We start from the raw sequence: 51902 nt of genomic DNA on the forward strand, positions 1-51902 counted from the left end.
CAACTAAATTCAGATGGAGTTAAAACTCCACCTGAATAAGTTATCATTTTATTGCCGGTTCTTTGGGCATAAAGCCTGTTTTGGGGGAATTTTATTATGTATTTTGTAAAGGCTAAGGGTATATACCAGCCATTGGCAGGTGTAGTGCTGCTTTTGGCTAGCTTTCTTATGTTTTGGTCCATGTCAGAGGCTCAGGCGGCTTCCTTTGCCCAGCGGATTGCTGATTTGGCGGAAATTCAGGCTATAAGAGTCAGCTCTGATGCGGATAAATCCCGGATAGTATTGGATACCACCAAGGAGGTTACCTTTAAGACCAGTGTGCTCAGTAATCCTGAGCGGGTGGTGGTGGATATCCAGGGGGCTTGGATCAGCTCCGACATGAATAAGACCATCAATATGGGCAGTCCCTTTGTTAAAACGGTTCGGATGGCCCAGTACGACCCCAATACGGTGCGGGTGGTTATTGAAAGCAGCATGAATGAATATAACCGCAGCTTCTTTACCCTGGATGGTGGTGCAACAGGCCATCGTCTGGTACTGGATTTTGGCAATGTGGGAGGGAGCTCCGCCGGAGCCGCCATTGATTTTGGGCGCAGTGACTCCACCCCTGAGGAGGAGCCTGACTCCAGTTCTGAGGAGGAGCCTAACTCCAGCCCTGAGGAGGAGCCGTTACCCCAGTCTGGCAGCGATAAACAGACTGGTCCCAAAATTATCTACCCGGATAGTGACAAAAGTAATACCGGCAGTGATAAGGAAAAGGTGGCCAGTCCGGTGACCGAGCCGGTATTTACCACCGGTATTGCCAATAAAAAAATTGCCATTGATGCCGGTCATGGCGGTTGCGACACTGGGGCTATTGGTCCCACCGGCGTTACCGAAAAAAGTATAACCCTGCGTATAGCCCAGGAGCTGCAGCGTCGGCTGGTGGCTGAGGGGGCCGAGGTTATTATGACCCGTACCAGGGATACTGAGGTATCAAAAAAGAAGGCTAATGCAACGGATATTGAGGAGCTTCAGGCCCGTTGTGATGTGGCCAACAATAGTGGGGCAGACATATTTATTTCCATACACATGGACTCCTTTACCAGCAGCAGTCCAAGTGGCACTACCGGTTACTATTATGGGGGCGGCAGCAAGACCTCCATTCGCCTGGCCAAGTGCGTGTCGGATGCTGTGGTATCCTCCCTGTCAACGGGACATCGAGGGGTGAAGAGCTGTAATTTCTACGTGGTAAAGCATACTTCTATGCCGGCAATTCTCCTGGAGACAGCGTTTATTTCCAATGAGCGGGAGGAGCGGCTGTTAAATTCTGAAGCGGGCATCAAGAAAGCAGCTGCGGGTATTTTAAATGGATTAAAAAATTTCTTTGAATAAATAGGGAATGTTTAATGTAGCAATTGTGAGGTTGAGTAATTTTGGCTGAAAAAGAATTAAATGTGGAAGCAGATGAACAGGAATTTATTTTTTCTGATGAGCAGTTCAATCAGGTAATAGCAGAGCAAAAGGCCGAACGGATGAAGAGCCTGCGCCGTCATAAGCTTCCGGCAAGGCTTACCCTGGAGGAGGCCCTTACGGCCCTGACCAAGACGGAGCTGGAGGATATCCAATATAATCTAAATCTTCCGGTGGCAAACAATATTAATCGGGTGAAAAAGGCGGAGATGGTTGAGGCAATATTGCCTGAGGTAGTTAAATTTGCCCAACGGTGGTTTGTCAGTGCCTTTGAGGATCAGAAGGATATATTTGATTATGTATGCCAGCATGAGGGACAGGTCAGGGACCTGCAGCTGGAGGATGGACGCCTGGATTATCTCCGGGGGATAGGCATTATGTATTGTGGCCTGTCTGATGGCCAGTTGGTTTGGTATATGCCCAAGGAAATTCAGGAGGAGTACGGCAAGATTAACAATGGAGCCTTTCAGCAGGCCACCGCCCTGAATACGGAGGTCATTCGTCTGGCTTCCGGCCTGGTGTTCTATTATGGCGTCATGGATTATGATCAGCTATATGCCAAGGTGTGCGACTATATTGATGATGATTTGGAATTTGCCGATTTTATCGGCATAATTCTCAATGGCGGCTGCTGGTATGATAATATTCAGGCCGGCAAGCATGACCTGATGTACGCTGAACTGATAAATGTGGAGGCCCTTCAGGGGGAGCAGCTGAGGAATACCTCTGTTGATTACGCCGATTTGCCCTATAATAAGGTATGGGATGCCGGTCAGGAGGCCTATATTGAGTCTACCGATGAATACCGGGCCCTGGCCCAGTTCTTGATGAACAAGTGTAAGCTGGATGTGCTCCAGGCGGCGGAGGCCGTTCGCTCCATTAATATCATTATTCAGAATGGATATGGTATGAAGGAGATAGTCGGCTTTTTGAAGGAGCAGAAGCTGGTCCTGCCCAAGGAGGAAGAGACCCAGGAGCTTTATGAGCTAATCGGCCGTTATGACAGTACACTGCCTAAGTGGGTCTTAAAGGGTCATACCCAGGTGGAGCTGGCCAATATGCCTCATGGCTCCGTGGTTCGGGTGGGAAAAAAGATTGGCCGCAATGATCCATGTCCTTGTGGCAGTGGCAAAAAGTATAAAAATTGCTGTATCGATAAGAATTACTAAAAAAATTCAAAAAAAGCTTGCTTTTTTATCTTATATGCAGTATTATATCTCTTGTCGACGTCACCGACACAAATTCCTCGATAGTTCAGTCGGTAGAACGACGGACTGTTAATCCGTATGTCGCAGGTTCGAGTCCTGCTCGAGGAGCCATGGCGCGTTGGTCAAGTGGTTAAGACACCGCCCTTTCACGGCGGCTTCACGGGTTCGAATCCCGTACGCGTCACCACTAAAAAAACAGAGGGGATTTTTTGGTCCCCTTTTATATGGGCGCTTAGCTCAGCTGGGAGAGCGTCTGCCTTACAAGCAGAATGTCAGCGGTTCGATCCCGTTAGCGCCCACCATTGATTATCAGAGACTGTCTTAGGACAGTCTTTTTGTATTATGCAGGTTCTTGCATTTTTTCTATACCTTTACTAAAATTAAGTCAGGAGGGGTAAGGATGGATACGCAGGAAAGACGGGAATTGCTGCTGCATACCTTAAAGCAGGCCCAGGGCCCTCTTACAGGAGGCTTTTTATCAGGAAAATTTAATGTCAGCCGTCAGATCATCGTGGGGGATATCAGCGTCCTTCGGGCTGGCGGGGCAATAATATACGCTACGCCCCGGGGCTATGTTATGCCGGAAAATGGGGAGGTTCATGGTATAGTGGGGATTATTGCCTGTAAGCATGGCCCTGAGCAAATGCGCCGTGAGCTGGAAATAATCGTTGATAATGGCGGATATGTGCGGGATGTGATTGTGGAGCATCCTCTTTATGGTGAAATACGGGCTGATTTGATGCTTAGAAACCGGCATGATGTGGAGGTTTTTGATAATCGCATGAAGGAATGTGCGGGGATGCCCTTGTCCATAGTGACCCAGGGGGTGCATCTCCATACTATCGAGGCACCGGATCAGGAAACCCTGGAGCGGATAAAAAGGCAGCTGCGTCAGGAAAATATCTGTGCCAACAAGGCATGAGAAGTTGGCTTGGGGCGGCCTTTCAGCTAATAATCAGATGGAAATACTACAATTAAGGTATTGCTTTAGGTGACAAAGTATAACGGGCAGGTGTTGATCCCATAGGGGATGCGGGGAAAGGGTATTCATTTTATGGCTGTAACCGTGGCGAAAGCCAATTTCCAATGGCTTCAATGCTTGTCCCGTATATTTTAATTGGACCAGGTAGGGGGGAGTACAATGTCCTTCTTCAGTGATTTATGGCACAGCTTTGTGCTGAAGGATCAGACCACAACCGAAAAGGGCTATGTCAGTGCCGTTGAACAGCCGGAGCTGGTGGGCTGCACAGGCATTGTATCCCGGGAGCTTAGACCGGCCGGTACGGTTATTATTAACGGTGAACCGGTGGATGTGGTTTCTGAGGGGGATTATATCCCCAAGGGCCGGGAGGTCAGGGTTATTTCGGTTAATGGCAACCGTGTGGTTGTAAGATAAGCTATTTTGAAAGGGTGTATGTTATGGACGAATTGTTGGATTTGTTGCTGGATTTTAGTGGTTTGTGGGTTTTCCTGGCCGTTATTTTCCTCTTTGTGTTTTTGCATTTTGTTCCTTTGCGGCTGTGGATTGCCGCCAAGGCCGCCAATGTATCGGTGGGCATTTTTACCCTGGTGGGTATGCGCCTGCGTCAGGTTATTCCCTCCCGTATCGTATATCCCCTGATAAAAGCCAATAAGGCTGGCCTCAGTGTGGAGGTTAACCAGCTTGAGGCTCATTTTCTGGCAGGCGGTAACGTGGATAAGGTGGTAGATGCCCTTATTGCCGCCCACAGAGCCCAGATACCACTTCCCTTTGAGCGGTCTGCCGCCATTGATTTGGCCGGTCGTGACGTACTGGAAGCGGTACAGATGAGCGTAAATCCAAAGGTTATCGAGACCCCTGTGGTTTCTGCTGTGGCAAAAAATGGTATCGAGCTGCGGATTAAGGCCAGAGTTACGGTGCGGGCCAATATTGACCGCTTGGTGGGTGGTGCCGGTGAGCCTACCATCATTGCCCGGGTAGGTGAAGGTATCGTCACCACCGTAGGCTCCTCGGTGAGCCATACCGATGTGCTGGCCAACCCGGATGATATTTCCAAGACAGTGTTGGGTAAGGGACTGGATGCCGGTACTGCCTTTGAAATTCTCTCCATTGATATTGCTGATGTGGATGTGGGCAGAAATATTGGTGCCGAGCTCCTGACTGATCAGGCAGAGGCTGATAAGCGGATTGCCCAGGCCAAGGCCGAGGAGCGCCGGGCCATGGCCGTAGCCAAGGAGCAGGAAATGAAGGCCTATACCCAGGAAATGGAGGCCAAGGTGGTGGAAGCCCAGGCTGAGGTGCCTCATGCTATGGCTGAAGCCTTGAAAAACGGTAATTTAGGCGTAATGGATTATTATAACCTGAATAATGTAAAGGCCGATACGGATATGCGGGACAGCATCAGCCGCAGTGCCGATGGCAGTCCCCTGACTCCACCGCCTATCAAGTAAAGCAGGTGAACAGCTATGGATTATGTTATTCCAGTAGTGGTATTTGCCCTGATGGTTATATTTGGCAATGTGCTGGATAAGAAGAAGCCGCCGGCCCAGCCTATTCCCAAGGACTGGATACCACCGGATATAGGACGTGGTCCGGAGCCGCCACCACCCCAGCACAGACCCCATCATCCCAGTGAGTATGATCAGGTTCACAATCCCTATCAGGAGTACCTGCTGCGTCACACGGATGATTATGAGGAAAAGCATGAGGAGCCGCCCCAGGATCCCTCCTATTCCACGGAGCGAATAAAAAAGCCTATGAGCGGACTGGCTCAGGCAGTTATCTGGTCGGAGATACTGGGTAAGCCCAAGGCCAGACGCAACAGACTGAGGTAAATAATGGTAAAATAAAAGCGGGACTGCAAATGCAGTCCCGTATTTTGGCCCGTTTTTATTTTTTGCCAAAGGCGAATATCTTTACCAAAAGAAAAGTTACCGGAATACCTAAAATTGCTGCAATCAGGTAGCTTACTATTGGCGGATACCCCAGCCAGTTGTAGAATATAATAACAATAATATTTTGAATGATATAGTTTGGAATATATGATACAAAGAATTTTATGAAGCGGCTCACAGATAATGTGTCGTGGAATACAAAGCGGCTGTTCATCCAGCAGGCACAGAGATTGGCCAGAATGTAGCCTATGTTGAAGGTGAGATTGGCGTCTGCTATGAAAAAGGAGCAGAGCCAGGCCATAAAGGTACAGTTAAAGGTGTTGATACAGCCAATAACCAAAAACAGGAAGAATTCCCTGGTAAGAAAGTGGTGCTTTGTTTTTTCAATTAAATTCATTAATAGACCCCTTTGGTTTTTAATATTGATAAGCTTCTGCTCAGTGAATTCAGCTGGGTGAAGCCTGTTACATCGCGCTGCGGCGGAATACCGGTCCTTTGGGTAAAGGGCTGGCCGGAGGATTTTGCCTGTGGCAAAAATTGAATAATGGCGTTATAATATTAAGGTATTTTCGAGCAGTTTAATAAAAGAAGAAAAGAGATAACCATGAAGATTATATCAGTTGTTGTACCGGTATACAATGAAGAAGATAATATCGAGCATTTTTACAGGTCCATTGCTGAGGTGTTTGACAAGCTGGACTACGATTTTGAGCTAAATTTTGTGGATGACGGCTCCAAGGACCATAGCCGGGAAATTCTCCGGGAGCTGGAAAAAAAGGATCAGAGGGTTCAGTCGATTTTTTTGGCAAAAAATTCCGGCCATCAGCTGGCATTGACCTGTGGGCTGGACCATGCCGACGGAGATGCGGTTATCATGATGGATGGCGATATGCAGCATCCGCCGGAGCTTATTCCCACCCTTATTGCCAAGTGGGAGGAAGGCTATGATGTGGTTCATACCATCCGCAAGAGCACGGAAGGCGTTTCGGTCTTAAAAAAGCTTACCTCTGCATATTATTATAAGGTCTTAAATACCATTTCCACCGTTCATATTCAGGAGGGAGGGGCTGATTTCCGCCTGATGGATCAGAAGGTGGTCAAGGCCTTTCGGCGGTATCGGGAGCATGCCCGGTTTATTCGGGGCATGATAGGCTCCATGGGCTTTAAGCAGACCTACATAGAATTTGTGGCTCCCAAGCGGTTTGCCGGCGTTTCCAAGTTCTCTCCCCGGAAGATGCTTCACCTGGCTGTGGATGGGGTTATGGCCTTTTCCAGCCTGCCCCTTAGAATGGGCTTGTATATAGGCTTTGGCTGTGGCTTTCTCAGTATTATACTGTTTTTGCATGTATTGGTATCAAAATTTGTGTTCAATGATGCAGTGGCCGGCTGGGCCACCATTACGGCCTGCATACTGTTCTTCGGCGGCGTGCAGCTCACCGTACTGGGCATTATGGGAGAATATATATCCCGTATTTACGAGGAAGTAAAAAACAGACCCCTGTACCTCATTGGCCGTGACCGACCTAAGGATGAGCCGGAAACCAATTAAATATTATTATGCTATGATGTGGGGGAGTCCCCTGTAGCACGTCACACGTCGCTAAAGTTTTTCTTGTCTTTAACAATAGCGAAAAAAAATCATAACTCGCTGCTAATTACAGATCAAAAAATTGTTTTAGCACCGGAACCGAGCGAAAGACAACAGTTTCTGCCAAGTTTTTGCTTTAGTATTGTTATTATGCACTAGAAAAGGGATTACCCATCCACGGGTAATCCCTTTCCTAGTGTGTGTGTATTATATTTAGGAGAGTTACGCTTTTTTCAAAGCTTGAATATAATATAACATAATTGAAAATGATTTTCAATACCTAAATGAGAAAAATTTTCATTTTTTTATAGAAATAAAAAAACAGGCTGGCACAAAGGGTAAATCCCTTGGTGTCAGCCTTTATTTTTTCCCGATGTTAACGGGTGAAATGGGACAATCATCAGGTGGAGCTTAAAGCTTCACCTGATGAAGCCTCCACCTTATCAGATATCCGAATTTTGTACGGAATCAAACATCTCCGTAATTTCCTTCTCCGGCTCCTTGTCCAACAGGCTCACGACGTAAATGGCCAGCAGGGAGAACAGAAATCCCGGAATAATCTCATAAAGACCAAGGAAGGCAAACTGCTTCCAAATCAGCACGGTGAGGCCTCCCGTCACAATACCGGCCAGGACACCGTTTCTGGTGGCCCGTCGCCAGAACAGGGACATAATCAGAGCCGGGCCAAAGGCGGCACCGAAGCCGGCCCAGGCATAGGATACCATGTCCAAAATAAAGCTATTCGGATTCATGGCCAAGGTAATAGCCATGGCGGATATCACCAGTACGGCGGCACGGCTTACCCATATAAGCTCATTTTGGCCTGCTTCCTTCCGTATAACCGAACGGTAAAAATCCTGGGAAAAGGCGGAGGCTGCCACTAAAAGCTGGGCGGAGGCGGTACTCATTATGGCTGCCAATACAGCGGACAGGATGAGTCCGCCTGCAAATGGAGTAAACAGCTCGCCGGTCATTACCAGAAATACGGTTTCCACCCTTGGACCGGTAAGGGCTTCAGTCAGGTACACGCTGCCCACAATACCTACGGCCACAGCAGCAGCCAGGGAAATGGCCACCCACACCATGGCAATATGCATGGCATGATTAAGCTCTCTGGAGGATTTGATGGCCATAAACCGGATTAGAATATGGGGCTGACCAAAATAGCCAAGCCCCCAGCCCATAAGGGAAATGAATTCAATAGCTGATATGGTGGAGCCATCCGGACCCATAAATGGGTTGAAGAAGGTCGGATTTAAAATCTCAACTGCCTTGGCAGTGTTGACAGGTCCCCCAAGGGCGAACATGGCCACTGAGGGCACCATGATGATGGCAAAGAACATCATGACTCCCTGAATGAAATCAGTCCAGCATACGGCCATAAAGCCACCGGTCAGGGTGTAGAACACCACTACGAAGGCCCCCAGCAGGACGGCAGTGGTATAGTCCATACCAAAAAGGGTGCTGAACAGCTTGCCGCCGCTGACAAAGCCGGAGCTGGTGTAAATTACGAAAAATATAATGATGAAAATAGCCGGAGCCACCCGCAGGACGTTGCTGCGGTCATTGTACCGGTTTTGGAAGAAATCCGGCAGGGTCAGGGAATTATTGGCAATTTCCGTAAATTTGCGCAGCCTGGCGGCTATAAAACGCCAGTTGGCATAGGTACCCAGGGCCAGCCCCACAGCAATCCAGCCGGCATTAAGGCCGGCAAGATAGGCGGCTCCCGGCAGTCCCATCAGCATCCAACCGCTCATATCAGAGGCTTCGGCGCTAAGGGAGGTTACCCAGGCCCCCAGCTTCCTGTTGCCAATGATATAATCATCCATGTTATTTGTCTTCTTATAATAGCAGAGTCCAATAAACATCATCAGGCCCAAATATAATACAAAGGCCGTAATAATTAAAATATTATCCAAACGTTATACCTCCTATAATACAGATAGTAAATATTATACTCCAGTTGCTAAAAATTATCTATTGATATGTAAAAATATACAGGCCCATAGGCAAAGCCTACTGTTGAGCAGTAATATTTTATCCTACGTTAACGGGTAATAAACGGCTGAATTCAATGAGGTTAAACAAAAAAGCTTGAATAAGTCTTTATTTTATTTCCGGAAAATGAAGGAATTATCCACTTTATGTAGAACTATCTAATTAGGTTTCATATGATTGATGGATATTGTTTTCAAAAAATCAGGAAATAATATGGTTTACGTGTCAAAAAGTACAGGAAATTTTTCCTAAAATAGAAGGATTTTCGTTTTTTTGGCGAATATTTACAGAGAAGGATAAAATACAGGAAAAGCGCAGGTGATTGTTTGTGGAAAAAGTCAAGGTTATGGTAGTTGATGATTCGAGGATTAGTCGTATGATGGTGAGCTCTATGCTGGCCAAGACTAATTTTGAAGTTTGCGCAATGGCTGAGAATTCTGCAGAGGCAGTGGCTCTTTATGCTAAGACAAAACCGGATGTAGTAACCATGGACATGAATTTACCGGATGCCGATGGTATTGAATGCACCCGTCGTATTCATGCAATAGATCCAAAGGCTAAAATCGTTATGATAAGTGCTATGAAGGATGCCAAGCTGATTATGCAGGGCCGTATGGCCGGTATTGGCTCATTTCTTCAAAAGCCGGTCAGCACCAATGAACTCATAGATACCCTTATGATTATGTGCAATGAGAATGTTGGGGCAGTGGCTGTTTATAGGGAGTCCTATGTAACTACCTTTGCCAAGGTACTTCAGCAGAGCTTGTTGTCAATATTTGGTATCAAGAGCGAGATTGAGATTTCTCAAAATGAGGACTCCGTTGTCCGGGTTAACGGTGTTGCTGCAGTGATTGGTATAGTTGGTGAACCTAAGGGCAGAGTTGCTTTATATATGGATTCGGATACGATGTACAGCCTTAGCAAGGCTATGCTGGGGCTGGATCCTCAGGATGATTTGTCGGCTGATGAAGCAGAGGCGGCCATCGAGGAGGCTGGCAATATAATTGCCGGTCGTGCTGTTTCCCGGGTTAATGACGTATTTAAGGACAAGGAAATGCGTATTACGCCCCCGGGGACAGTTATTGGTACAGATATAATTCTGTCCAATCCTGAGCTGATTTCCTTTAATGTAATAGCTAAGACGTCTTATGGTGATGTTCATATGAGTGTGGGTTTTGCGAGGGGAGTATAACTTATGGATGTAAAGTTGGTTAATCCTTTTATAGATGCATTTACGACTGTACTTCCTCAAATGGGCTTTCCAACACCACAGCGTACAGGTATGACAGTCAATCAGCAGAATGCTGTCAGTCAGGGCGTAGCTGTTATCGTTGGCTTTACCAAGGAGATAAGGGGAAACGTCGTTTATAATATGAGTGAGGAGACTGCTAAATTTATTGCTTCCACCATGATGATGGGAATGCCGGTAGAGAGCTTTGATGAGATGGCTCAGAGTGCCATTTCCGAGATGTCCAATATGTTGACGGCAAATGCCGCTACTAATTTGACTGCTCTGGGACTTGAGGTGGATATATCCACGCCATCCCTGACAGTGGGCTCCGATTTCCAGATTAAGATAAGCAATGAGCAGTACCTGTGTGTCATTATGGATGTCAGTGGCCATCAGGTGGAGATTGATATTGCTGTTAAGCAATGAGTAATTTTGAAGGTAATATTAGGGATTGCTTCGGCAGTCCCTTTTCTATTTTGGCTTGTGAAATACACAATTATCTGGTGGTGACATCGCATAAAAATATATATAACGAGCTTTAAGATGTCCCCCACCTCTTTAGGTGGGGGAAAACAAACTACAACAGCTGGCGAGCATATCTCCCAGCTCGTTGAAACGCTAATTGGAAGATTTTTCTTCTAAAGAAGAAAAATTTGAACAATGGCGTTATAAATTTCTTGGCAAGGATAGGGCTTTTTAGTATAATAAATACAGTTTTGTATAAATGCAGAAGCAAATAAATGTTCTGCTTAAAAAGGGCGAAAGGAACCATTATGAACAAGGTTACAGTGGTTACCTCCGGCTTTCAAAAAGACCTTAATGGTAAACAGGAAAGGGTTGCCCATTTAGTCGAAGGGCAGTATTATTTCCGCAATAAAAAGCATTATATCAAATATGATGACAGCAGTATGGACCAGGAAAATGTGATTGCTACCACTATTAAAACCGATGGCGGCAGTTTGGCCATTTTCCGTCGCGGTGCCGTTGATACGGAAATGACTTTTTCCAAGGGAGAAAGGTCCCGTTCCATGTATCATACCCCCTACGGTCCCATGGAGCTGGAAATAAATACAAGGAAGCTGGAAATATGCATGGATGAAGTGGAGGCCTGCGGTGAGATTGACCTGTGCTATGATTTGCAGGTTAATGGGATGCCGGTTGGTGACTATGAGCTTCACATAAAAATCAGTAATGCTGATAATTGATTATAGGTTTGGGAGGCCATTAATTTGGATATTAAGGAAACACTATTAGCCGCTATTGAACATGCTGCCAAAGGAGCTATCGCCGATGGAGTTTTTCCTGAGGCACAGCTGCCTAACATTATTCTCGAGGTTCCCCCAAAAAAGGAAATGGGCGACTTTGCCACGAACTTTGCAATGCAGTCCGCTAAGGCGTTTCACATGAACCCTCGGAAGATAGCCCAGGAGGTTACCGGCCGTATTGCAGGTGAATGGCTGGAACGGGTTGAAATAGCCGGTCCGGGCTTTATAAATTTCTTTTTGAAGGCCAATGTTCTTTATGATGGCCTCAAGGCAATTATGGACCGGGGTGACAGCTTTGGCCAGCTGCCCAGGAAGGACATGAAGCCTGTTCAGGTGGAATACGTAAGTGCCAATCCAACGGGACCCTTGCATGTTGGCCATGGGCGCGGTGCTGCTGCCGGCAGTGCCCTGGTAAATGTGATGCGGGCCGCCGGATATCCGGTATCCAGCGAATATTATATCAATGATGCCGGCAACCAGATTAATAACCTGGCCCTGTCCGTTGACCATCGTTATTTGGAGCTTCTGGGCAAGGCGACGGAGGATACCTTCCCGGAAAATGGCTATCATGGAGCCGATATTATCGATACGGCTCAGCGGATTATTAAAAAGGATGGGGACAAGTACCTGAATATGTCCGAGGAGGAGCGCTTGGATATTTTCAAGGAGCTGGCCCTGAAGGAAAAGCTGGCAGCCCTGAAGGAGGATTTGGCGGCCTTTAACTGCGAATTTGATGTATGGTACAGTGAACGTACCCTGCATCCTGATAAGGTGAAGGCGGCCGTTGAGGTACTTCAGAAAAATGGTAAAATATTCGAGGAGGGCGGGGCTCTCTGGCTCAAATCCACTGATTATGGTGATGATAAGGACCGGGTAGTAATCCGCGATAACGGCGTTCCTACCTATTTGGCTGCTGATATTGCCTATCACAAGGATAAGTTTGAGCGGGGCTTTGGCAAGCTGATTAACATTTGGGGAGCCGACCACCATGGTTATATTTGCCGGGTAAAGGCCGCCATGAGTGCCCTGGGCTTCAATGCGGACAATCTGGATGTGCTGCTGCTCCAGATGGTTCGCCTCCTGCGGGGCGGCGAGCTGGTAAAGCTGAGCAAGCGTACCGGACAGACCGTCACCCTGGCTGAGCTGATTGAGGAGGTTGGCACCGATGCGGCCCGCTATTTCTTTATTATGCGGTCCATGGACAGCCAGCTGGATTTTGATTTGGATTTGGCCAAGTCCAAGAGCAACGAGAACCCGGTTTATTACATTCAATATGCCCATGCCCGTATTTGCAGTATCTTCCGTCAGGCGGAGGAAACAGGGCTGAAGGTTACCGATGGGGTGGATTTGTCCCTCCTTACTGATGAGACTGAAATTGATATAATCAATAAGCTTCAGGAATATGAGGAGGAGATTGAACGGGCAGCGGCGGAATATGCACCACAGCGTATTGCCCGCTATGCCTATGAGCTGGCCGGAAAATTCCACAGCTTCTACAATCAGTGCCGTATATTGGGCGTTGACAACAAGCTGGCGGAGGCCCGTCTGGCCCTGGTTACGGTTACGGCCCACACCATCCGGCATTCCCTGGGCATTTTGGGAGTTTCTGCCCCGGAAAAAATGTAATGATTTGAGACTTTATATAATGGATTAAGGAGACTTTGACGTGGATTATTTGAAGAGTACTGATGTAGAAGTAGCCGCTTATATTTTGGCAGAGCATAATGCTGATCTCGGTAATGTGGTGGATTCCTCCGCCTATGAGCCAATGTATTTTAAGGATCTTATCCTTGAAGTAATCAAGAGAAAGAATAAGCCTGTCCAGTCCCTGCCTGAGGCTATTTCCGAGATTTACACCCAGATCAACATGGACAGCCGCTTCACCTACAGAAACGATGGCATGTGGGGGCTTACGGAGTGGTATCCGGTGGATAAGAAGAAGTCTGCCCGCAGTGTCCGCACAATTTCCCATGAGGCGGCTGCTTCGGAAAAGAAGAAGGCCAATGATACCCACAAGTTCGAGAGTATTCAGGAAAATATGTAAAATTTTGCGTATAGGAGGATTAGGATATGGCAAAGTACATTTTTGTCACCGGAGGCGTTGTTTCTTCCCTTGGTAAAGGCATTACCGCCGCTTCCCTGGGGCGTTTGCTGAAAAATCGCGGTTACAGCATTACTATCCAGAAGTTTGATCCATATATCAACATTGACCCTGGTACCATGAGCCCTTATCAGCATGGAGAGGTATTTGTAACCGATGATGGGGCCGAGACTGATTTGGATTTGGGCCATTATGAGCGCTTTATTGACATAAATCTGACCAAGGGCTCCAATATTACTGCCGGTAAGGTTTATTGGAACGTCTTGAACAAGGAACGCCGCGGAGATTATCTGGGCAAGACTGTACAGGTTATTCCCCATATTACCAACGAAATCAAGCAGCGGGTATATGATGTGGCTGCTGAGAGCAATGCTGATGTTGTTATCACCGAAATTGGCGGTACCGTTGGCGATATTGAGTCCCTGCCATTCATGGAGGCCATCCGCCAGGTGAAGAAGGAAGTGGGCAAAAATGATGTACTCTATATCCATGTGACCCTGGTTCCCTACATTTCTGCTGCCGGTGAGCTTAAGACCAAGCCGACCCAGCACAGTGTTAAAGAACTGAGAAGCATCGGTATCCAGCCGGATATTTTGGTATGCCGGACGGAAAAGCCTTTGACCAATGACATGAAGGCCAAGCTGGCCATGTTCTGCGACGTGGATAAGGAAGCAGTTATCGAAAACAGAACTGCCTCCACCATTTATGAGGTTCCACTGATGATGCAGTCTGAGGGTTTGGACCGGATTGCCATGGAAAAGCTGAAAATGGATTACGTACCGGTAAATATGGACAGCTGGGAGCAGATGGTTCATCGGATTAAAAATCCGAAGAAGCGGGTTAAGATTGCTGTTGTCGGTAAGTATGTGGAGTTGCCTGATGCCTATATTTCCGTTACTGAGGCCCTCCACCACGCCGGTATTTACAATGATGCCGATGTTAAAATTAATTGGGTAAATGCTGAGGAGCTGGAAAATACCAAGGATCCGGATTTGGATGAGGTATTTGCCGGCTGCAAGGGTATTTTGGTGCCTGGTGGCTTTGGTGACCGGGGAGTAGAGGGCAAGATTATGTCCATCCAGTACGCCCGTGAGCATAAGCTGCCCTTCCTTGGACTGTGCCTTGGTATGCAGTGTGCTGTTATTGAATTTGCCCGCCATGTATGTGGCATGAATGATGCCCATAGCTCCGAATTCTGTCAGGAAACCACCCATCCAGTAATCGACCTTATGGAATCCCAGGTGGATGTGGAGGATAAGGGCGGTACCATGCGCCTTGGTGCATATCCATGTAAAATTCAGCCTGGCACCAGAACGGAGGCTGCTTACGGAAAGCTGGAAATCAGTGAGCGTCATCGTCATCGCTACGAGTTTAATAATAAATACCGCAAGGAATTGGCTGACGCCGGACTGGTTATCGCCGGTACATTGCCGGATGACAGTCTGGTGGAAATCGTCGAGGTAAAGGATCATCCTTGGTTTGTAGCCTCCCAGTTCCATCCTGAGCTTAAGTCCAGACCAAATAATCCTCATCCATTGTTCAGAGATTTTGTAACCGCTGCTTTGGAAATAAAATAAGGAAATTTCGCAGTGCAACGCGGAATTTAGAAAGCATAATGCTAACCTTGCCTCCCCTTGGGGGAGCACCCCAAGGGTACTAGGTGCAAAGCACCGTCGGTGTCAGCCTTTAGGCTGACGGAGGGGGTAGCATCGGATAAAAGCAAAAAGACAAGGAGCCTTGACAGACCTTTAAAAGGTTTTATCAAGACTCCTTTTTTGATTGGTTGGGTTACTCCTCTGTATTGGCAGGCTCCACATTGATACCCAGCTTCTCAAAGAGCTCGTTAAAGCGCTTGGTGATTTCATCATGGGTATCCTGGGTAATTTGTGGCATATCATCCTGTCCGATGACTTCCTTCCAGGTTATTCCAGCCTGACGGAATCCTTCTTCCACAGCCTCCTGCATCATCTTTAATTTTTCCGGGTTTTCACCGGCAATGGAGGATACCATATCCATGATACGGGTTGCAACCGCATCAACGGAATATTCGCCACCCTCGGCCACAGCTTCGGCTGCTTCCTCAGGGGTGGTTGCCACTTCCGGCAATACAAATTTGTCCAGACCGACTTCTACACCGTCAAAGTCAAATTTGAAGAGCCCCTGGTCAAGGTAACCCTGCAACGTGGCATTTTGCTCGGTCAGGGTCTGAATCATCAGCATATAGCTTCTGTCAATCCCCTCCTGTAAGGCATCAACCTGTTCAGGTGTGAGCTTGCCCAGTGCAGTGGAGGCTTTTTTCACTTCCGTGGAAATATCCAAAGAAAAAGCCTCAGTGGTGGTGGTTTCCTGTGTCGCCTCATTGGTGGTAGTAGTTTTTGTCATACTCGCCTTCACCGTTGCAGTTTGTTGCGACAAGGAAGAAAGCATCTTAACATCCATGTTCATCTTCCTCCTTTATCCTTAAAAGAAAAACTAAATACAAAGACAGAACACCTAATCCTATCTAACCGTATATCGTAAAAGCAGCCGGTAAAAATTAAGCAGGAAAAAATGTATACAGTATATTTTTCCTGGGCAAAAGTTGCATAGCTTTGGGGGAAATGCTACACTATGCTATATGAAATCAAGGGGTGGAGACAATGGAGGATCATGGAAAGAAAATTTTTCTTATTTCAATAGGATTGGTTGTAGCTGTGATATTGGCCCTTTTCGGCTATCAGGGCTACAAGGCTAAAATGGAAGAAAAGCGTCATGCTGAGATTCATCAATCCGGCCACAGTACTGCTGTGGCGTATCTTGAGGCTGGAGAATGGGGAAATGCCATGGATACCTTAAGTGGGTTGAGTGATTATCGTTGTGATGACTGTGATACATTGCTGACTTATTCTTATGCAATGCTGAAATACAAAGATGGTAAAGCCAGTGATGGCGGTATTACCACTGCCCATGACAGCTTTGAAGAGATCGGTGAAGATTATTTTGGGGATTTGGCGGATAATGTCCGTCGTGACCGCGAACGGGTCAATGCCGATTATGAAAAAATGAAGGCCCGCCAGGCTGAGGCAAAACGCCAGGAGGAGGCTGCCAAGGCTGCCAGAAAAGCGGCAGAGGATGCAGAACGGGCCAATAATGTATATATAGGCGACCCTGAGGAAAAGGTACGGAGACTTTTCGGTACCCCTGACCATGTAGGCCGCGCCGTGATGGGAGACACTGAAACAAAGCAGTTTGTATACTACGCCCCAGGCCGTAATATCATCATTTACCTCCAAAACGGCAAAGTGGCTGGATTTATGGACTAAATGGTGAATGCTTACAGTTGAATAAAAAAGGAAACTTTCCACATAATTGAAACAGGCGGAGGCTTCCGTTCCCTCCGCTGTTAGTAATTTCAGGTTTGTTTTCTTTTTGCTCCTTTAGCGATGCTGCGGAAATTCCCATTGATGGTGGTTTGGATGATTTTTCCAATCCCCAAGCACCGAAGGTTATCCAATCCAATACCATCATCGAATTCTCTCTGCAATTCAAGGAAGATATGGATATCGACAGGGCAGGAACAGCAACGAGTTTTCCGGCTGGCGAGTATATTCTCAAAGTTGAACGCAGGGACGATAAGGCTCGATTCCATCTTATTTATGATAGCCAGGATACATCTAAGCCGTTGATATTTAAGCAGGACTTGCCTGTTGAGGCATTGGATGAACTACAGGCAATCATAAAAAAGAAAAATCTCGCCGCCATCAACGGCAGCAGTCTGCGAAATAGTGCGTTGGGAACATTGCTTATTTTCCATGTTCATTACGATAGTGGTGAACGCCTATCCGTTTATGCTGAGGGTGGAGCGGCTACTCTGCCGGATGGCTGGTGTGGTACGGAGGTATTTCTGGAATTCTTCATGGAGAAGCTGCAGGCAGAAAAAATTCTGCTATGCAAATAGGGCAGATAGTTTTTCTGCTGTCAGATCAGGCAAAAATCTATCCCCTTGCCCAATGCAGGAAAGTACCGATAGCCCGGTCAGCTGTTCACACATAAGCCGGTTATCTTCTTCCATAAGATTGCCTTTGTGGAAGTTATTGAATAGAATGCCCTTTAGGGGCATTTTTTTTTGTTTCATATATTCGTAAGTGAGTACTACGCCGTTGATGGTGCCTAATCCGGCATCTGCCACCAAAATACTGGGCAGGTTAAACTGATGTACAATATCTTCTAACTGGATATGTTCTTCATCGACGCTTAACGGGCAGGTTATGCCGCCACTGCCTTCAATAACAATGTAATCATGTTCCCGGCAAACCGAATGAAAACTTTGTTTGATTACGTCCATGCGTACAGGGGTGCCTTCTATGCGGGAGGCCAGATGCGGGGATACGGCATGCTCGTAAACATAAGGGCACATGCTTTCCAGGCTTTGGGAAATGCCGGAAATTTCCCGGACAAAGAGAGCATCACCGGGAATCAGGGTGCCATCTGCACGCCGTGTATTGCCGCTCATAGCGGCTTTGTAATACGCAACGTCCAGACCTGCTTCATACAGTGTTTTTACGATAAGGCCGGCGACATACGTTTTGCCCACCTCTGTATTGGTTCCTGTGACAAACAGATTCTTACTCATGCACATACCTCCTTTTGCACAGCAGCGTGTTTTTCCTCTACCCAGACACCGATTTTGTAACAACGCATGCCAATAGCTGCAGCGGCCAGACAAAGAAGAAAGTCTGGGATTATCTGCAAAACACCGCAGTAGAAGATGGCTGTCCAAAGTGGAATCGGTGCGGCAATCACATAATTGGAAATCAGATAGAACCAGCTGATGCCAATCACATAAACAAGCACCATGCCCAAAAGGTTAGCCGCCAGCATCTGGCCATACGAAACAGCTGCGCTGCGGCGGACATAATAGCCGCAGAACCAGGCTTGCAGGATAAAGGCCAAAAGATAGCCAAACGTGGGCTGCAACAGATAAGCCGGGCCGCCGCCGGAGGCAAACACCGGCACGCCCAATAACCCCAGTAGTACATAAGTCCCTACTGCAATGGCCCCCAGACGGGCACCGAGAACCAGACCGGCCAGCAGGGTGAACAGGAATTGCAGGGTATATACGTCCGTACCCACCGGTATGCGGATAAAGGTTCCTGCGGTAATCAGGGCGATGAACAAGCCGCAGAGAACGAGCTCGCGTGTATTAAGATGTTTCATAATTTCCTCCGTAATTTGCTACAAAAATTATTGCTGACGAAAATATTCTTTCATAACGGCAATGATATGAACCAATTCATCATCATTGAGTATGTAAGGCGGCATGGCGTATAGATAGGTCAGGAACGGTCTGACAAAGACGCCGCGTTCATAGGCAAATTGTTGATAGCCTGCCAGTGTCTTCGCCTCAGCGACTTCGATGCAGGCACAACCACCCATTATGCGAATCTCACGAATACGCGGGTCGGTAAAGCCGTTTAATTCTCTTTTGGCGATTTCTTCCATATGTCTGGCTCTGGCGGTTACATCCAACTGGTCGTACAGTTCAATAGAGGCACTCGCTGCTGCACATGCCAGTGCGTTACCCATAAAAGTGGGCCCATGCATCAAGGCTTTTTCCGGTGCATCATCATAAAAAGCAGTAAAGACTTTTTTATTGGCTACGGTAACGGCATGACCAATATGCCCGCCGGTCAGCCCTTTGCCCAATACCAAAATATCCGGCAATACCACATCGGCGACAAAGCGATGACCGGTCCGTCCAAAACCTGTAGCGACCTCATCAAAGATGAGCAGAACGTCATATTGATGACAAAGTTCTCTGGCCCGCTGTAGGAAAGCAATGTCATACATACGCATGCCGCCTGCTCCCTGGAGCAAGGGTTCGACAATAAAGGCATTCAGCTCACTGCCATAACGGGCAAAGGCATCTTCCAAAGCGGAAATCGTTGTGGGAATATGCACGACATAGGGATTTTTTCCGTATACCTGCAAGATGAAATGGTAATCTTCATCATCGCCTACCGACATGGTTTTGAAGGTATCGCCATGATAGGCGTGGTCAAGTGCCAGTACCGTACGGCGGTTGTTTTCACCGGCGTTTACATAATATTGCAGGGCCATTTTCAAAGCGACTTCCACGGCGACACTGCCGGAGTCGGAGAAAAAGCAATAATCCAGGTCGCCGGGCAGCCAGTCCGCAAGTTTTTCCGCCAGTTTCTCGGCAGGCTTGTGGGTAAGGCCACCGAGCATGATGTGCGAAAACTTTGCCGCCTGCCGGCAGATGGCATCGGTGATTTGCGGCTGATGATAACCATAGATAACGCTCCACCAGGAAGATATGGAATCCAGTAGTTTTGCGTCTTTGGTGTACAGATATGGCCCCTCAGCCTTTACGATTTCATAAGGGGCTTTCATCGTTTTCATTTGTTGGTAGGGATACCATATCATTTTACGATACCCTCCCCTGAGATGATATTTTTCTGCATATACATCGCTTCCTTTTGAAAAAGTCTACATTAAGAAGATACTCCCAATTCGTTTTATGTCAACCTATGAAAATGATATGGTTTACTAAAAACTGTTTTGTATATTCCCTTAACACTTAAAGCTGGTATTGATTTTGAACCGGTATGTAAATTGGATGAAATAATCTTATAAAAAGGATATAATAGTAGACATGAAGAAATTCGTTCGCAAAAAATGAAACATTGTGGAGGAAAATCTTAAAATCTAACGTAGAACAGGAGCGAATTTATGAATCAGGATAAGGACAGATTAAAATTTTGATCAAATAAAGTCTAGGTGCCCTGATATATAGGCTATCAGGGCATTATTTATGTTCCAGAAATATAACGAGTTTTACTTTATAAACCGCCTAAGTTTGATCGGCTAGGGCGGTTTATTTTTTTGTTTCCACTGTTGGTGACATTGTATATATTAAGTACCCTAACCCACTGTTTTGTGATATGATATAGGCGGTGTTTTACAATAGTTGAATTTTATATACCAATAGAAAAAGTAGGGTGAAGCAATGCAGAATTTGTTATCTGTCATGTTAAAGGACAGTTCAATAGAGCAAATGAACACCTGCTATAACAGAGAAAAGGGGCAGGCCTTTGTGTACGGTTTATCCGGTACCCAAAAGCATGCCTCCTTTTCTGCTTGTTATGCAGACCATCCAAGAACGAGTATCATTATAACCTACAATCAGGAGGAGCTGGCGGCCTGGCGGGAAAATCTTGCCACCCTGCTTCCCGATACGGAGGTGGCAGAGCTGCCGGTTTTGGACATGGTAGATTTTAATGTGGCGGCCAAGGGGATTGCCAGAAATTCCCGGCGTATGGAGATACTGGGCAGCCTTCTTAAAGGGGACACCAGAATTGTTCTGACCACAGCCCAGGCCGCCGCCCAGAAGGGAATCTCACCAAAGCAGTTCAAGGCCCTGAGCCTGAAGCTGAAGGTAGGTACTGTCATTGATCGGGAGGATTTGCTGGATCAGCTGGTAAAGATGGGCTATGAACGGGTTGATCAGGTGGATATGCAGGGGGAATTCTGCATCCGGGGCGGCATCGTGGATGTATTTCCCGTCAACAGTCATGCCCCCTATCGTATTGAATTCTTCGATGATGAGGTGGATTCCCTACGATTTTTTGATGTGGAAAACCAGATATCCATATCCAAGACCGACAAGGCGGAAATTCTCCCATTTGATGTTTTTGACGACAAGCATCGCAAGGCTATGTTCACGGAATTTCTCTCCTCCGGCTCTGCAATTATTGTTGATGATCCCCTGAAGGTTCGGGAGGAAATCATCAAGCTGACCAGGGAAAATCCAGATATTAAGGGACGTCTCTTTTCCTGGGATGATTTTCTGGAGAAAATAAATCCATATAATGTAATTTATGTGGCTATGATACTTCATAGCCTGCACAGCATAAAGCTGGACCATCTTATAGGGGTGTCTGTTCAGGGGATGGCCTCCTATCAGCGGCAATTTGACATGTTTACCAATGATATGGAAGGCTGGCTCCAGACTCAAAATCAGGTAATTGTAACCCTGGGGGATGTGGCCAAGGTGTCCTCCGTGCGGGAAATTCTGGGACGAAATCGTCTGGCCTCAGTGGAGGGGAATGGCGATACTGCCCTGCGTTATGGTGTGGCCACTGTGGTTAAGGGAAGTCTGCTGAACGGCTTCGAGCTGCCCGGGGCCAAGCTGGTGGTGGTGTCGGAAAAGGATATCTTCGGCCACCAGAAAAAACGGCTTTCCCGGGCCAGCAAGGAAGACCGCATACATCATTTCCGTGAAATCAACCTGGGGGATTATGTGGTTCATTCCCAATATGGAATCGGTAAATATTGTGGCGTAAAAACCAAAGAAATTAATGGGATTAAGCGGGATTATCTCTATATCCAATACGGTGGGGAGGACCGGCTGTTTGTGCCTACGGACCAGGTCAGCCTTTTGCAGAAGTACATCGGCAAGGAGGGCGAGGTGCCCCGGCTGCATAAGATTGGTAGCTCCAGCTGGGTCAAGACCAAGAACAAGGTCCGTTCCTCTGTTAGGGACATTGCCAAGGAGCTCATCAACCTGTATGCCAAACGAAAGGGGGATGAGGGCTACGCCTTTTCCCCGGATACTGTATGGCAGCGGGAATTTGAGGATGCCTTTCCCTATGAGGAAACCCATGACCAGCTGACTGCCATAGCGGAAATCAAGGCGGATATGGAGCGGCAGCAGCCTATGGATCGCCTCCTGTGCGGGGAGGTGGGCTTCGGTAAGACCGAGGTGGCCATCCGGGCCGCCTTCAAGGCCGTAATGGACGGCAAGCAGGTAGCCGTGCTGGTACCTACCACCGTATTGGCCCAGCAGCACTATCAGACCTTTGTGGAACGGTTCCACAATTTTGGCCCCACGGTGGAGGTTATCAACCGGTTCAGAAGCCAAAAGGAGCAAAAGGCGGTGGTGAACCGGGTAGAAAATGGTCAGGTGGATATTCTCATTGGCACCCACGCCATTTTAAATACCAAAAGGGTGAAATTCAAGGACCTAGGGCTTCTCATAGTAGATGAGGAACAGCGTTTTGGGGTGTCCCAAAAGGAAAAGATAAAGCAGATGGCCGTAGGCATTGATGTGCTTACCCTAAGTGCTACCCCTATACCAAGAACTCTCCACATGTCCCTGGCCGGCGCCCGGGATATGAGTGTTATTGAAACGCCGCCCCAGGAGCGGTTTCCGGTTCAGACCTATGTGGCGGAGGAAAATGACAATATTATCCGCAACGCCATCAACAGGGAGCTGAAGCGGGGCGGACAGATTTATTTCGTCTATAACCGGGTGGATAGTATTTACTCCATGCTGGACCGTCTGGAAAAGCTGGTGCCGGAAGCCAATATACGGGTGGGCCATGGTCAGATGCCGGAGGCCCGGCTGGAGCGGGTTATGGTGGAATTTTATGAGGGACAGTTTGATATACTGCTGTCCACCTCCATAATCGAAAGTGGGCTGGATGTGGCCAATGCCAATACCATTATTGTGTACGATGCGGATAAATTCGGTCTGGCCCAGCTGTATCAGATGCGGGGCCGGGTGGGACGCTCCCGGAATATTGCCTACGCCTATCTGTTGTACAAGCAGGATAAGGTTTTGTCCGAGGTGGCAGAAAAGCGGCTCCAGGCCATTAAGGAATTTGCGGAGCTGGGAGCCGGCTTTAAAATAGCCATGCGGGATTTGGAAATCCGCGGGGCCGGCAATCTTCTCGGAGCCCAGCAGCACGGCCATATTGCCAGCGTAGGCTTTGAAATGTACTGCCGCATGCTGGATGATGCGGTGCAGGAGTTGAAGACAGGCAAGCCGGTGGAGCGGGAAAGTGATCCACTGGTGGAAATCAAGGTTCAGGCCTATATTGATAACGAATACGTGGGCAATGCCATGCATAAAATCGAGATTTATCAGCGTATGGCGGCTGTGGGCAGCAATGAGGCCTTGGACAGGCTGCTGGATGAATTGGTGGACCGCTTCGGTGACCCGCCCCAGGCTGTGCTCAATCTATTTACCGTGGCCCGTATCAGAATAGAAGCCCGCCAGGCGGGGATACAGCGTATCAGCGAGGGCAGCCAATATTTGGAAATGTATTTTGCCGGGGCACCAAAGTGTCCTGTGGAAAATCTGCTGGAGATATCGGGCATGTACGGCAATCATGTGAAGTTTGACAATGAGGCCAGGGCTATGCTGATTGATTTGACAATAGTGCCTGGAGCTGCCGTTCACGAGTTTGTGCTGGAGATTATGAAAATATTAAACGGCAAGGCTGTGGCCGGGGCCGTTTCACACTGATGGGGAGGAAAATATAAATGGGCAGCATTACTGTTATTGGCCTTGGGCCAGGGGATTTTGGCCTTATTACCATGGATAGCTGGGAGCGGCTCCAGGGGGCGGAGCACCTTTATTTTCGCACGGAAAAGCATCCCACGGTGCTGATGATTAAACAGCGGGGGGTCAGCTTTACCTCCTATGACAGCTTTTATGAGGGGGCAGAGAGCTTTGGGGAGCTTTATGAGGCCATTGCCCGGGATCTGGTACAAAGGGCTGCTTCAGAGGATTTGGTGTATGCCGTGCCGGGAAGTCCTATGGTGGCGGAAAAAACCGTGGTTCTGCTGCGTCAATACTGTGTGGAGTCCGGTGTTAGGCTGGATATTCTGCCGGGCATGAGCTTTGTGGAGGTGTTGTACAGCAAGCTGGGCATTGACCCCATTGATGGCATGACCATAATTGATGCCGAGGACCTTGACCGGCTGCCGGTGGATATGCCCACCGGGCTGGTAATCACCCAGGTGTACAATCCCCATATTGCGTCATATACCAAGCTGAGCCTTATGGAGGTGTTTCCTGACGAATATCCTATCACCTATATTCATAAGCTGGGAATGCCCGATGAAAGCATTCGCTCCATCCCGCTCTTTGAATTGGACCGCCAGCCGGATATTGATTATCTCACCAGCCTGTACGTGCCACCTCATAACCATCAGCCGGAGTTTGATATGACTCCCTTAAAGGATATTGTGCACACCCTGCGCTCCCCGGGGGGCTGTCCCTGGGATATTGCCCAGACCCATGAGAGCATCCGCACCAACCTTATAGAGGAAACCTATGAGGTGCTGGAGGCCATTGAGCTTCAGGATCCGCAGCTTTTGTGTGAGGAGCTGGGGGATTTGCTTTTGCAGGTGGTATTCCATGCCCGTATGGCCGAGGAAACAGGGGCCTTTTCCCTGCAGGAGGTTATTGATGAAGCCACGGAGAAGCTGGTGCGCCGTCATCCCCATATTTTTGGTGATGTGCAGGCGGCTGATGCCGGTGCCGCCGTGTTGGCCTGGGAGTCCATCAAGAAACAGGAAAAGAAGGACAGGGACTCCGTTTTGGATGGGGTGCCTATGGGACTGCCGGCCCTGATGAGTGCCCAAAAGCTCCAGCATAAGGCGGCAAAGGTGGGCTTTGACTGGGAGGAAATCAACCCTGTATGGGACAAGATAAGGGAAGAGGTTGATGAGCTGAAGGAGGCCCAGGGGGAGGGGGATCCAAAGCACATTGAGGAGGAGCTGGGGGACGTCCTCTTTACGGTGGTTAATCTGGCCCGTTTCCTGAAGGTAGACCCGGAGCTGGCCCTGATGAATACCAATCGTAAATTCATTAAGCGGTTTCATGTGGTGGAAAGCAAGGTAAAGGAATCCTGTCGTAAGTGGTCGGATTTTACCCTGGAGGAGCTGGATGAGCTGTGGAACGCCGCCAAAAAGTGCCAAAATTCATAAAATTTCAATAATTTTCTATACTTTCATTGCAGAAACCTAGTGTTTATGGTATATTGTAGATAATACAGGGGCGAAAACCCAGTGATTGCGCGGGTTTCCCGACATACCTAAATAAGAGGAGGATGTATATGAACAAGTCTCAGTTGGTTGCAAAGGTTGCAGAAAAGGCTGGTCTTACCAAGAAGGATGCCGAGAAAGCAGTAAATGGTTTGTTTGCAAGTATCCAGGAGGCTCTGGTAGCTGGCGATAAGGTTCAGATGATTGGCTTTGGTACCTTTGAGGTGAAGGCTCGTGCTGCCCGTACTGGCCGTAACCCTCAGACTGGTGATGAGATTAAGATTGCTGCTTCCAAGAATCCTGCGTTCAAAGCCGGCAAGGCTTTGAAGGAAGCAGTCAACACCAAGAAGGATAAAAAGGCTAAGAAGACCAAGAAAAAATAATTTTTTTAACAAGCTGGCTGCCGCTGATATGGGGGCAGCCTTTTTATTTGGCACTTGACAGAAGGATATATTACGAGGACAGCTTGCTTATGGAAGAAAAAACGGTGATGATTACGGGAGGCACCTCAGGAATCGGCCTGGCAGCAGCCATGAGATTTGTGGCTAAGGGGCACAGGGTGGCTTTATTGGGACGGGATGCCCATCGGGGAACAGACGCCCTGAAGATTATAATGGAAAAAAATAATGGGGCAAATTGCAGCTTTTTCCCCTGTGATGTGCGTAAAACGGAGGACTGCCGGGCTGCTGTACAACAGACGGTGACCCTTTATGGGACTGTTGATGTACTTGTAAATTCGGCAGGGGTGTATTTTGAGCGGGCTCTTGAGGACATGACGGAGGCGGATTTCGATTATATTATGGACACGAACCTGAAGGGTACCTATTTCATGACCCAGCAGGCAGCGGCAGAAATGAAAAAGCAGGGGGCGGGAGCCATAGTTAATGTGTCCTCTGACGCGGGGCTTCATGGTAATATGCTGTGCAGTGCCTATTGTGCCTCCAAGGGAGCAGTAAATCTGTTTACCCGGGCTATGGCCCTGGAGCTGGCCCCCTGGAATATCCGGGTGAACAGCGTGTGCCCCGGGGATGTGCTGACCCCGCTGACGGAACAGCAGCTGGCCCAATATCCGGATCGGGAGGCAGCTTTACGGGAAATGAGCTCCATTTATCCTATGGGACGGATTGCCACACCGGAGGAGGTAGCCGGAGTCATTGAATTTTTGTGTTCAGGGGAGGCGGCCTTTGTCAATGGTGCAATATGGAGTGTGGATGGGGGAATTACAGCATAGTGTTGATACTTTGACGGTAGTGTGATACAATGAGCCTTGTTAAGCGGGAGTGGCTACTCCCGCTTAATTTAGTCAAGCTATACCAAGAGCGTAAGCAAAGGGTGGACTTGTACAGCACCCGTTTTTACGTATACTAATTTTAGGAGGAGTGGACCTATGAAGTCATCGGCCAAGTCCTTTCTTATCGTTACGGCTTCGGTTGGCTCCGGCCATGAAAAGGCTGCTGCCGCAGTGGCTGAAAGCATTCAAAAACAGCATCCTGATGCCGTCATAAATATTATCGACTTCATGTCCATGCAGACCTCCTGGATAAATGCCCTTATGAAGAAGTGCTACCTTAACATGCTGTATTTTGTGCCTAATCTCTATGAGTTTATGTACCAGTTTACCGCCGGCAAAAAGAAGGGCGGCTTTGTGAAATGGGCCATGAGCTCGGTGATTGTGTATTCCATGAAGGAGCTTATAAAGCGGTACCGGCCGGATACGATTATTTGTACCCATCCATTTCCTGCTGATGCCGTATCTCACCTGCTGCAGCATCGTCGGGTTTCCTTTGATTCCTGTGCTATTATTACCGATTATTCCGTACATCAGATGTGGGTTTGCCCCAAGCTGAACCATTATTTTGTGGCCATAGACTCCATGCGGGATCAGCTGGTGGAGTTCGGCATCAGCCGGGATATTATTCATGTCAGCGGTATACCGGTGTCGGAGCCCTTCTGCCGGGACTATGATAAGGGCCAGTGCCGCAGGGAATTGGGCCTGACCATGGATAAGCCCCTGGTGATGATGATGGGGGGCGGCCTGGGGCTGGGGGGTATGGACGGAGCCCTGGATCAATTGGAAAAAATCAGGGAACAGCTGCAGCTTATGGTAATAGCCGGGCGCAACGACGAGCTTAAGAGAAAGGTGGAGGCCTTTGCCAAGACCTCTCATCACGAGGTGCTGACCTGGGGCTATACGGATAAGGTGGCTGTGATGATGGCTGCGGCGGATATTCTGATTACGAAGCCGGGGGCACTGACTCTGACGGAGGCTATGTCCTTGGGCCTTCCCATGGTGCTTCATGAACCGATACCAGGTCCGGAAACGGATAACGCCCGTTTTATGTCAGAGGGGGGCATGGCCATCTGGCTTCATTCCGGGGACAGTCTGGCCAAAATTATTGGTAATTTGCTGAAGCATCCGGAAAAGCTCTCCCTAATGCGGCAAAATTCCCTTAAATTCCGGCGCATAGATGCGGCCTGGCAGATAGCCCGGGCTATGAGTTAAATTCCCAAGATTTTTTTATTTTTACAAGGAAAATATTGGGCAATTAGAGTATAATATTGTTGAGACTTTTTCCCCTGTGGGGGAGGAATAGTGTTTTTCTATTCATACTAATATGCTGCAGAAAGCTTGTGGTGGTTAATGTGTCAGTTACCGCATTGGAAAGTGGAAAAGATGGTGCTCTTGTATGTCCTAAGTGTAAGAGACCGTTAGTTTATAAAGATGGTGGTCAGGTCCGCGTGGTGGATGGCAAGGTGGATTATGAAAATATCAAGCCGCGCCATGTGTGCTTTTATTGCCGGAGGTTTTATCGGGAAATGCTTCATTCCGGGTATTATGATGTTTTTGATTTGGATGATGAGCTAAAGGAAGAAGCCGACAAGCTCCTTAAGAATACGCCAAAGTCCCCTGAAGTCTCTCCGACCGATGCAAAGAAAAAGGTGGATACGGTAGTCCGTCTTGAAAAGGGCCAGGGTGGCAGCTATAAGTGCCCCCGTTGCAGCAATCCACTGCGTTGCTCCGAGGGAAGTGCCATTCGCGTTGTGGGCGGCAGGGTGGATTATGAACGCATCAAACCCCGGTTCATCTGTGACGAGTGTAAGGTATTTTATCGGGAATTGCTGACCTCCGGGCTTTATGATACCTTCGAGCTGCCTGCTGAGGACAAGCCGACGTCCTCAGCTTCAGCTGCGAAAACCTCAGATGTAAGTCCGGTGGTGGCCCTGTCCAAAAATGGTTCAGGTCATTATCTGTGCCCGGTATGCAATCAGGAGCTGGAATTTTCTGGTGGCGGCCAGGTTCGGGTCGTAAATGGCAAGGTGGATTATGAAAATGTTAAGCCACGGTATATCTGCCGACGCTGTGAAACCTTTTACAGGGAATTGCTGAGCTCCGGCCTTTATGAGGTATTTAATCTGGAGGAGCTTACCCTGTCACCAGAAAGACAGCGGATTATTGGTACAGGCGACCTGGAGCCAATGCAGCTGAAAAAGGATGCAAATGGCAATTGCGCCTGTCCGCGGTGTGGATCCAATATGAAGTATTTGGAGCCGGAGGCAGTAAAAATTATTAATGGCCGTGCCGATATGCGGGATACGGTGGCCCGTTTTGCCTGCGATAAATGCAATTCCTTATATCGCCGTATTGCCGCAACTGATTATTATCAGTGGAGTGAAAACTGATAGCTGTCAACAAACCGGAAAGGAGGACGTGGATGAGCAGGACAAAAATGAATAATACAAATACAAGACCTCAAAAGCGTCAGATTAACTGGTTTGTGATTGCAATGGTGATTATGTTTTTGCTGGCGGCAGTTAAATTGGGGGAACAGGCCCTGACCTATCATGATCTTAATCAGGATAAGGTACAGGCCGAGGCAAGGCTGAAGGCTGCCCAGAAGGAAAACGAGCAATTAAACCAGGAAAAGGAACAATTGATGGACCCGGCCTACGTTGAAAAGCTGGCCAGGGAGGATCTGGGGATGACCAAGGCTGGTGAGATACCATATATTTATCAAAAAAAGTAGGTGTCCCCAAAACTAGATTGACACTGTAAGAAATGGGATAGTATAATACTTGTATTAGTGTTATATTATCTAAGGAGGAAGTATTTTGTCCATTGAAGTAGGTAGTATTGTTGAGGGCGTTGTCTCCGGCATTACTAATTTTGGAGCTTTCGTTAACCTGCCTGAGGGTAAGGTGGGCCTCGTGCATATTTCCGAGGTCGCAGATGTTTATGTAAATGATGTTAATGAATTCCTGAAGGAGCAGGATAACGTAAAGGTCAAAGTACTTTCCGTTGATGATAAAGGAAAGATTGCTCTTTCCATTAAACGCGCCCAGGAGAAGAAGCTGGAGGAGCAGTCAGGCTCTGAGAAGAAAAGCTTTGATAAGAAGCAGTTTGATGCCAGACCGAATATGGCCAGCAAGGCTGTAGGCGGATTTGGCAGAAATGCCGGCGGCAGCCGGTTTAACAACGCCACAGCTTCCTTTGAGGACAAGCTGTCACGTTTTTTGAAGGACAGCGACGAACGCCTGACGGATCTCAGCCGCAAGACGGATTCAAAGCGTGGTGGCCGGGGCGGCGGACGCAGAAGATAATCAGCTGCCAGTATTGGCTGAACAACCGTTATTGTCGGTAAGCATACCAGAAGCACCTTGTTATAAGGTGCTTTTTTGCATTTGCCCATTTGCTGTTTTGGGGAGGGTATTATGAGAATTGAAGGGGCCTTAATTGAATATTGGCGGTCCAATTCCCTGGGCCAACCGGGAGATACAGTGATCGTGGCCTGCTCCGGCGGCCCGGATTCCCTGGCCCTGCTGGATTTGCTGTGGCGGCTGAGGGACAGGCTCAGCATTAAGGTGGCAGCAGCCCATTATGAGCATGGTATTCGCGGACAGGCCTCCAAGGAGGATGAGGCCTTTGTGGCCCAGTATTGCCATGAAAGAAAAATTCCCTTTTATTCGGAGTCAGGCAATATCCTTCAATTAAGCCGCGAAAAGGGGGAATCCATCGAAACCTGTGCCAGAAGAAAGCGCTATGAATTTCTGAACAGGCTGTCGGTGAATTTGGCCGGGGCCTTAATCGCCACGGCCCATCATTGTGACGATCAGGCTGAAACCCTGCTGATGCATTTCCTAAGGGGCACCGGCTTAAAGGGACTGACGGGTATTTTGCCCAAGCGGGAGAACATTATACGTCCCCTGCTGATTTTTACCAAACAGGAATTGGTGGAATATTGCCATGAACAGGGCTTATCGCCGCGCCATGATGCCACCAATGACCTTGCTGACTGTACCCGCAACAAATTGCGCCTCAGGCTGCTGCCCTTGCTGAAAGAGGATTATAATCCCAATATTATCCAATCACTGTGCAATCTGGCCAATACTGCCGCGGCGGAGGAGGCCCTGCTGCAGCAGCTGTCCAGGGAGGCGGAGAAGCGTCTGGAGATGCACTATGATAAGGAGAAGCAGGCCGTTTCCTGCAAGAGCTCCTTGCTGCTGGGGGAGCCCTTGGCCATAAGACGGCGGCTGGTAAAGCAGCTTCTTTCCCTGGTCAGTCCGGGCTGTGACCTGGATTTTCCCCATGTGGAGGCCATATTGGCCATGGCAGAGAAAAATATTACCGGCAGCTCCCTGGACCTGCCGGATAAATGTCAGCTTCGGATTAGCTATGGACATATTGAATTATCAAAAAAAACTGATAAATTTTTGACAAGTCATGGTACAATAGAAGATACACCAAATAAAAAAATTCTTAGCCTGGACAGCAAAATAGAATTGCCGGGGGGCGGTTTTATTTCTGCCCGGTTAACTGACTCATTGGAGGGTGAGGGCAGCTTTTCCCGCCACAAAATATATTGTGATGCAGCTAAATGCGGGCCGGAATTTGTGGTGCGGTACCGCAGGAAGGGTGACCGGATTCGCCTTAGGGTGGGCAGCAAAAAGCTGAAGGATTTTTTTGTAGACGCCAAGGTGGACCGAGAAAGACGGGATTGGGTGCCGCTGGTTGTCAGCCCCATCACAGGTGAAATCATCTGGGTGGCGGGCTGCAGGCAGACGGCGGTGGCCATGACGGACGTCGATACCAAGGAATATGTAATACTTTCTTATGAAAAAGGAGAAGAATAAAATGACAAAGGATTTGGAAAGCGTAATGTTTGACGAAAAGGCACTTGCCGCCAAGGTAGCCCAGCTGGGTCAGCAGATTACCAGGGATTATGAGGGCAAGGATGTAGTTATAGTAGGTATCCTGAATGGCGCAGCCGTATTCTTTACCGACCTTATCCGACAGATTAAGCTGCCGATCAACATCGATTTTATCGCAGCCTCCAGCTACGGTGATGCTGCGGTGTCCAGCGGCAAGGTAAATATTAAAAAGGATTTGAACAAGGACATTGCCGGCCGTCATGTACTTTTGGTGGAGGATATTATTGATTCCGGTGTTACCATGAGCAACCTTATGGCTATTCTCCGCACCCGTAACCCGGCCAGCATTAAATTATGCGCCCTCCTTTCCAAGCCGTCCCGCCGTCAGGTGGATGTAAATATTGATTATTGCGGCTTTGAGGTGCCTGATGAGTTCTTGGTGGGCTATGGCCTTGATTATGCCGAAAACTACAGAAACCTGCCGGTAATCGGCGTCCTTAAGCGAGAAATTTATTCATGAAATTTTCATGAGGCTGTAAGATAATCTTTCAGTGTGGTATAATTATTCTTTGTAAAGATTATTGCCTTTTTAGGGGGTTGAGGTTTGAATAAGTTTATCCGTAATGTAGGTTTTTACCTGCTCATTATTCTGGTTGCCATATCATTAATCGACTATTTCTCTGCCAAGGGACCCACCAAGATGGAGATGAATTATTCCTCCTTTGTGCAGGAAACCAATAATGGTAAGGTGGCCAAGGTTGTTATTGTTGAAAACATCATAAAGGGTACCTTAAGTGATGGTACGGAATTTACTACGGTTTTGCCTACCTATCCCAGTGAAAACAGCGATATTATCAAGCTGCTGTCGGATAAGAACGTAGAGATCAAGGCCGAAAATCCGCCGGAGCCACCATGGTGGTCTACCCTGCTGTCCTCTGTGCTGCCTATTCTGCTGCTGGTGGGTGTGTGGTTCTTTATCATGCAGCAAAGCCAGGGGGGCGGCGGCAAGGTAATGTCCTTTGGCAAGAGCCGGGCCAAAATGAGCGGCGGCGACAAGGTCAAGGTTCGCTTTGATGATGTGGCCGGTGCCGATGAAGCAAAGCAGGAGCTGGAGGAGGTAGTAGAATTCCTGAAGCAGCCTGCCAAGTTTAATCAGCTGGGAGCCAAAATTCCTAAGGGAGTCCTTCTCTTTGGGCCTCCTGGTACCGGTAAAACCCTGTTGGCCAAGGCCGTTGCCGGCGAGGCCGGGGTTCCCTTTTTCTCCATAAGCGGCTCTGACTTCGTGGAGATGTTTGTCGGTGTGGGTGCTTCCCGTGTCCGTGACCTTTTTGATCAGGCCAAGAAGAACTCACCTTGTATTGTGTTTATTGATGAAATTGATGCAGTTGGCCGTCAGCGTGGTGCCGGTCTGGGCGGTGGCCACGATGAGCGGGAGCAGACCCTTAACCAGATGCTGGTGGAAATGGATGGCTTCGCTGCCAACGAGGGCATCATAATTATTGCGGCTACCAACCGCCCGGATATTCTTGATCCGGCCCTGCTGCGTCCTGGCCGATTCGACCGCCAGATAGTGGTGGATAAACCGGATGTCAAGGGCCGGGAGGCCATTTTGAAGGTGCATACCAAGGACAAGCCGGTGGACAAGGATGTTGACCTTAATGTGCTGGCCAGACGTACACCGGGCTTTACCGGTGCCGATCTCAGCAATTTGGTGAACGAGGCGGCTCTGCTGTCTGCCCGTCGGAACAAAAAAACCATTGCCATGCAGGAAATGGAGGAATCCATCGAGCGGGTAATGGCCGGTCCTGAGCGCAAATCCAAGGTGATGAGCGACAAGGAAAAGAAGCTTACCGCTTATCACGAGGGCGGTCATACCTTGGTGGGAATGCTCCTGCCAAATGCTGATCCGGTACATAAGGTTACGATTATTCCCAGAGGCAGAGCAGGCGGCTATACGCTTATGCTGCCTAAGGAGGATCGGTCCTATGCCACCAGAAGCGAGCTGCTGGATCAGCTTAAAACCCTGCTGGCCGGCCGTGTAGCTGAGGAGGTGGTGCTGAAGGAAATCAGCACCGGTGCCCAGAATGATATTCAGAGGGCATCTCAGCTGGTAAGAAGCATGATTACCCAGTATGGTATGAGTCCGACCCTTGGCCCGGTGGCTTATGGTGAGAGCCGTGACCATCAGGTGTTCCTGGGCCGTGACATAAATAATCAGAGAAATTACTCTGAGAATGTGGCCAGCGATATTGATAAGGAAGTCCGTAAATATATTGAGGAGGCTTATGAGGCCTGCCGGGTACTTCTTACGGAAAATATCGACAAGCTCCATGTTATTGCCGAGGCCCTGATTGAAAAGGAAACTCTGGAGGCGGCTGAACTGAAGGAGCTGGTGGGCTTTGGTAATGTCACTGAAAAGGATGAGCCGAAGGACAAGCCGGCGGAACCCAAGGATGATGACGACGAGCCAAAGTTGATTCCGGTGGAGCCGGTGAACCAGGCAGCTGACCAGGGTGATGCAGTCACTGTCAAGGAGGAGGAAGAAGTGGAGGTTCCCTATACTGAGCCGGAACCAAAACTGAATAGTACTACGGAGAAATAAGTATTCATAGGGGCTGAAGCATGAAATTAATCTATGCAGCAGCCCCTTTTGATGGTTTTGTTAAATGAGATTTATTCAGTGGGAGATTTATACGCCTACTGAATGTAGTCGAATTAATCCAGAGCTTTGCGGACGTATCCAAGAGGCAAAGCCTATTGGTTAATACGTCCCATGCGAAAGTGTCCTGCAAAGCAAGACCATGGTCTTAGCTGAGTAGCTGACACTGACCGATATGGGTGCTTTTATCCCACCTAAGAGGAGGGAGAATTAGCATCCGTTAACGTGGGGTTCAAATAAGCGAGGTTTTAGGCTATGCGACAAGGGATTTTGGCACTGCTGCGGGAGGCTGGTGATAGTTATCTCTCCGGGGAGTATATTGCCGATAAGCTGGGAGTATCCCGGACAGCGGTGTGGAAGCACATTAATGAGTTAAAGGCCATGGGCTATAATATTGATAGCCAGGCCAGAAATGGCTATAGGCTGTTGGGCACCCCTGACCGGCTGCTGCCGGAGGTGATAGGCCATGAGCTGGGTAATGAGGTGATTGGCAGCAGGATTGTGGCCTTTGAGGATATCGATTCCACCAACAATGAGGCAAAAAAAATGGCGGCCCATGGCTATCCTGACGGCACCGTTGTGGTGGCCGAAAGCCAGAATACGGGAAAGGGACGCCTTGACCGCAGCTTTTTCTGTCCCAGGGGCGGTATTTGGTTTTCAGTTATTCTGAAGCCGGATTTTCTGCCCCAGGAAGCACCTAAATGTACCCTGCTGGCGGCGGTGGCCATTACCGAGGCCATGCGGCAGTTCGGTCTGGAGGCTGGTATAAAATGGCCCAATGACATACTGTACCAAGGGCGAAAGCTGGTGGGAATTTTGACGGAAATGAGTGCGGAAATCGACCGTATCAATTATGTGGTCATTGGCATGGGCATTAATGCTATTATTGATGAAGCAGCCTTTCCTGATGATATTAAGGATAAGGCTGGCTCCATGTCCATGTTCCTGGGGGAATTTAACCGGGTGGCCTTTTTTCAGGAGGTACTGCGCCGTCTGGAGGCCTGCTATTTACAGGCCAGGAATGAGGGCTTTGCCGGAATATTGGACAGATGGCGGGCCCTGTCCATAACTCTGGGGGCAGATATTAATGTGCTGGGCATCAATGAAAAATTTGCTGGCCGGGCAGTGGATATTGATGAGGATGGTGCCCTGCTGGTACAGCCCCAGGGCAGTGATACAATCCGCAAGGTATATGCCGGTGACGTATCCATCCGTCCGAGAAGGTAACATGAGACCTATTTTTTTGGAGCCACCAGGCTGCCATTGAATTTAGCCGAATAAATCCGTTCCTTTACGGTGCCGGTCTCCCACCTGAGAGGTCAGAGCCCTGACACCGGCCGGTGCGGAATAAACAGCCGCAAGTTTGGAGGAAAGTATGCTTTTAGTAATAGATATTGGTAACAGTAATGTGGTATTGGGAACCTACGATGGAAAAAAATTGTATCGTCATTGGCGCGTGTCAACAGAACGCCAGAAAACCAGTGATGAATACGGTATGGAAATCAATAATCTCTTTTTGTATCATGGAATAAAAATGGAGGATATTACGGCCATAATTATCTCCTCGGTAGTTCCACCGCTGGTGGTGCCTATGGAGAAAATGTGTGAGCGATATTTCCATCTCAAGCCCCTTATTGTAGGTCCCGGTATTAAAACCGGTATCCGCCTGAAATACGAAAATCCCCGTGACATCGGTGCCGACCGTATCGTGAATGTGGTGGGAGCCTACGAGCAGTATGGCGGCCCCCTTATTGTTATTGACATTGGAACGGCCACTACCTTTGATGTGGTGGACGAAAATGGTGATTTTTTGGGCGGCGTTATTTCCACCGGTCTGGGAACCTCTGCCGAGGGCCTGTTCCAAAAGGCGGCCAAGCTGCCGAGAATTGAGCTGGTGACGCCCAAGAATGTTATTTGCCGCAGCACGATTACCGGTATGCAGGCCGGTATAATTTTTGGCTTTGTGGGCCAGATTGATGAAATCGTTCGCCGCATTAAGCAGGAATACGGTAAACCAATGAAGGTGGTGGCCACCGGCGGTTATGCCAAGATGATTGCCAAGGAATCCAAGACCATTGATGCCATCGACCACTTTTTGACATTAACGGGCTTGCGGGTTCTTTATGAAAGGAATCAATAATTGATGAAAATCGGACATTTTGAATTCCCTATACCGGTTTTTTTGGCCCCCATGGCCGGGGTTACTGATACTCCCTATAGAATTTTGGCCCGGGAAATGGGCTGTCCCCTGGTGTATTCTGAGATGGTCAGCGACAAGGGAATTAATTACCGCAATGAGCACACCCTGAAAATGCTTCACACCGAGGAGGCAGAACGGCCAATGGCCATGCAGCTGTTTGGCGCGGAGCCTGACAGTGTGGCCCGGGCGGCCGAATACATTGAGTCCCTGGGCTGTGCCGATATCCTTGACTTTAATATGGGCTGTCCTGCCCCCAAAATTGTCAAAAACCATGAGGGCTCAGCCATGATGCTGGATCCTGAAGGGGCCTTTAAGGTGTTAAAGGCCCTGGTGGGGGCCGTAAGCATGCCCGTTACCGTGAAAATGCGGATTGGCTGGGATGAAAACCGGATTAATGTGCTGGAAATGGCCAAGCTGGCCGAGGAAGCGGGGGTAAAGGCTGTGGCGGTGCATGGCCGCACCCGGGAGCAGTTTTATCGGGATCATGCCAATTGGAAGATTATCCGTAAGGTTAAGGAACATTTACATATTCCGGTTATTGCCAATGGTGATATCAGGACGGTGGATGACCTGATAAAAATAAGGGAAATTACCGGCTGCGAGGCGGTGATGGTGGGCAGGGCAGCCCAGGGCAATCCTTGGATATTCCGCCAGCTTACCCGGTATTTACAAACCGGTGAGCGGCTGCCGGGTCCTACCATGGAGGAGCGCAAGGAGGTTATCCTGCGCCATCTGGACATGCTGCTGAAATTTAAGGGGGACTATGTGGGCCCCCGGGAAATGCGCAAGCACGCCACCTGGTACACCAGAGGCATCAAGGGCAACGCTGAACTCCGGGTGCTCTTTAACAAGGCCGAAACCCGTGACGACTTCTTGCGTATTCTCGCCAAAATGAAATAAATTATTATTAGTTACAACAGGTACATGGGGAGGTACAATGGGGAACGCTCTCGCTCACTAGTTTGCGTAGCGGATACTAAGCTCATCCTGCGCCTTTGGCTTGGATTCACTAAGTACCAACGCAAAATACGTCCCCATATGCACCTCCCCACTAACCTTTCATAAATTATTGATATTATTTTTGGACGGTGGACTGGTGACTTGAATATTTAGTACCAACGCGTTAAGAAACTTTTTGTTGCTCTACCTTAATATTAGTGGTAAAAATCATTTGTTTGAGCGACGCGAAGCTAGTCCTGTAAGGGCGAAGCGAGTTATGATTTTTGCCACTATATAAAAGCAAGAAAAAGTTTTAGCGCTGGCACGGCATGAAAGCCACCAGTCCACTGACCAAATCTTATATAAGGAGGATTATTATGGCAAAGGAACAGAAAAAGGACCCAAAGAAGGTTCCGGTTTGGAATAAATATACTGAAGCAGAAAAGAAGGCCCTCCACAAGCTGAATGAGGGCTACAAGGCTTTTTTGAGTCAGTGCAAGACTGAGCGGGAAAGCGTGGCGGAGGCCGTAAAGCAGGGGGAAAAGGCCGGCTACAAAAATCTTGAGGACATCATTAAGTCCGGCCAGAAGCTTTCTGCCGGGGATAAGGTTTATGCAGTCTGCATGGGCAAGGCTGTTGCCATGTTCAACATTGGTACTGACTCTCTGGAGGAGGGGATGGCCATTTTAGGGGCCCACATTGACACCTGCCGCCTTGATTTGAAGCAGCATCCCCTTTATGAAGCTGACGGTATGGCCTATTTTGATACCCATTATTATGGCGGTATCAAGAAATATCAGTGGGTAACCCTTCCATTGGCCCTCCATGGTGTGGTGGCCCGGCTGGATGGCAGTGTACAGGAAATCGTCATCGGCGAGGATGAGGGTGACCCGGTATTTTGTGTAACAGACCTCCTTATACACTTATCCCAGGAGCAGATGGAAAAGAAGGCCAGCAAGGTGGTTACCGGTGAAAACCTGGACATCCTTATTGGCAGCTATCCTTTAAAGGGGGAGGAAAAGGATGCTGTTAAAGTCGGAGTCCTTAAGCTCCTGAAGGACAAATACGGCATTGAGGAGGAGGACTTTATTTCTGCGGAGCTTACCATGGTGCCTGCCGGTAAGGCAAGGGATCTGGGCCTTGACCGCAGTATGGTGCTGGCCTATGGCCATGATGACCGGGTGTGTGCCTACACCTCCCTGGTGGCCATGCTGGAAACCAAAAAGGTAAAGCGAACCGCCTGCTGTCTGCTGGTGGACAAGGAGGAAATCGGTTCTGTAGGTGCCACCGGTATGCAGTCCCGGTTCTTTGAGAATACGGTGGCCGAGCTGCTCCACGCCCTTGGCGGCTATGAGGCCATTTCCCTGCGCCGCTGCCTGGCCAATTCCTGGATGCTGTCCTCCGATGTCAGCTCGGCCTTTGATTCCCTTTATGCCTCGGCCTTCGATAAGAAGAATGTGGCATACCTTGGGAAGGGCATGGTATTCAACAAATTTACGGGCCGGGGGGGCAAGTCCGGCTCCAACGATGCCAGTGCTGAATACCTGGGCCGTATCCGGTCCATTATGGAAAAGCACGGTGTAACCTTCCAGACCGCTGAGCTGGGGCGGGTAGACCTGGGTGGCGGCGGCACCATTGCGTATATAATGGCCCTGTACGGTATGAATGTCATCGATAGCGGTGTGGCCGTCCTCAGCATGCACGCTCCTTGGGAGGCTGTCAGCAAGGTGGACGTATATGAAACCATGAAGGGCTACAAGGCCTTTTTACAGGAAATTTAATATATATCCAGGTGAATGGTAAAATGAAGATGAAGGTTATTTTTTTGTTGTTTCTGTGCCTGTTTGTCCTGACCCAGCTGCCTATGAATGCCCAGGCTGACCGGGCCAATAGCCGGCCAATTCCCCTGCGGGGGGTGGTGGAAGGGTTTTATGGCGTGCCCTGGACCCATGACCAGCGGCTGGATATGCTGAAATTTATGGCAGCCAAGGATTTGAATGCCTATGTTTACGCTCCAAAGGATGATGAATATCATCGTAAATATTGGCGTCAGCCCTATCCTGAGGATAAATACCGGGAGCTGGAGGAGCTCACCAGGCAGGCTAAAAAATTAAAGATAGATATTATTTTTGCCGTTTCTCCCGGCAATGATATTGCCTTTTCCGGTGAGGCCATGGCTGACGACCGTTCTGCCATGATAAACAAGCTGCAGGCCATGTATGATATTGGCATCAGGCACTTTGCCTTGTTCTTTGATGATATTCCCACCAAGGATGCCCATGGTCAGGCCCAGTTCGTCAATTGGCTTAATAAAAGCTTTATTAAGTCCCACCCTGATTGCAGCCAGCTGCTGTTTGTGCCGACGGAATATTATCTGCAGGATATGATTGCTGATGGCCGGGTGACGGAATATACCCGTACCATGGCCGACGAGCTGGACAAGGAGGTATTGGTACTCTACACCGGCAACGGGGTATGTCCCGATGGCCTTACGGAAAACACTATTAATCAGACCAATAAGCTATATGGCAGGTCCCTGGGTATATGGTGGAATTATCCTGTGACGGATTATATGAAGGAAAAGCTGGCCTTGGGTCCTATGGATAAGCTGGACAAGTCCCTGGACGCCCACCGGCTTCCGGCCTTCCTGATTAACCCTATGGAGAAGCCTGAATTATCCAAGCTGGCCATAGCTACCGGGGCGGAGTTTGCCAACAATCCGGGGCAATATGATGAACGCAGGGCCTGGGACCGGGCCATCAATGATCAATTTGGGGACCTGGCCGAAGAAATGAAAATATTTGCCAATCATTCCCAGCGGCTGGAAAATAATTGGGCCCATATCGGCCGCTTTGATGCCGTAGAATTACAATTGTTGTACAGAAATCTGTGGGGGACAGTAAATGGCCGTGAGACTATTCCCAAGACCAGGACTCTGGAGGCCTTAAAACGGGATAACCTGAAACGGGAACATGCCATAAATGTCCTTAAGGAGAGCCTGCCCAAAAAATATCTTGATGAATGCAGGCTGCAGCTGGATCAGCTTCAAAGCCTTACCCAGGCGGAAAAATACGCCCTGATGATATTGGAAAAGGATTCGTCAGACCTTAAGCAACCAGAATTGTACAAGGAATTTAAAGCCGCCAAGGCACGGTATGCTGCCCAGGAGTCCCTTGCCCGAATTTCCGAGGAGGCCCTGTGGAAATTTGTGAAGGATTTTGATGTTTGGTATGTAATGAGTGTAGGTGACGATAGTAATGCTGACTGATATTCTCATAAACCGGTTTGTGAAGAACAGTGACCAGATTAATGATGCCAGGGTGCGGACCAGCTATGGCTACCTTAGTGGGGGCGTGGGCATAATGGTAAATGTTATCCTGTGTATCATAAAGCTGTGTATCGGCTTTATATCAGGCTCTATTGCCATTATTGGCGATGCGGTCCACAATTTGGCCGATGCCGGTGCCTCGGTTATTACCATTATGGGGTATCGTATGTCGGCCAAGCCGGCAGACCCGGAGCATCCCTTTGGTCATGGCCGGATTGAGTATATTGCGGGCTTAATAATTGCCGGGGCTATTTTAGTTATTGGCATAGAGCTTCTAAAATCGTCAATAGAGAAGGTTCTTTATCCTGAACCCATGGACACCTCGGTGACGGTAATTGTGATTTTGGCCAGCTCATTAATCCTCCAATTATGGCTGGGTCTCTTTAACCGGGGACTGGGCAAACGGATAGATTCCCCGGCCATGCTGGCGGCCGCTACGGACAGCCTCAGTGACTGTGTGGCTACCTTTGTGGTTATTCTTTGCCTTATTGTGAATTTGACCACCGGTCATGACTTTGATGGTATGGCGGGAATAATAGTAGCTCTGTTTATTATTCACAGCGGCTGGGGATCGGCCAAGGACACCCTGCAGCCCCTATTGGGGGAGCCGCCGGATCCGGAATTCGTCCGGGCTATTACCCGGCGTATTTTGGCAGAAAACCAGATATTGGGTGTTCATGATGTTATTGTACACAACTATGGTCCAGGCCGGGTATTTGTGTCCCTTCATGCTGAGGTGCCGGCGGATATGAGCCTTATGGCGGCCCATAATATGATAGACAGTCTGGAAGAGGAAATACGCACCGCTTTCAATGTGTCCGTAACTGTCCATGTGGACCCCATGGTGACAGGCGATCCTATACAAAATGAAATTAAGGAAAAGCTGTATCATATTGTGGGTTGCATAGACCCGTTGATTACCTTCCATGATTTTCGTCTGGCCTCCTCCCGCAAAATCCTTTTTGATTTGGCTGTACCCTATGGCTGCAAGTTTACCGACGAGCGCATTATTGAAATGGTACGAGAGGATATCAGCAAGGATTATCCTAATTATCAGGTGACCATTCTGGTGGATCGTCATTAGCCATATGCTGATATTTTTTGATTTTGGTGTTGACAGTAAATAGTCAAAGTGCTATTATCCTATTTGTAAGATGAATTTAATAAAGATTGGAACAGGTGCTGAAAAGCCTAACAGAGAAGCTGGTAAAAAGCCAGCACGGTCCCGCCACTGTATCAGGGAGCAAATCACAATATGTCACTGGAGAAATCTGGGAAGGCGTGATGAGCTATGAACTGGAGTCAGGAGAACTGCCTGTTTGACAATCACCGTTTGACCTGCGAGTGATGGGGAAGGGGATTTGAGCATTTCGATTGCACTTATCCTGGCTTTGTGTCAGGATTTTTCTTTTAATGCTGTCTGGAAGCCCTTCGCACTTCAGGTCACTGAATATGTCGAAGGGTTTTTTCTTGTGGTTTCAGCACTGCAAGAAAAGCATTGCTCATACATTTCATTTCATTCATTGGTTGCCTGGTGCAACACTGGCTTTCGGACAGGTGGAGCTGTCCGAAAGCTATCTTTCTTTTTTGGCTGGATAATTGAAAAAATGTAAAAGACAAATTGAACGAAAGTTAAAAAGCATAGTTACAATAACTTTGGGTTATAATCTGTGCATTGGTATGAAAAAAATACATAATTTACAGGAATTTAATACCTACTGTTAAGTTTGTCTTGACATTTAAGATTTAGACTGTTTTAATATAGAGGCTGACTCTTTAGATATAGGCCAGCAGACGACAATTATCTGACAAATTTGGGAGGAGATTTTCTAATGGACACAGCAATAATTTTTATTGCGCTTATTGGTCTTATGTATATGGCATATCGCGGTGCTTCCGTAATCCTGGTGGCCCCTCTCTTTGCCGTAGTGGCCGCCCTTGGAAGTGAGCATGCAGCGTTACCTATTTTCAGTGAGCTCTATATGACCAAGGCTGCTGAATACATCAAGAATTACTATCCGATCTTTCTCTTTGGTGCTATCTTTGCCCGCCTTATGGAAAAGGGGGGCATGGCCGCATCTGTGGCAGGAAAGATTATTGAAATATTAGGTGAAAAACGGGCTGTGCTGGCTGTGCTTTTGGGCTGCGGTGCCCTGACCTACGGCGGCCTTTCCGTATTCGTGGTGGCATTTGTTATGTACCCCTTCGGTGCTGTGGTATTTAAAAAGGCTGATATTCCAAAGCGTCTGTTACCGGCTGCCCTGTGGATGGGTATATTCTCCTTTGCCATGGTTGCCCTGCCTGGTACGCCGCAGATTCAGAACATTATTCCTTCCTCCTATTTCGGAACCTCTACCTGGTCCGGTGTGGGAATCGGTTTGTTCGCTTCTTTGGTATTCCTGCTCATGGGGTGGGGCTGGATTTCCTTTCGGGCCAAGCGGCTGAAGGCCAACGGTGAAGGCTACGGCCGTCATATTGAATTCGGTCAGAGACGTCATAAGCTGCCTAATCCCAACTGGAAGGTTTCCTGTGTCCCCCTGCTGATGGTTATTGTTCTAAACGTAATTCTGTCCAATCCCTTTGCCTGGGAATGGGGCTTCCACTGGGATCAGAATTCTCTTGAGTCTCTGTCCGATATGAAGCTGTCTCTCCTGGCCCACTCGGTAGCCAAGATTTCTGCCGGCTGGTCCATCAGTATTTCCCTGATTATCAGCTCCATTGCGGCAGCCTTTATTGCCCGCCGCCATCTTCGCCTTCAGGATGGTATGCTGCCTACCATTAACGGCTCGGCTGTATCCTCCTGCAGTGCAGTATTGAATGTGGCCTCCGGCTACGCCTTTGGTTGTGTAGTGGTAAGTCTGGGCGGCTTTGCCGTTATCAAGGATTTCCTGTTAAATCTGGATTTTGGTGGCGGCCCCCTGTTTTCGGCTGTGCTTACCACCAATGTTATGTGCGGTATAACCGGTTCCGCCTCCTCCGGCCTGACCATCGCCCTGTCTATGCTGGGTGATCAGTGGGCCCAGATGGCCACGGCTGCCGGCATTCCATTGGAGGTTCTCCATCGAATTGTGGCGGTTTCCTCCATCGGCATTGACCCGGTGCCCCATGCCGGTGCTCTGGTCACTCTGTTGGCCATTTGCGGCCTTAGCCATAAGGAATCCTATGCTGATATTATTGTGCTGATGGGGATGAAGTTCCTCGTACCCTTCCTCTGTGTAATGTTCTATATGCTTACAGGTATTGCTTAATATCTTAAAATGCAATATACTATATCTAAATTAATATTTGGAACAGGTGCCAATGCCTAATATAGGTTGGCCTAACATGAGAAACCGGTTAAAGGCCGGTACGGTCCCGCCACTGTAGCAGGGAGTCAGATCTTACTATGTCACTGGAGCATTCCAGGAAGGCAAGGTCATGACGATGAACTGGAGTCAGGAGAACTGCCTGTTGGACAATCACCGTTATTACCTGCGAGCGATAGGGAGGGGATTATTTACAGGTTTCTTATGAGGTTGTAAGTAAAAGCTCTTTCACGCTGGTTCGTGAAGGAGCTTTTTAAAATGTTTATTTATAAAGAGAGGTAAAGTATTATGAAGAATTTGAAGAAAATGGTAGCATGTTCCCTGGCTTGTGCCGCACTGTTCTCTGTAAATGTCAACAGCACTGAGGCCGCCTATACCCTGAATCCGGAGGTTACCACAGCCACTACTGCTCTGAAGAATGCTTCCCAGATTGGCGTAATGGTAAATGAGAACAAGACCATGGCCAAGAAGGCCAACAAGGATGCCATTCTTGTAATGAGCTTTGGTACTACCTATAAGGATAATCGGGACAAAACCATTACCCAGACTGTAGCCGATATTCAGGCAGCTCATCCTGGTGTAAAGGTAGTTACTGCCTTTACTTCCCATATTATTATTGACCGCATCAAGGCCAATGAGGGTATTACCTACCCAACTCCTGAGCAGGCTTTGGAGCAGCTGAAGAAGGAGGGCTACACCCGGGTTGCCCTTACCACTCTGGATGTAATCCCAGGTATGGAATATTCCTATGATGTGGCTGTATTCCATCAGTACAAGGACCAGTTCAAGAAGATGACCATGGGCACCTCTCTCATGTACTGGATGGGTCAGGAGGAGCAGCGTGATGATATCATGGAGACCATGAAGGCCTTTGCCACCCAGTTCCCAAAGATCGGTGCTGAGGATGCCGTTCTCATTCTGGAGCATGGTACCCCACATCCTGCCAATGCCTATTATACCGTAATGCAGAACCGCCTGAATCAGCTGGGCTACAGCAATGCTTACATTTATACTGTAGAGGGTTGGCCTGCCCTGAACGATATTATTCCTCAGCTTAAGGAAAAGGGCATCAAGAACGTTACTCTCATGCCTATGATGATGGTGGCCGGTGACCATGCCAACAATGATATGGCCGGTAATGAGGAGGATTCCCACAAGACCATTTTGACCCAGTCCGGCTTCAACGTAAACACTTATATCCACGGTCTCGGTGAAAACAAGGCTATTCGTGACATCTATGTAAAGCGGGCTAACGAGGCCTGGGATGCTTTGCAGGCAAAATAATTATATTAAATAAAACCATTGAAGCAGTGCCCCCTTGGTTGTGATATACTAAGGGGGTAATGTTTTGCAAGGAGGATTTTTTCATGGATTTAATCATGACTGGTATCAGTTTTTTTCACAAGGGCGGTCCGGTAATGTATATCTTGCTGCTGGCCTCCATATTTGTGGTGACCATCGCCATTGAGCGGACCATGTACTTTAATGCCAAGGATCCGGGCCGCAGCTTTGCCCGGGATTTTGCGGACAGACTCAGCCAAGGGGACCGGGAGGGAGCAGCCCGGCTGGCCGGCAGCACCAAAGGGGCCCTGCCCTCCCTGCTGGCCAAGGGAATGGCCTTTACCGGCAATGAAACTGTATCCCTCCATACCTTCTGGGAGGTTCAGTCCGGTATTGCCCTCACCCGCTTCCGTAAGCGGCTGTACTATTTAAATGTGATTGTTACCATGGCCCCTCTGCTGGGCCTTTTAGGCACCATCAGCGGTATGATTTCCGCCTTTAGTGTATTCAACCTGGAATCCGGCCAGGCCGGCACCATTACCGGTGGCGTGGGTGAAGCCCTTATTGCCACGGCCATGGGCCTGTGTACGGCCATTATTGCCCTGGCAGTTCACGCCTATTTTACCCAGCGGATTGACAGTATCGTTTCCGATATGGAGCAGTGCTTCTCTCTGGCTGAGGGCATGGCAGAGGAGCGTGAGTAAGATGCGCATCCGCGACCGTCACGATTTTGATAAACCGGAGGTCATGATAATACCGATGATTGATATAATGTTCTTTCTGCTGGTATTTTTCATGCTCAGTACCCTGTATATGGTTAATTTAAAAACAGTTCCCGTAAATATGCCCAAGGCCCAAAGTGCGGAGACCCAGATGAATGTAAATTATCTGGTGACTATGAAAAAGGATGGCTCCCTGTGGCTGGAGGACAAGCTTATCAGCGAACAGGAGCTTATTGCCAGGGCCAAGGCTGAAAGCTCCCGCAATCCGCGGTTTGCCGTGGTTGTACGGGCTGACCAGAGCCTGGATTACGGCATGGTTATCGGTCTGTTGGATAAATTTAAGGCAGCAGGCATTACCAAGTTTGGCTTGGCGGCGGAATCCGGAGGTAATTGATATGGCCTCAGATAATTCAGACAAGAAGCGGGAATATCGGGCCTGGGCCGCCTCGCTGCTTATTCACCTGCTGATATTTGTCATTGTATGCCTTACGGGCCTCTTTGTGGTGGTATCCCCCCGTCAGGAGCAGCCGGTGGATGTAAGCCTCTATGATGCAGATGCCGGCGGAGGACATCAGGGCGGTGGTGCTTCGGCCCCTGCTCCTGCCCCTGAGTCGGCGGCCCCACCTCCGGCTGCTCCCTCCATTGATGATGTGGTGCTGGATAAGAAAAAGGAGGAAATCCTGCCCAAGATAGAGGAAACCTTTACCAGGGAGCCGGAAAAGCAGGAGCAATTTAAAAAGGAGCACAATGCCCCTGTAGCACCGGCCGTGGTAGCCAGTGCCAACGGAACTGATCAGGGGGATAAAACCGCCGTCCAGGGCGGCTCCGGCAGTGGCTCTGAGGGTACCGGTACGGGTAACGGCCCCGCCGGAAATGGTACCGGCAATGGCAGCGGTACCGGTGAGGGCAGCGGCAACGGCGATGGCGATGGTCCCGGCAGCGGTGACAGTGAAACCAAGCGTCCGGCCATATCCCCAACCCTGCTGGAGGCCCCTGAGCCCGAATATCCCGAAGACCTTCGCCAACGGAATATAAAGGGCCAGGTGGTGGTCCGTATCGTGGTGGGCACCGATGGCAGTGTAATGAGCGCGGAGATTGAAGACTCCTCCGGCTACGGGGAAATGGACCAATCAGCCCTGGATGCGGCCTGGGGATATCGCTATACCACGGCCTATAACGAATACGGCCAGGCCGTAACCTTCCAAAAACGGGTGAGGATTACCTTTAAGCTGCGGTGATAACGAGTATTATTTTGCGGAGTACCCATTTATGATAAAAATTCAAGGATTAATTAAGGAATTTCAAATAAAAAATAAAGAGAAAAAGACGGTTACCAAGCGGGCGGTGGATAATTTGTCACTCCACGTGAAGCCGGGAGAGATATTTGGTATATTGGGCCCCAATGGGGCGGGCAAAACCACCACCATTCGCATGCTGACCATGGAAACCAGGCCTACCCTGGGGGAGATTTATTATAATGGGGAATCCATCAAAAAAAATCCCTTGGAAATAAAGAAGCTGATTGGGGTAGTACCCCAGCATATTAATTTTGACAATGACCTGACGGTGGGGGAAAACATGGAGCTCCATGGCCGCCTGCACCATATGAGCAGCGACAAACGCCGGGCCCGTATCAAGGAAATGCTGGATTTTGTGGAGCTGGGGGATACCATTAACCGTATGCCCCGCTCCCTGTCCGGCGGTATGAAGCGGCGTCTGCTCATTGCCCGCTCCCTCATTCATGAGCCGAAGATTTTGTTTATGGACGAGCCTACGGTGGCCCTGGATCCCCAGGTGCGCCGCCGTATATGGGAGCTTATTCGGGTGCTGGCCGCCCAGGGGACTACGGTGATCATTACTACCCATTATATTGAGGAGGCAGAAGCCCTCTGTAACCGGGTGGCTATTGTAAATAAGGGACGGCTGGTGGCCATCGACACACCGGAGGCCTTTTGCAACCGGCTGGGGCGCATTACGGTGGAGTGGGATGGGCCCAATGGCCACGAATATCAATTTTTTGAAAGCCGTCAGGAGGCAGCGGCCTTTGCCGGCACCCTGGAGCATGGGGCCCATATCAGGCGAACCAATTTGGAGGATGCCTTTATTGAGCTTACGGGACGAAGGGAGGGTGTATAATGCTAAGGGATATATGGACCGTCTTTTGGCGGGATTGGGTGGTATTAAAACGTCGTCTGCCCAAATTTATCCTCAGCCGCATGGTGGCTCCAATGCTGTATTTGGTGGCCTTTGGCTGGGGGCTGGGGCGAAGCATTCAGGTGGGCTCCGGCTCCTACCTTGACTTTTTGGTACCGGGCATCATGGCCCTGAATTCCATGAATATCAGCTACAACAGCCTCACCCCCCTGTGTACGGAACGGATTTACCATCGCAGCATTGGGGAATATATTATAGCGCCCATGCATTTCACTGCCTTTATTATCGGTAAGATTATGGCGGCGGTGCTGCGGGGCCTGATTTCCTCGGCCATTATTGTGGCTCTGGCCCTGGTCTTTGGGGCTCATTTAAATATTACTCCTCTTTTTTTGCTGATTCTTATTTTGAATTGTGTTATATTTGCCGAGGTGGGCTTCTTTGCAGCCCTGAAAATGGACAGCTACGAGGAGCTGTCCCAGGTAAATACCTACCTGCTGCTGCCCATGTCCTTTTTGTGCGGTACCTTCTTTAGTACTCAGACCCTGCCTGAGGCGTTTCGCTGGTTTATTGAGGTGCTGCCCCTGACCCATACCAGCTACCTGCTTCGGGGGATTTCCACCCAGTCGCCGGTGGCCATGGAATCGGTGGCGGTGTTGACAGTATATGCTATAATAGGTTTTATATTAGGCAGTAAGGCCTTTAGGGATCAATCAAAATAGAAGGATTTTACCTATAGGGTTGTATATAAAAAGGAATGCTATGCTGAAACGATTATTTAGGCACTCCAAGGGAGAGGGCAATGACTGCTCCAGGCTGTGCTGTACGAAAATTGAAAATTTCACTGTGAAGGCCGGTAAGCTGACTATCTTTGAGAACGTGAATATCCACGTCCATTGTGGTCAGCTTACGGCAGTTATCGGTCCAAATGGGGCAGGGAAGAGTACCCTTCTTAAGGCAATTTTGGGGGAGGTCAGTCATACCGGTACCCTGAAATATACCGATGCCAAGGGAAAACGCACCGGCAAGCCCATTATTGGCTATGTGCCCCAATATTTGAACTTTGATGTCAGTGCGCCCATAACGGTACTGGACCTTTTTTCTGCCTGTCAGTCCTGGCGGCCCATTTGGCTGTTGCCCTCCAACCTCCGCAGTGAGGTGGAGAACAGCTTGAGGCGGGTTAAGGCGGCAGAATTGATTGACCGTCGGCTGGGAGCCCTGTCCGGTGGGGAGCTGCAGCGGGTGCTGCTGGCCCTGGCCCTCAATCCCATGCCGGATATTCTCTTGTTGGATGAGCCTGTATCCGGAGTGGACCAAAATGGCCTGGAGATTTTTTACAATATATTGGAGGATTTGCAAAACAATGAGGATATGGCGATTATCCTTATTTCCCACGACCTTAACATGGTGGCCCGCCATGCTGACCAGGTGGTTTTGATGAATAAGGGTGTGGTGTGCAATGGTACTCCTGAGGCGGTCTTCAGCGATCATCGCACCAGAAAAATTTTCGGTATGCTTACCGATGGCGGTACCCATCGGGGTGGCACCGGCTTTGTATGGGTGGAGCACAGGAAAAAACCACATGGTCAGTCCTGTGGCTGTCCCGAGTGCGTATCAAAGGAGGTCGAATAATGGAATATATCTATGACCTCCTGAACGCCTTACCCTTTGAGTGGCTGGAATATGATTTTATGAAAAATGCCTTTTTGGCCATTTTGCTCATAACGCCCCTATTTGGTCTGCTCAGCACCATGGTGGTGTCCAACCGCATGGCCTTCTTTTCCGATTCCCTGGGACATGGGGCCTTTACGGGACTGGCCATTGGAGCTGTGGTGGGACTCTTTTCGCCCATGCTTTCTTTGCTGGTCTTTTCGGTAATCTTTGCCCTCCTTATCACCTGGATTAAGAATAAAAGCTCTGCTTCCACTGATACCATTATCGGGGTCTTTTCCTCCACTGGTATCGCCGTAGGTCTGATGATGATGTCCTATGGGGGCGGCTTCAATAAGTTCAGCAATTACCTGATAGGGGATATCCTCAGCATTACCACCCAGGAACTGGGCTATCTGGTTCTGGTTCTGGTGCTGGTGTTTATTGCCTGGGGGCTTATGTTCAATAAATTGCTGGTATTAAGTGTCAATCAGTCCTTTGCCCGCAGTCGGGGGATTAATGTAATATTGGTTGAGGCTGTATTTGCCGCCATGGTGGCGGTGGTGGTGGCCATCAGTATTCAATGGGTGGGGCTGTTGATTATCAACTCTTTGCTGGTACTGCCCGGGGCAGCAGCCCGCAATGTGTCCAACAGCGTTAAGCAATATCATGTCATGTCCGTGGGCAGTGCCATGCTATCAGGGATTTCCGGCCTTGTTTTGGCGTATCACTTCAATATGGCGGCGGGAGCCACCATCGTGGTAATTTCCGCCCTGATTTTCTTTATCACCATGGCCTTAAAGCCCTATTTTCTTCGCTAAAGCTCCCCGGAATAATGGTCAGGGGCAGCCTTGGTCCGTTCAGCTGTGGTACTGCAAAATTCAACAATTTTTAAAAAAATAAAATTTTTGTGGAAAGTTTTTGCCGATTGGGGTATAATATTCATTGTTAAATTTTCATTTCGCAACAACTTTTATTTGGCGCTCGTAGTCCAGTGGATAGGACGTTAGCCTCCGGAGCTGAAAGCGTGGGTTCGACTCCCGCCGAGCGCACCAGGAAAAAAACAGGCCTGCCTACCTTAGGCAGGCCTTTTGAGTGCCCTAAAAATCTCCAACAGGAGAGGTTCAGCCTTCCCCTCTGGGGAAGGTGGCACGCTCAGCGTGACGGATGAGGTATTCTCTGCTAACCTTGGGGGGTGAGCCCTTAGGCTGGCGGAAGTGTTGCCTTTGTGTATTGATATAATAGGTTGACACAAAAATTTATTTTTGCTAAAATTTTTCCTAGCAATGAAAAAGAGGAGTAATCCCCTTACAGCGATGCAGGGACGGTGGGAGCCTGCTGATGGGATGAAGGGCACTTTGGAGCGACAACATATATATCCATTGAGGCGGAATGCGTTGGCATTCAAGCAGGGTGGAACCGCGGGTTATCTCGTCCCTGTAACATTATTAACCGATGTTACAGGGACTTTTTATGTGTTTCTGTAACAAATCAGAAGGAGGCAAACTCTTATGAAATATCAGGAAATGATCCTGGCCCTTCAGCAGTTCTGGTCCGAGCAGGGCTGTATTTTAGGGGAACCTTATGATGTGGAAAAGGGTGCCGGCACCATGAACCCCTTTACCTTCCTTAGAGTTCTTGGACCGGAGCCGTGGAATGTGGCTTATGTGGAGCCGTCCCGCCGTCCGGCAGATGGCCGTTATGGCGATAATCCAAACCGCCTTTATCAGCATCACCAGTTCCAGGTAATTATGAAGCCATCCCCTGATAACATTCAGGAGCTGTATCTGGCATCTCTGGAGCGTCTTGGCATCAATCCCAAGGAGCACGATATCCGCTTTGTAGAGGATAACTGGGAATCCCCGACCCTGGGGGCCTGGGGCCTGGGCTGGGAAGTCTGGCTGGATGGCATGGAAATCACCCAGTTTACCTATTTCCAGCAGGTCGGCAGTCTGGATATCAAAC

51 protein-coding genes, 4 tRNA genes and 2 riboswitches are annotated in these 51902 nt (G+C 48.8%); of the genes, 48 read left to right on the top strand and 7 right to left on the bottom strand.

What is annotated here, in order from left to right; genetic code table 11:
* Window positions 1-182, bottom strand: a 182-nt coding sequence (locus tag Q0Y54_RS00825) for a hypothetical protein (protein WP_297963331.1), incomplete at its 3' end; no start/stop codon positions are given.
* Here Q0Y54_RS00825 and Q0Y54_RS00830 point away from each other — a divergent pair.
* The 9 genes from Q0Y54_RS00830 (at window position 181) to Q0Y54_RS00870 (ending at window position 5474) form a co-directional block, all read left to right on the top strand.
* Entirely contained in the window at window positions 181-1374 is a 1194-nt protein-coding gene (locus Q0Y54_RS00830; protein ID WP_297963333.1) for an N-acetylmuramoyl-L-alanine amidase, read from the top strand. The genes Q0Y54_RS00825 and Q0Y54_RS00830 overlap by 2 nt on opposite strands.
* Before the next feature lie 41 nt (window positions 1375-1415).
* A complete protein-coding gene (locus Q0Y54_RS00835) occupies window positions 1416-2621 on the top strand; it encodes an SEC-C metal-binding domain-containing protein (protein ID WP_297963335.1) in 1206 nt (401 codons plus the stop codon).
* A gap of 74 nt (window positions 2622-2695) precedes the next feature.
* Window positions 2696-2771: transfer RNA gene (locus Q0Y54_RS00840), tRNA-Asn, on the top strand.
* Window position 2772: 1 nt separating this feature from the next.
* A tRNA-Glu gene (locus Q0Y54_RS00845) sits at window positions 2773-2847 on the top strand.
* 39 nt (window positions 2848-2886) lie between these two features.
* Window positions 2887-2962 (top strand) — tRNA-Val (locus Q0Y54_RS00850).
* A 98-nt stretch (window positions 2963-3060) separates the two neighbouring features.
* Window positions 3061-3582: a transcription repressor NadR gene (locus tag Q0Y54_RS00855; RefSeq protein ID WP_297963337.1), complete on the top strand. Its 522-nt coding sequence runs from the start codon at window positions 3061-3063 to the stop codon at window positions 3580-3582.
* Between the two features lie 219 nt (window positions 3583-3801).
* Complete coding sequence (locus Q0Y54_RS00860) at window positions 3802-4056, top strand: NfeD family protein (protein WP_297963338.1); 255 nt, start codon at window positions 3802-3804, stop codon at window positions 4054-4056.
* 41 nt (window positions 4057-4097) lie between these two features.
* Entirely contained in the window at window positions 4098-5090 is a 993-nt protein-coding gene (gene floA / locus Q0Y54_RS00865; protein WP_297963426.1) for a flotillin-like protein FloA, read from the top strand.
* A gap of 15 nt (window positions 5091-5105) precedes the next feature.
* Window positions 5106-5474, top strand: a complete 369-nt coding sequence (locus tag Q0Y54_RS00870) for a hypothetical protein (protein WP_297963340.1) — start codon at window positions 5106-5108, stop codon at window positions 5472-5474.
* A gap of 55 nt (window positions 5475-5529) precedes the next feature.
* Here Q0Y54_RS00870 and Q0Y54_RS00875 read toward each other — a convergent pair whose 3' ends face one another.
* Window positions 5530-5931 carry a GtrA family protein gene (locus Q0Y54_RS00875; RefSeq protein WP_297963342.1) on the bottom strand — a complete coding sequence of 134 codons (402 nt, stop codon included), beginning with the start codon at window positions 5929-5931 and terminating at the stop codon, window positions 5530-5532.
* 12 nt (window positions 5932-5943) lie between these two features.
* On the opposite strand from Q0Y54_RS00875, the gene Q0Y54_RS00880 reads away from it, so the two are divergent.
* Window positions 5944-6075, top strand: a complete 132-nt coding sequence (locus tag Q0Y54_RS00880; protein ID WP_297963344.1) for a hypothetical protein — start codon at window positions 5944-5946, stop codon at window positions 6073-6075.
* A 63-nt stretch (window positions 6076-6138) separates the two neighbouring features.
* Window positions 6139-7083 carry a glycosyltransferase family 2 protein gene (locus tag Q0Y54_RS00885; protein ID WP_297963346.1) on the top strand — a complete coding sequence of 315 codons (945 nt, stop codon included), beginning with the start codon at window positions 6139-6141 and terminating at the stop codon, window positions 7081-7083.
* A 482-nt stretch (window positions 7084-7565) separates the two neighbouring features.
* Here the strand turns inward: Q0Y54_RS00885 and putP are convergent, their stop codons facing one another.
* A complete protein-coding gene (gene putP / locus Q0Y54_RS00890) occupies window positions 7566-9041 on the bottom strand; it encodes a sodium/proline symporter PutP (RefSeq protein WP_297963348.1) in 1476 nt (491 codons plus the stop codon).
* A 407-nt stretch (window positions 9042-9448) separates the two neighbouring features.
* Here putP and Q0Y54_RS00895 point away from each other — a divergent pair, with 407 nt between their 5' ends.
* The 6 genes from Q0Y54_RS00895 (at window position 9449) to Q0Y54_RS00920 (ending at window position 15294) form a co-directional block, all read left to right on the top strand.
* Window positions 9449-10312 carry a response regulator gene (locus Q0Y54_RS00895; RefSeq protein WP_297963350.1) on the top strand — a complete coding sequence of 288 codons (864 nt, stop codon included), beginning with the start codon at window positions 9449-9451 and terminating at the stop codon, window positions 10310-10312.
* Window positions 10313-10315: 3 nt separating this feature from the next.
* Window positions 10316-10777 (top strand): chemotaxis protein CheX, encoded by a 462-nt coding sequence (locus tag Q0Y54_RS00900; RefSeq protein ID WP_297963352.1) that lies wholly within the window; start codon window positions 10316-10318, stop codon window positions 10775-10777.
* Window positions 10778-11124: 347 nt separating this feature from the next.
* Window positions 11125-11556 (top strand): DUF1934 domain-containing protein, encoded by a 432-nt coding sequence (locus tag Q0Y54_RS00905; RefSeq protein ID WP_297963354.1) that lies wholly within the window; start codon window positions 11125-11127, stop codon window positions 11554-11556.
* 24 nt (window positions 11557-11580) lie between these two features.
* Window positions 11581-13242 carry an arginine--tRNA ligase gene (argS, locus tag Q0Y54_RS00910; protein WP_297963356.1) on the top strand — a complete coding sequence of 554 codons (1662 nt, stop codon included), beginning with the start codon at window positions 11581-11583 and terminating at the stop codon, window positions 13240-13242.
* A gap of 40 nt (window positions 13243-13282) precedes the next feature.
* Complete coding sequence (rpoE, locus tag Q0Y54_RS00915; protein ID WP_297963358.1) at window positions 13283-13660, top strand: DNA-directed RNA polymerase subunit delta; 378 nt, start codon at window positions 13283-13285, stop codon at window positions 13658-13660.
* A gap of 26 nt (window positions 13661-13686) precedes the next feature.
* Entirely contained in the window at window positions 13687-15294 is a 1608-nt protein-coding gene (locus Q0Y54_RS00920; protein ID WP_297963360.1) for a CTP synthase, read from the top strand.
* 211 nt (window positions 15295-15505) lie between these two features.
* On the opposite strand, the gene Q0Y54_RS00925 is transcribed toward Q0Y54_RS00920, so the two are convergent.
* Complete coding sequence (locus tag Q0Y54_RS00925; RefSeq protein WP_297963362.1) at window positions 15506-16156, bottom strand: hypothetical protein; 651 nt, start codon at window positions 16154-16156, stop codon at window positions 15506-15508.
* A gap of 200 nt (window positions 16157-16356) precedes the next feature.
* Here Q0Y54_RS00925 and Q0Y54_RS00930 point away from each other — a divergent pair, with 200 nt between their 5' ends.
* Together Q0Y54_RS00930 and Q0Y54_RS00935 are read left to right on the top strand one after the other, a co-directional pair.
* A complete protein-coding gene (locus Q0Y54_RS00930) occupies window positions 16357-17019 on the top strand; it encodes a hypothetical protein (protein WP_297963364.1) in 663 nt (220 codons plus the stop codon).
* Between the two features lie 95 nt (window positions 17020-17114).
* The gene (locus Q0Y54_RS00935; RefSeq protein WP_297963366.1) at window positions 17115-17654 is read left to right on the top strand and encodes a hypothetical protein; all 540 of its coding nucleotides are present in this window, start codon (window positions 17115-17117) and stop codon (window positions 17652-17654) included.
* Here Q0Y54_RS00935 and bioD read toward each other — a convergent pair.
* From bioD to bioA, 3 genes are read right to left on the bottom strand one after another with little or no spacing between them, the layout of a single operon-like run.
* Window positions 17643-18329 carry a dethiobiotin synthase gene (bioD, locus tag Q0Y54_RS00940; protein ID WP_297963368.1) on the bottom strand — a complete coding sequence of 229 codons (687 nt, stop codon included), beginning with the start codon at window positions 18327-18329 and terminating at the stop codon, window positions 17643-17645. The two genes, Q0Y54_RS00935 and bioD, sit on opposite strands and share 12 nt — an antisense overlap.
* Entirely contained in the window at window positions 18326-18913 is a 588-nt protein-coding gene (locus Q0Y54_RS00945; protein WP_297963370.1) for a biotin transporter BioY, read from the bottom strand. Before Q0Y54_RS00945 ends, bioD begins: the two co-directional genes overlap by 4 nt.
* Window positions 18914-18940: 27 nt before the next feature.
* Window positions 18941-20143, bottom strand: coding sequence for an adenosylmethionine--8-amino-7-oxononanoate transaminase (bioA, locus tag Q0Y54_RS00950; RefSeq protein ID WP_297963372.1), 1203 nt, complete (start codon window positions 20141-20143; stop codon window positions 18941-18943).
* A 604-nt stretch (window positions 20144-20747) separates the two neighbouring features.
* Here bioA and mfd point away from each other — a divergent pair.
* The 29 genes from mfd to Q0Y54_RS01095 form a co-directional block, all read left to right on the top strand.
* On the top strand, window positions 20748-24029 hold the full coding sequence (mfd, locus tag Q0Y54_RS00955; RefSeq protein WP_297963374.1) for a transcription-repair coupling factor: 3282 nt from the start codon (window positions 20748-20750) through the stop codon (window positions 24027-24029).
* A 17-nt stretch (window positions 24030-24046) separates the two neighbouring features.
* The gene (gene mazG / locus Q0Y54_RS00960) at window positions 24047-25498 is read left to right on the top strand and encodes a nucleoside triphosphate pyrophosphohydrolase (RefSeq protein WP_297963376.1); all 1452 of its coding nucleotides are present in this window, start codon (window positions 24047-24049) and stop codon (window positions 25496-25498) included.
* 128 nt (window positions 25499-25626) lie between these two features.
* Window positions 25627-25938, top strand: a complete 312-nt coding sequence (locus Q0Y54_RS00965) for an HU family DNA-binding protein (protein WP_297963378.1) — start codon at window positions 25627-25629, stop codon at window positions 25936-25938.
* A 47-nt stretch (window positions 25939-25985) separates the two neighbouring features.
* Complete coding sequence (locus Q0Y54_RS00970) at window positions 25986-26786, top strand: SDR family oxidoreductase (protein ID WP_366072041.1); 801 nt, start codon at window positions 25986-25988, stop codon at window positions 26784-26786.
* 156 nt (window positions 26787-26942) lie between these two features.
* On the top strand, window positions 26943-28058 hold the full coding sequence (locus tag Q0Y54_RS00975) for an MGDG synthase family glycosyltransferase (protein ID WP_297963381.1): 1116 nt from the start codon (window positions 26943-26945) through the stop codon (window positions 28056-28058).
* 140 nt (window positions 28059-28198) lie between these two features.
* A complete protein-coding gene (locus Q0Y54_RS00980) occupies window positions 28199-29236 on the top strand; it encodes a hypothetical protein (RefSeq protein WP_297963383.1) in 1038 nt (345 codons plus the stop codon).
* 32 nt (window positions 29237-29268) lie between these two features.
* Window positions 29269-29580 (top strand): septum formation initiator family protein, encoded by a 312-nt coding sequence (locus Q0Y54_RS00985; protein WP_297963385.1) that lies wholly within the window; start codon window positions 29269-29271, stop codon window positions 29578-29580.
* A gap of 85 nt (window positions 29581-29665) precedes the next feature.
* Window positions 29666-30154 (top strand): S1 domain-containing RNA-binding protein, encoded by a 489-nt coding sequence (locus tag Q0Y54_RS00990; RefSeq protein ID WP_297963387.1) that lies wholly within the window; start codon window positions 29666-29668, stop codon window positions 30152-30154.
* Between the two features lie 111 nt (window positions 30155-30265).
* Entirely contained in the window at window positions 30266-31684 is a 1419-nt protein-coding gene (gene tilS, locus Q0Y54_RS00995) for a tRNA lysidine(34) synthetase TilS (protein WP_297963389.1), read from the top strand.
* Between the two features lies 1 nt (window position 31685).
* Window positions 31686-32222 (top strand): hypoxanthine phosphoribosyltransferase, encoded by a 537-nt coding sequence (gene hpt / locus Q0Y54_RS01000; protein ID WP_297963391.1) that lies wholly within the window; start codon window positions 31686-31688, stop codon window positions 32220-32222.
* Between the two features lie 84 nt (window positions 32223-32306).
* Window positions 32307-34304, top strand: a complete 1998-nt coding sequence (gene ftsH, locus Q0Y54_RS01005; protein WP_297963393.1) for an ATP-dependent zinc metalloprotease FtsH — start codon at window positions 32307-32309, stop codon at window positions 34302-34304.
* Window positions 34305-34616: 312 nt separating this feature from the next.
* Entirely contained in the window at window positions 34617-35588 is a 972-nt protein-coding gene (locus Q0Y54_RS01010) for a biotin--[acetyl-CoA-carboxylase] ligase (protein WP_297963395.1), read from the top strand.
* A 148-nt stretch (window positions 35589-35736) separates the two neighbouring features.
* Window positions 35737-36501: a type III pantothenate kinase gene (locus Q0Y54_RS01015; RefSeq protein ID WP_297963397.1), complete on the top strand. Its 765-nt coding sequence runs from the start codon at window positions 35737-35739 to the stop codon at window positions 36499-36501.
* Window positions 36502-36504: 3 nt separating this feature from the next.
* Window positions 36505-37461, top strand: a complete 957-nt coding sequence (gene dusB / locus Q0Y54_RS01020; RefSeq protein ID WP_297963399.1) for a tRNA dihydrouridine synthase DusB — start codon at window positions 36505-36507, stop codon at window positions 37459-37461.
* A 416-nt stretch (window positions 37462-37877) separates the two neighbouring features.
* Window positions 37878-39281, top strand: a complete 1404-nt coding sequence (locus Q0Y54_RS01025) for an aminopeptidase (protein WP_297963401.1) — start codon at window positions 37878-37880, stop codon at window positions 39279-39281.
* Window positions 39282-39304: 23 nt separating this feature from the next.
* Entirely contained in the window at window positions 39305-40768 is a 1464-nt protein-coding gene (locus Q0Y54_RS01030; RefSeq protein ID WP_297963403.1) for a protein O-GlcNAcase, read from the top strand.
* Complete coding sequence (locus Q0Y54_RS01035) at window positions 40758-41912, top strand: cation diffusion facilitator family transporter (protein ID WP_297963405.1); 1155 nt, start codon at window positions 40758-40760, stop codon at window positions 41910-41912. The genes Q0Y54_RS01030 and Q0Y54_RS01035 overlap by 11 nt, the downstream gene beginning before the upstream one ends.
* Window positions 41913-41988: 76 nt before the next feature.
* A riboswitch (cobalamin riboswitch) is annotated at window positions 41989-42162 on the top strand.
* A 27-nt stretch (window positions 42163-42189) separates the two neighbouring features.
* Window positions 42190-42441, top strand: a complete 252-nt coding sequence (locus Q0Y54_RS01040; RefSeq protein ID WP_297963407.1) for a hypothetical protein — start codon at window positions 42190-42192, stop codon at window positions 42439-42441.
* 219 nt (window positions 42442-42660) lie between these two features.
* Window positions 42661-44076 carry a GntP family permease gene (locus Q0Y54_RS01045; protein ID WP_297963409.1) on the top strand — a complete coding sequence of 472 codons (1416 nt, stop codon included), beginning with the start codon at window positions 42661-42663 and terminating at the stop codon, window positions 44074-44076.
* A 27-nt stretch (window positions 44077-44103) separates the two neighbouring features.
* Window positions 44104-44294: riboswitch (cobalamin riboswitch) on the top strand.
* Between the two features lie 127 nt (window positions 44295-44421).
* Complete coding sequence (locus Q0Y54_RS01050; RefSeq protein ID WP_297963411.1) at window positions 44422-45417, top strand: sirohydrochlorin cobaltochelatase; 996 nt, start codon at window positions 44422-44424, stop codon at window positions 45415-45417.
* Between the two features lie 83 nt (window positions 45418-45500).
* Window positions 45501-46118, top strand: a complete 618-nt coding sequence (locus Q0Y54_RS01055) for a MotA/TolQ/ExbB proton channel family protein (protein ID WP_297963412.1) — start codon at window positions 45501-45503, stop codon at window positions 46116-46118.
* A gap of 1 nt (window position 46119) precedes the next feature.
* Entirely contained in the window at window positions 46120-46530 is a 411-nt protein-coding gene (locus Q0Y54_RS01060) for a biopolymer transporter ExbD (RefSeq protein ID WP_297963430.1), read from the top strand.
* Entirely contained in the window at window positions 46499-47374 is an 876-nt protein-coding gene (locus tag Q0Y54_RS01065; protein ID WP_297963414.1) for an energy transducer TonB, read from the top strand. The genes Q0Y54_RS01060 and Q0Y54_RS01065 overlap by 32 nt, the downstream gene beginning before the upstream one ends.
* 31 nt (window positions 47375-47405) lie before the next feature.
* A complete protein-coding gene (locus Q0Y54_RS01070; RefSeq protein ID WP_297963416.1) occupies window positions 47406-48272 on the top strand; it encodes an ABC transporter ATP-binding protein in 867 nt (288 codons plus the stop codon).
* Window positions 48272-49009, top strand: a complete 738-nt coding sequence (locus tag Q0Y54_RS01075) for an ABC transporter permease (protein ID WP_297963418.1) — start codon at window positions 48272-48274, stop codon at window positions 49007-49009. The genes Q0Y54_RS01070 and Q0Y54_RS01075 overlap by 1 nt, the downstream gene beginning before the upstream one ends.
* 40 nt (window positions 49010-49049) lie before the next feature.
* Window positions 49050-49919 (top strand): metal ABC transporter ATP-binding protein, encoded by an 870-nt coding sequence (locus Q0Y54_RS01080; RefSeq protein ID WP_297963420.1) that lies wholly within the window; start codon window positions 49050-49052, stop codon window positions 49917-49919.
* On the top strand, window positions 49919-50758 hold the full coding sequence (locus Q0Y54_RS01085) for a metal ABC transporter permease (protein ID WP_297963422.1): 840 nt from the start codon (window positions 49919-49921) through the stop codon (window positions 50756-50758). The genes Q0Y54_RS01080 and Q0Y54_RS01085 overlap by 1 nt, the downstream gene beginning before the upstream one ends.
* A 159-nt stretch (window positions 50759-50917) precedes the next feature.
* A tRNA-Arg gene (locus tag Q0Y54_RS01090) sits at window positions 50918-50992 on the top strand.
* 456 nt (window positions 50993-51448) lie between these two features.
* On the top strand, window positions 51449-51902 hold a 454-nt coding region (locus Q0Y54_RS01095), incomplete at its 3' end, for a glycine--tRNA ligase subunit alpha (protein WP_297963424.1).

The sequence above is a fragment of the uncultured Anaerovibrio sp. genome (genome assembly GCF_947302755.1).
In the GTDB taxonomy this organism is placed as follows: Bacteria; Bacillota; Negativicutes; order Selenomonadales; family Selenomonadaceae; genus Anaerovibrio.

Coding starts and splice junctions, on each gene's coding strand:
- Q0Y54_RS00925 (WP_297963362.1), bottom strand. CDS start 16,156: ATGGATGTTAAGATGCTTTCTTCCTTGTCGCAACAAACTGCAACGGTG.
- Q0Y54_RS00985 (WP_297963385.1), top strand. CDS start 29,269: ATGAGCAGGACAAAAATGAATAATACAAATACAAGACCTCAAAAGCGT.
- Q0Y54_RS01035 (WP_297963405.1), top strand. CDS start 40,758: ATGCTGACTGATATTCTCATAAACCGGTTTGTGAAGAACAGTGACCAG.
- Q0Y54_RS00860 (WP_297963338.1), top strand. CDS start 3,802: ATGTCCTTCTTCAGTGATTTATGGCACAGCTTTGTGCTGAAGGATCAG.
- mazG (WP_297963376.1), top strand. CDS start 24,047: ATGGGCAGCATTACTGTTATTGGCCTTGGGCCAGGGGATTTTGGCCTT.
- Q0Y54_RS01060 (WP_297963430.1), top strand. CDS start 46,120: ATGCGCATCCGCGACCGTCACGATTTTGATAAACCGGAGGTCATGATA.
- Q0Y54_RS00855 (WP_297963337.1), top strand. CDS start 3,061: ATGGATACGCAGGAAAGACGGGAATTGCTGCTGCATACCTTAAAGCAG.
- Q0Y54_RS01055 (WP_297963412.1), top strand. CDS start 45,501: ATGGATTTAATCATGACTGGTATCAGTTTTTTTCACAAGGGCGGTCCG.
- Q0Y54_RS01085 (WP_297963422.1), top strand. CDS start 49,919: ATGGAATATATCTATGACCTCCTGAACGCCTTACCCTTTGAGTGGCTG.
- Q0Y54_RS00975 (WP_297963381.1), top strand. CDS start 26,943: ATGAAGTCATCGGCCAAGTCCTTTCTTATCGTTACGGCTTCGGTTGGC.
- hpt (WP_297963391.1), top strand. CDS start 31,686: ATGACAAAGGATTTGGAAAGCGTAATGTTTGACGAAAAGGCACTTGCC.
- mfd (WP_297963374.1), top strand. CDS start 20,748: ATGTTAAAGGACAGTTCAATAGAGCAAATGAACACCTGCTATAACAGA.
- Q0Y54_RS00875 (WP_297963342.1), bottom strand. CDS start 5,931: ATGAATTTAATTGAAAAAACAAAGCACCACTTTCTTACCAGGGAATTC.
- tilS (WP_297963389.1), top strand. CDS start 30,266: ATGAGAATTGAAGGGGCCTTAATTGAATATTGGCGGTCCAATTCCCTG.
- Q0Y54_RS00945 (WP_297963370.1), bottom strand. CDS start 18,913: ATGAAACATCTTAATACACGCGAGCTCGTTCTCTGCGGCTTGTTCATC.
- bioD (WP_297963368.1), bottom strand. CDS start 18,329: ATGAGTAAGAATCTGTTTGTCACAGGAACCAATACAGAGGTGGGCAAA.
- Q0Y54_RS00920 (WP_297963360.1), top strand. CDS start 13,687: ATGGCAAAGTACATTTTTGTCACCGGAGGCGTTGTTTCTTCCCTTGGT.
- dusB (WP_297963399.1), top strand. CDS start 36,505: ATGAAAATCGGACATTTTGAATTCCCTATACCGGTTTTTTTGGCCCCC.
- Q0Y54_RS00905 (WP_297963354.1), top strand. CDS start 11,125: ATGAACAAGGTTACAGTGGTTACCTCCGGCTTTCAAAAAGACCTTAAT.
- Q0Y54_RS00930 (WP_297963364.1), top strand. CDS start 16,357: ATGGAGGATCATGGAAAGAAAATTTTTCTTATTTCAATAGGATTGGTT.
- Q0Y54_RS01010 (WP_297963395.1), top strand. CDS start 34,617: ATGCGACAAGGGATTTTGGCACTGCTGCGGGAGGCTGGTGATAGTTAT.
- Q0Y54_RS00965 (WP_297963378.1), top strand. CDS start 25,627: ATGAACAAGTCTCAGTTGGTTGCAAAGGTTGCAGAAAAGGCTGGTCTT.
- Q0Y54_RS00900 (WP_297963352.1), top strand. CDS start 10,316: ATGGATGTAAAGTTGGTTAATCCTTTTATAGATGCATTTACGACTGTA.
- Q0Y54_RS01050 (WP_297963411.1), top strand. CDS start 44,422: ATGAAGAATTTGAAGAAAATGGTAGCATGTTCCCTGGCTTGTGCCGCA.
- Q0Y54_RS00885 (WP_297963346.1), top strand. CDS start 6,139: ATGAAGATTATATCAGTTGTTGTACCGGTATACAATGAAGAAGATAAT.
- Q0Y54_RS01015 (WP_297963397.1), top strand. CDS start 35,737: ATGCTTTTAGTAATAGATATTGGTAACAGTAATGTGGTATTGGGAACC.
- Q0Y54_RS01080 (WP_297963420.1), top strand. CDS start 49,050: ATGCTGAAACGATTATTTAGGCACTCCAAGGGAGAGGGCAATGACTGC.
- Q0Y54_RS01045 (WP_297963409.1), top strand. CDS start 42,661: ATGGACACAGCAATAATTTTTATTGCGCTTATTGGTCTTATGTATATG.
- Q0Y54_RS00830 (WP_297963333.1), top strand. CDS start 181: ATGTCAGAGGCTCAGGCGGCTTCCTTTGCCCAGCGGATTGCTGATTTG.
- Q0Y54_RS01075 (WP_297963418.1), top strand. CDS start 48,272: ATGCTAAGGGATATATGGACCGTCTTTTGGCGGGATTGGGTGGTATTA.
- Q0Y54_RS01030 (WP_297963403.1), top strand. CDS start 39,305: ATGAAGATGAAGGTTATTTTTTTGTTGTTTCTGTGCCTGTTTGTCCTG.
- Q0Y54_RS01025 (WP_297963401.1), top strand. CDS start 37,878: ATGGCAAAGGAACAGAAAAAGGACCCAAAGAAGGTTCCGGTTTGGAAT.
- Q0Y54_RS00870 (WP_297963340.1), top strand. CDS start 5,106: ATGGATTATGTTATTCCAGTAGTGGTATTTGCCCTGATGGTTATATTT.
- Q0Y54_RS01070 (WP_297963416.1), top strand. CDS start 47,406: ATGATAAAAATTCAAGGATTAATTAAGGAATTTCAAATAAAAAATAAA.
- bioA (WP_297963372.1), bottom strand. CDS start 20,143: ATGATATGGTATCCCTACCAACAAATGAAAACGATGAAAGCCCCTTAT.